This is a genomic window from Exiguobacterium sp. s124 (assembly GCF_018617485.1).
Lineage (GTDB): Bacteria > Bacillota > Bacilli > Exiguobacteriales > Exiguobacteriaceae > Exiguobacterium > Exiguobacterium aestuarii.
Genome location: NZ_JACSKH010000002.1, coordinates 230,686 through 287,024, shown reverse-complemented (window position 1 = coordinate 287,024; position 56,339 = coordinate 230,686). Strand labels below are relative to the sequence as shown.

Below are 56,339 nucleotides of genomic sequence, written 5' to 3'. Positions count from 1 at the left end.
CTGACAGATGACTTCCGACGCTTGATGGCCATTCATTATGCGATTCACGACACCCCGTTCGAGGCATCCCGTTTTTCACATGCACGCGATACATTGAAACAAAAAACGAAGATGTTCTCAAAGTTTCGAGGCAGTCAAAACCTCGTCTGGCTCTCGTTTCTTGATGCCAAGTATGAGGACATCGGAACTGCAATCGACGAGGCGCTCCGTCTCGATACTTTACTCGACCGCAAACACTTCCGTTTCAGTTCGTTGCGGCCCTTTTTAGCAAATCAACTGATTAATGTAGAGGATCCTGAGCGACGACTCGATGAGGCGACTGATTTATATCAAACGTTCAAACAACATCATCCCTGGTTGACGAGCGAGGAGGACTTGTTATCGTCGCTCGTTCTCGTTCAAGCGTTTGATGATGTCATCGATTTGAACGAGCGTATCGAGCAGCATTATACGTTATTGAAAGACCGACTCCCGAAGTCAAACGAACTACAGCTCGTCTCACATCTTCTGACGTTCAGCGACTCTTCCGCAGAAGAAGCGGTGTCCCGACTGCTCGCTTGGAAATCACATTTAGATGAAATACAAATATCCATTCGTCGTGAACACTTGCCTGCGCTCGCCTTGCTGAGCATTGTCGCGGAACCGCATGCGGATGTCATACATGCCATTCAAGAAGTTGTGAATGCCGAAAAAGAGAAACAACGCTGGTTTAATACGCATAGCGTACTTGTCGCGCTTCAACTCGTAGCTGCCGATCACATCACTGGAGAGGCGAATGACTTATTGTTGCACGGGACGTTTGCCCATTTGCTGGCGATGCAACAAGCCATGACTGCCGCTACAACTGCCGCCGTTATCGCCAGTACCTCGTCGTCTACGAACTAAATCAGAAGATATGTTGTAAGACATGTCAGTACAAATACAGAGTTCGCGATTTCCAAGATCCCAATCTTCATGATCGGGATCTTTTTGCCATAAAACCAAACAGCGCGTATCAGGCTCGGTGCATAAGCCAATGCGAGAAGAGGATATCCGAGTACAATGAATACGCTAATCAGTAATATGTGATATCCCCACGAAAGGTTCCGATACACGATGCTCTTCTTTTCCCGAATCATCGTCTTGACGAAAAAGATGCTTCCGAGGAAATAAAGATATGGCAAAACGAATACCCATATAATCGTTTCATCAAAGATGTGTGCCCCGTGGTAATAACTCGCCATTCCTCCGATACAGAATGACGTGACGGCACTCACATCGTTCCACACGTTACGCTCATCTTTGATGTTGGCAAAATAGGCGTTCACGAGACCGAATGGAATCATCGCGAACCCGAACCCGATAAGATGCCATTGTACCCATAAGACTGGGATGATGGCTAAGATCGCAATCGTCAAATAAATCACCACTGTGCGTAATAGCTCACGCGATTTCTTACGTTGTTTGATGTATTGGAACAAGAAGAACGTCCCCATATAAACAAATAGCCATGCGATGGCAAAAGGCACATGTGTCCACGTCCATCCTCCGACCGTTCCTCCAAGAACGAACGGCAAAATGAGCATCGACCATGCGCCATGTTGTGTTGGAATCATCCATTTCATCACCTATCACTCCTTCATCCACTAGTGTAATGGATGGTGATAGCATGCGCTGTGAGGTTTAGCACAAATAACGAAAAAGAAAAATAGGTGGCCTCGGCCACCTATTTCCTCACATGACTCTCTTTTTGTTTTGCGTGTATTGTATCGCGTATACAATACCAATGACAGACAACGTCAAAATCGCCAGACTGTTCACTACTGTCTTGAACGTGTGCATTCCTTCGAGATTATTGATTACCATCACTGCCATGAGCAACACGAGGATACTAAAATTTACGATCTTTCGATTCTTCATAAGATGCACCTCTCATTTCTAGTCATCCTTCATGATACCACCTTCAGCAAATGAAAAGTTATTTATTGTATGTTTTAACCAAATATCTCATCTATACTAAATGAAAGTGTTTAAAATGTTCAGTGAGGTGAGATTTGATCATGTCTTTCCTACCAAAAAATCGAAAAAGTCGGTTTATCTTCAAGTGTATCCTCGGTATGAGTTTCGTTCTGTTTTTCATCGGCCGAAGCGAAATTCCTTTGCCAATTCCAGCAACGACAGCGTTCGTTCCATTCGAGGTTCACGGCCCCACACACCTTCCTTTTGTTGCAGAGACTGAATACGCACATCTTGTCAGCCTAGGGAAAGTCGAACTCGTCTATGAAAACGAAGAGGAATCTATGACCATATGGGCAACTACGGAGCTAGGATGGCACCATACAGAACAGTGGGAAACATACTCTCAAACCATTCAAGATTCTCCTGTATATTTTAATCAAACCGAGGCACTCACCATTCTCAGCTGGCAACGAGATGGTGTTGAATATGCAATCGACTACAAAGGACATGAACTCTCGATGCAGGACTTGTTTGACGTCGCCGCTTCGATGAACTAAAAAAAACGACCTCACGCGAGATCGTTTTTTGGTGTCCAATTTGGTACGACAGGTGTCGCTTTCGGTTCGTCGACGACGAGCATCTTGGTGACGACTCGTCCGGCGATTGATACCGCGATCAGCGTATACAACGCGTTCGATAATGGTAAATAAATGAGTGAAATCCCAAGGACGATCACATCAAAAATAATTAAAATCGTACCGACCGACACACCTGTCCACTTCGACAATCCGAGAGCGAATAAATCGTCGCCTCCGGTCGCTCCGCCTGACTTCAAGACGAGACCGAGACCATACCCGGTCACAATCCCACTCGCGATGGCAGCGAATAACGTCGCTGGCCATACTTGAATCTCAAACGTGAGCAAATCGAGACGGTCCCACATCGCATAACTGAGCGAAAGGGACGAAGCGGCTAATACTGCTTGTCCGACAAAACGCCATCCTTTCCACCACAATGCGATGATAAAAAATGGGATGTCGAGCACGATCATCGAGATCGCCGGGTCGATATCAAATAAATAGCGACCGAGTAGCGATAACCCGACGAATCCACCTTCCGCCAAACCAAACTGTTCATTCAAATAATAATAACCGAACGCCATGATCAGCGTTCCGAGCACTATGGTAGCAACTCGTTTCATTCCGATTGTCCTCCCCGTTCTTGACGGAGAGGAGGATCCTCAGTCGTAGCTGCGGTTCCATCTGTTCCATCTCCGATCTTCCGTTTGTTGATTGATACACGTCATGGTGATCATTCAACGCTAGAAGTCCGGAAGTTGGAACAGAGGCCACGTCCTCTCGGTATCCATAAAGACCTTCCTTTCTCAAATTGCGCGTAATCTTGTACGTAGTTTACCACACATTTTGATTCAGTTCATGAATTTTACCTTTAGTGCATGTTACGTTTCGGTAAATTCTTTTTGCCGAACCACCACCAGTTCCAATCCCCGAACAGCTTCATGAGTGACGGAACGAGCAGGATCCGGATAATCGTCGCATCGATGAAAATGGCGAGGGCAATCCCGACACCGAGCTGTTTGATCGGACTGACACCCGTGAAGGCGAACGCACCCGTCACGACAATCATAATGATCGCGGCCGAGGTGATGATTTTACTCGTTTTGGCCAGTCCCATCTCTGTCGCATAGTCGTTGTCACCTGTCTCGCGGTAATATTCCTCGATTCGTGAAACGAGGAATACCTCATAGTCCATCGACAATCCGAAGACGAGCGAGAAGATAAAGACCGGTGTCAATATACTGATTGTTTCCGCGTCATATACATAACCGGATTCGAAGATGATGACGAGTAAGCCGAACGTCGCTCCGAGGCCGAGCACGTTCATGAGAATGGCTTTAATCGGAATCAAGATGGAGCGGAACGCCCACATGAGGATGAAGAATGTGGCCAAAATGACCGTAATCACCGCATATGGGATGCTGTCGTAAATCTCATCATAAATCTCTTCGTTAAAAGCAGCAGGTCCACCGACCTCAAATCCTTGATCTCGCCAATCACGCACGAACGCTTGCGCTTCCTTGTCACTCGGTGGCACATCGAAGCTCACGTTGACGAGTGCCAAATCTGAGTTCCCGTCAAGGGTCACAAGTCGTTCAAGCGGAGCGAGTTGTTCTGGTGCCGCCTCGACGAGTTGTGTGAAAGCTTCCGGTGTCAAACCGGATGTCGTCAAAAAGGTTGAGACGTTATCGACAATGTCCACTTCGTTCAAGTCGTCCGTGAGCATTGTCAGTTCTTCTAAAATCATCGGATCCGTCAGATCATTCGCTTCAAACAGAATGACGGCATCGGTTGAATTTTCTCCAAACACTTCGTCAAAGCGTTCAAGTGCCGCCCGTGATTCATAGGAAGTCGGGAGCGCGTCGGCATCTGGAATATTTAACTCCAAGTCGCGAACGAACCAGAGACTTGGCAGAAGTAACAATAACGCAATGAGCGTCATCGTCACAGGACGTCTCATCACGAAACGCGCGAGTTTTTGCCAACGTCTTTCTGATTTTGTCTCATCAGACTTGATGATTCGTCCTTTATTCAATGCATCCCCAACTAAGTATAGAGATGACGGCAGGAGGGTCAGTGCCGACAAAACCGCCCCTGCGACGGCAATAAGCGCACCGAGTGCGACCGCCTGGAAGACATCGACCTGGATAAAGAGTAGACCGGCCAACCCGACGAATACACATAGTCCTGAAAAGAGAATCGAACGTCCGGCCGTTGCAACAGTTCGAACGATCGCCTCTTCTCTCGATTGTCCTCGCGTCAACTCTTCACGATAGCGGTTGACGAGTAGCAATGAGAAATCAATCCCGAGCGCAATGGCAATCATCGCCACGGCGTTCAAGACGAATATGGATAATTCCATGTTTTGCGCAAAAAAGAATAGAGACCCCGCCGCTACGATGAACGTGATCAGTCCGACGAGCAACGGCATGAGTGCCGCGAGCGGCGTTCCGAAAACGAGTAATAATACGACCAGTGCGACTGGAATCCCAATCAACTCCGCCCGAATCAAGTCATTTTTCGATGCCTCATTCAGGTCGTCCGCAAATACCGGTTCCCCAGTCAAGCGCACTTCTGTATCCGTGTCTGTGATAAGCGCATCACGGACCGCAGCAATCGAAGATTCGGCCGCTTCATAGTCTTCAAACTCAAGCACGAAATAGGCGACGTCTCCTGAACGGGCATCTGGATTCTCGGATGGAGTAATCACGCCATCAACCGACCGAATCGTCTCCAATTGTTCTTGCTGTTCGTCCATGACCGTATCCAAATCTCCGCCTTCGAATAGTACGATCATCGAGGCGCCAGCACGATCAAACCGTTCATTCAACGTATCTTCTACTTGTTGAAACCGTCCGTCTTGAATGGCGAAGCCGTTTCCTCTCAACTCACCCGGGAGCTGAAGCCCAAAATAGACCGACCCCGCGAGTAAAATCGCCCAAACGAGTAGTACTCCATATCGAAAGCGAACCAACTGTCTACCTAACCATTCCATCCTCGTCACTCCTCCCTGTCTAACCATCTACTTCCCGTTTCTTTCTCCATTCATCATCACTTCACAAAAAATTCCTGAACCTGTTTCTGGTTCAGGATTCTTGTCGTTCAAAAACTTGCAGCCAACTATGACAAAATCGCGGTGGTGCGGATAAGACGACGAGTCGATCCCCTCGGTCATCTAACAGCATGACCTTCAGTAATTGGTTGTCCGCGCACACCGATGAACAAAACAGTTCTTGCTCTCGATGAAACAATTGGAATGATTCAGTCGAGGTGATCGCCGTTGTTTCCCCGACTTGATCGAGAATGACCGTTTCGCGGTCTCCTTGATATGGGATACGCCAATTTTCATTCGTTTTCACATTTTCAACTAAAAAGTGATGCGTGTTTTCATCATATACCGTCACACATGTGTCAGGTGTGAATCGTTCAAAGTCATACGTCCCCTGATACGCCAGCTCGATGATGTCCCCAAAAACCGGGACTTCTTCATAACGACTATATCGAAACGTATGATCATGGAGGTTCAACGCCACGACATCCGATTCGGCTGAATATAAGAAGATGTCATCGCCTTGCCAATAGTGCAAATTACTAAACCAGTCACCATTAAAACGTTGTGGAATCGCATGCGTCTCCATCTGTCCTTTTTGTAAATCAATCACTCCGTAAAGTCCTTTTTCTCGGAACCATGCCACGGCACGCGTGGCATTCGGTTCCACATATAGGGCGCACGGTGTCCAAGCCCAGTCAATTTCCCAGCGAATTTGGGACGACTCGTCAAAGAACAAAAATCCGGTTTGCGCCAAGTACAACATCCAACCTTCACCGACACGTTCTAGCCATTCGATCGTTTGATGAAATTGAAAGTCTGCTGTTTGTTTGTACATTTGATCACTTCCTATTTTCAGCTTAGCAACGACCGAAACGAAATTCGATTTTGAATGTGTTCGTTCAACACATTTTCGATTTTCCTGTATACTGTCGGTATAGATAAGTGATTTAGAAAGGAGTCTACCCATGCGCCCATTACAGTTATCACCAGAAACAGCAGTTGAGCTTGCGAAAAAGTTAAACGTTCCGCTCGAAGAGTTGATGCATATGCCGAAACACATTCTCGTTCAGAAGATGATGCAACTCGAGGCATCTCAAACAGAGGAAGACACACCAAAGGAGACGGATTAACCCGTCTCCTTTTTGATTACTGCTCTTTACGCTTCCGTTTCTTCGACACATACCAGAGACCACCGAGCACGGCGAGTGCGGCACCACCGGCAACAGCGTATTTGCTGTAGTCCGGACGACGTTCCGTCACCACGAGTGTCGACAGTGGCGCGACCGTCATATGACGGTCTTCGATTTGACGCGGCGCCGTCAAATTGACCGTATGGTCTTCCACGTTCACTTCAAACTTACCAGACGGAAGTTTGACCTCAACCGCTTCCTCTAGCGCGTTATGGTACACGACATGTCGTTCGACATACCCTTCGATGTGACGGCTCAACTCGAATGCAATCACACCTTCTTCTTCATCAAAGAAGCGCAAATGTTTCCGAATCTGTTCCGTGTTCTCGAGTCGGAAGAGCGGATACTGCTTCCGCAGACGCAACAGACCTTTCACATATTCCACACTTGGCGCTTCTTGTTCAGCTCGTGTCCAGTCGACACGGTTGACGACCTCACCTGAGTTAAAGCTATTCTCGTCCCCATCTTTTGTGCGGAAAAACTCTTGTCCACTATGAAGAAACGGAATCCCTTGTCCAAGAAGTACGATCGATGTCGCCAAACGATGACGGCGACGACGTGTCGTCTCATCATCTTCAGGATTCGTCACGGACAACTTGTCCCAAAGCGTCAAGTTGTCATGACATTCAACGTAGTTGACGACCTGATTCGGTTCATCGGCAAAACTTTGGCTCGTGATTCCGCCAGCAATCCCACGTTTCACGTCAGCCGTCATGTCTGTATTCCCACTCACCCAACCTGGCAAGTCCTCGATGAACACGTCTCCACGGACGCCGTCTCGAATCCCGTCATTGAATTGCGCAATTCGTGGCATTTTATGGGCGTTGTGTTGATTCGCTTTTTTACGGACAGGGAGTGGTGTGTCCAAATCCCAACCTTCTCCGATGACAAGGATGGATGGGTCGACGCGATCGAGCGCCTTCCGAATTTGATTCATCGTCTTCACATCGTGTAATCCCATCAAGTCGAAACGGAACCCATCGATCATGAATTCTTTCGCCCAATACGTGACACATTCGACCATGAGCTTACGCATCATCGTACGCTCAGATGCCGTGTCGTTCCCACAGGCCGAACCGTCCGCGAGTGTCCCGTACTCATTTAGTCGATAGTAGTAGTCAGGGACGAATTGACCGAGCGGTGTCGTCAACGCATCGTGCGTATGGTTGAAGACGACGTCCATGATGACGCGGATGCCTCGGTCGTGGAGGGCTTGAATCATCGCTTTCAATTCGATGATGCGTGTCGCTGGATCATCTGCTGACGAGGCGTACGATCCCTCGACCGCAAAGTAATGTACCGGGTCATATCCCCAGTTATAGTTATCTTCGCTCTCGCGTGATTCATTCACTGACCCATAGTCAAAGAATGGCATCAACTGAAGATGCGTGATACCGAGCGAGGTGATGTAATCAAGTCCGGTCGGGTATCCGCTCGTTGTCGTCGTTCCCGTCTCGGTCATGCCTAAGAACTTCCCACGATGCGTGGCGCCACTTTCTGGATGACTCGTCAAATCACGTACGTGCGCTTCATAAATGACCGCCTCTTGTGAAGAATTGAATAGCGGACGTTCTTTGATCCAATGGTCCGGATTCAAGGATGCCGGGTCAAGCAAGCATCCACGTTTCCCGTTCACTCCGACGACTTTTGCATAAGGGTCGAGTGATTCCACTTTTTTCCCATCAATCATTGCTTCAAATACATAAAATTGACCTTCGAACAGGGCGCGGTCGAGTTCAATGACCCAAGTCCCCTTCTCAGCCGGTTCGAGCTCGAGTCGTTCAAACTTACGTGCACGGGCTGTGCGATATAACTTGACCGACATTTGTTCCGCTACCGGAGACCAGACACGTAGTCGAATCTGTTCCCCTTTGAACGTCACCCCAAGGTCTTTCCCGTGATAGGCAACGTGATCTAAGTCTGCATGTGTATGTTGATCCATTGTACGTTCCATCTCTTCACTCCTTCACTGCTTCAAATCTGCTATCATTATAACAAAACCACACAAAGGATGGATGAAACATGGCAAAAGACAATTCTTTCGATATCGTGTCAGAAATGAATCTTGAAGAAGTGAAGAACGCGATTCAAATCGCGGAGAAGGAAATTTTAAACCGTTACGACTTTAAAGGATCAAAAAGTGAGATGTCGCTCGACAATGGCGACCTCGTCCTCATCTCGGATGACGACTACAAACTTGAGCAATTAAAGGACGTCTTAATCACGAAGTTGATTAAACGCGGTGTCCCGACCAAAAACCTCGATTATCAAAAAGTAGAGGGCGCTCTCGGTGGCACGGTTCGTCAACGTGTGAAATTGAAGAGCGGCATCGATAAAGATGACGCGAAAAAAATCAATAACGCCATCAAAGAATCAAAACTAAAAGTCAAATCGCAAATTCAAGACGATCAAATCCGTGTTACGGGTAAATCGCGTGACGATCTTCAAGCCGTCATGCAACTTGTACGTGATCTCGAGTTGTCTGTCGATGCCCAATTCACAAACTTCCGATGAAGCTCGCCATCATCAGTGACCCACACGGTTCGTTTGATGATTTAAAGGCGGTTCTCGATGACGTCCGGCGGGAAACCGAACACATTCTCTGTCTCGGCGACCTATACGAATGCCACATCGGCAAAAAACGACGCCACGAGCGCTTTCATCATGTGGAAGAGGTCGTGACGTATGACCCGAACTATGAAGCGCTACTGACGTTCCCGAGTCTACGCGGTAATCAGGAGGAGCGCATCGACGAGGTGCTCGTCATCGACCATCCTGTGAAAACACGGATTTCCTTGTTGCCGGAACAGACGACACTCGGGGAAGCACGCTTCCTGCATGGGCATCAGGTGAAATGGAACGAGGATTGGGAACCAATCGTCGAGAAGAGCAAATATCCGCTCGTCTTTATCGGGCACAGCCACATCCCCGGAATTTATCGAAAAGGAAAGTCGCTGCCGTGGGAAATCGGGACACCGTTCACATTGAAGAAGAAGCGTTACGTCATCAATGTCGGTGCCGTCATCTTCGACCGGGAATGGTGTCTATATGACACGGAAGCCCGAACGGTAACGCGGATGAAAGCGTGAAGTCGTATTCGCAATCAAAACTCGGGAGGATCTCATGAAAAAAGTCATGTATTTGATCGGAGGGGTCTTTGTTGTCTCCTTCGGATGGTGGGGGTTGGGGTGGTTCATGACATACGAGCCCACTCCGAGTAAGGCGGAAGTCGAAAACCTTGTCCGTCACTTTGCTCTAGAAGAGTTTGGTGATGTAGAAGGGGATTATTTTGAATCTCCAAAAAACTACGCGTATTTCACCGATAATCATCTTTATGTTGTCGACCGGCTCGAGAATCCCATGCAGTCTTATGTCGTCATCGACCGCGGTAAACCCGTTCCACTTCTTGCGCAAGATGACGTGCAACGAATACTTGACGATTATGCGACTGAGACGTTAGCCCCCGAAGACTTAGAAGTCACGACGATGCACGAGGTAACCGTTCTTGTAGCTGGGTCTCCACCTTACACGGAACAGTTGTTTAAAGTAACCGTCTCATATGACGATAAAAAACATTTGTCGTTCGTGTCGCCCGATCAGTTGGATCGTCATCGCCTCAATTTCTTCACAGACGGCTATGAAATGTTCTCCGACTTTTAAAGTTGCCAAATCAAAAGGACCTCATCGCTTGAGGTCCTTTTCGTATGCCTTACATTTCTTCCGGTGCTTGAACTCCGATCAAACGAAGTCCTTCCGTCAAGACGATTGTCACCGCTTTGACGAGCGCAAGACGCGACTGCTTGCCTGCATCTTCTTCAAGAACACGGACATGACCGTAGTACTTGTTGAACGCTTGAGCAAGGTCGATCACGTAACGGCTGATGATTGATGGTTCGCGACGTTCATGTGCACGTGTGATGACGTGTGGGAACGCGTTGAGCATCGTGACGACACCCCATGAGTAATCATCATCTGCACCAGTGAACGGTGAGCCGTCATAGTTTCCTTTTCGAAGGAGTGAGTTCGCACGGGCATTTGTATATTGAACGTAAGGTCCTGTCTCTCCTTCGAACTTGAGCATGCTGTCGAGATCGAATTCGATGTTGTTGATCCGTTCATTCTTCAAGTCGTGGAAGACGACCGCTCCGACACCGACCATACGGGCAACGTCTTGTGCGTTCGCAAGGTCTGGGTTCTTCTGTTCGATGTTCGCTTGTGCTTTTTCGATGGCTTCTTTCAACACTTCTTCAAGCAGAACGATGCGCCCCTTACGTGTCGACATCTTCTTCCCTTCTTGCAAGATCAAGCCGAATGGTACGTGATGCATCCCATCAACGAAGTCGTATCCGAGCTTACGAAGAACCGAGAAGAGTTGTTTGAAGTGAAGCGCCTGTTCGCCACCGACGACATAGTTCGCTTGCACGAAGTTGTACGTCTCGTAGCGATAGATTGCCGCAGCCAAGTCACGTGTCGCGTACAATGTTGCGCCATCTTTCTTTTTAATCAAGCATGGTGGCAAGTTCTCTTCTTCGAGTGAGACGACCATCGCGCCTTCACTTTCGACTAAGAGGTTTTTCGCTTCGAGCATCTCGACGACGCGTCCCATCTTGTCGTTGTAGAATGCCTCACCATTGAAGCTCTCGAATTTCACACCGAGAAGGTCATATACTTTTTGGAACTCCTTGAGTGACTCGTCACGGAACCATTGCCAAAGCTCTGTCGCTTCCGCATCACCATCTTCAAGTTTCTTGAACCATGCACGGCCTTCATCTTCGAGTTCTGGCTGTGTCTTCGCCTCTTCATGGAAATGGACGTATAGCTTCAAAAGTTCTGCGATCGGGTTAGCACGTACCGCTTCTTCATCGCCCCACTTTTTATAGGCGACCATCAATTTACCGAACTGTGTGCCCCAGTCACCGAGGTGGTTGACGCCGACAACGTCATATCCGTTTTTGCGTGCGATTTGGTTGATCGCATTCCCGATCACCGTCGAACGTAAGTGACCCATCGAGAACGGCTTCGCAATGTTCGGTGACGAGAAGTCCGTCACAATCGTTTCGTTGCGCGCTGCGTGTGTTGCATAATCCGACTTCTCGTCGAGCACCGTGTTAATGATTTCTTTTGACACGACGTCACGGCTCAAGAAGACGTTGACGTAAGGTCCTGCTGCCTCGACTTTTGTGAACAGTTCATCCTTCAAGTCATTCGCAATATCTGTCGCAATCATGACAGGTGCTTTACGGTAGGCTTTCGCTAATTGGAAACATGGGAACGCGAGGTCACCGTGTGCCTCATGTTTCGGCTTTTCAATCAATGCTTCAATCTGGTCAATCGTGAGCTCGTCTCCGATGACACGTGATAACGCTTCTGCGTACTTGCGTTCATAACTCATTTGTATGTCCTCCTTCTTCGTATCACAACTCATAAAAAAAACGCCCTTTGCATAGATGCAAAGAGACGGGAATTCCCGCGGTACCACTCTTCTTGCCTGCATGACGCAGACCGCTTTATGGTGATAACGGTTCCCTCCGGCTATGCCTACTCTCGTTTCGGATAGCATCTCAAAAGTGCGTTTCGCGACGTTTGTCAGCCTAGGCTCTCACCAATCCCTAGGTCGCTTTGTTGACTAAACCATCGTTACTCTCTTTTTCATCGACATTCGTCTATGCGGTTGAAAAGCAATTTCATTATAGAGGATATTCCCTGTATACTCAATGCTAGAATTCAAGCATCATGGAAGAGAAGCAGGACTCAAACGAAAACGTGACGAATCTTTACTATTAGATCTTGAAATGTCCCATGCTAGGAGGGAACGCATGAACCACTTTCGTAAGATGTCCGTGCTCGGTTGGAGTATATGGAGTGCCTTATTCATCTTCACCATCACATTATTTGCATTGGATGTCCTACACGCCCCGACGATCGATCCATTGTCGTTTATTTTAATTTCATTATTGGTCATCATTTTTCAACTCGACTCGATCGAAGTCAAAGGTGTGTACTTCACTTTTTCTGAAAGTATCGTCTTAATCTTATTTTTATTCTTTGGATTTGAAACAGCACTCATCGTCAACCAAATCGGGTTGTTCGTCTTTCAATTCGCCAATTTGAAACCGAAAGTCGCCATCCGTCGCTTCCGCTTCACATATCCTTGGAATGCCGTTACGGCGTACTTAGAAATCGTCATCCCGGCAGCGGTTTATCTCGCCCTTGGTGGTGAGACCGGTCTCGACTTTTATTCGCAAGATTCGTTCGTGCCGCTTGCCGGACTGTTCCTTGCCATCTTCTTAAACACGGTATTCCAAAAATATCAGGTGAAATGGTGGTTCCGCGTCGACATCGCATTGAGCGATTTTATGAAAATCGCTTTCTACACATACGTCGTCAGTTTGATCTTCATTTTAGCGGCATCATTCTTCCGGGAGACGAGTTTACTGGTCGTCAGTAGTATCGCCGCTGCCTTGACGTTCTTCATTAAACGACTTCTCATTCAAAAAGAACGGCAAGACGCCTTCAAATCTTTGATCGAGCAATATGATGAAGCTAAAGAAGCCGTCTCTTTGTCACAGAGTGAGGCGCAAGCAATCGAAGTCTTTTTAAGTCAGTGTGAACAGTTGAACCATTACGACGAAGGTTATATCGAGTTCAAATTGTTCGACCGCACGCTCTACTTCGATTTGAAGACGCGACAGCCCATCGATCGACCGGTCGTCTTTGCACTGCTTGAGATGAGTCAACCAATCGAGCAAATTCTCGACTATGAGATGCGGTTTGAATGGGATATCGCACTTTCCGACGCCTTCCATGACGATTACCACAGCTTTGTTTCTGTCCGTTCGGAAGAAATCGAAGAGATTCGTACATGGATCGTCATGACGGGAGAACCCGTATACGCATATCCGAAAATCATTCAGCATGAAATCATCAAGTTGTTGAAATCGTTCAATCGAACGATTAGCCGTTGTCACGAGCGAGATCGTCTCTATACCGAGAGCCGGACAGACAGCTTGACGCTTCTTGCCAATGCGCGTGCGTTTTATGAATACGGCATTCAACAAATATCGGATATGTCGATGTATCCGATATCCGTCGCCATGCTCGATATTGATTTCTTCAAAAAAATTAATGATACGTACGGTCATCAGGTCGGTGACCGTGTGTTACAAGAATTTGGCCGACGCATTCGGCAGGTACTTCGAACGGATGACTTTGCCGCACGTTATGGCGGCGAAGAATTCATTTTACTACTCAACCATTGTGACATGACCCAAGCCATCGAGATCACAGAACGGATTCGCCACCAAATCGAAACGAAACCGTTCCTTGTTGACCATCATGAGATTTCTGTGACCGCGTCCATCGGGGTCGATACGATTGAAGCGTTCGGGAACAAACGTCTAGATGACACAATTCGAAACGCTGACCGTGCGCTCTATGTCGGTGGGAAATACGCAGGGCGTAACCGAGTAGCTCACTTCAACAATTTAACGACGTAAACTCCCCTTTTCCACATCGAATTGGGGAGTTTTTAGGTTGACAACCGGATTCGAAACAGGTACGTTAGGGAACGTGTTTAATAATTAGATAGATTCACTTTTTATCGAGAGAGACGGAGGGACTGGCCCTGTGAAGTCTCGGCAGCGGGGGACCTGTGCCAAATCCAGCGGGCGTATTGCTCGAAAGATGAAAAGGGTATTTCGCACGAAGGACCTTTTCTCCAGAAGAAGGTCCTTTTTATTTTTTAGTGAGGTGATTATTTTGGAACAACCAACAGCCAACAAGTGGGCACTTTTGCCGTTATTCGTCTTCTTGCTCTTTTTCATCGGGGCAGGTGTCTACTATGGGGATTTTTATAAGTTCCCAGTTCTCGTCGCAGCAATCATCGCATTGCTAGTCGCAGCATTCATGACAAAAGGAAGTGCGACACAAACCGTGGAGCGCATCGCACAAGGTGCCGGAAATCCGGGAATCATCATTATGATTTTTATTTTCTTACTCGCCGGTGCATTTTCAACCGTAGCCGAATCGATTGGCGCCATCGACGCGACGGTCAACGCCGCGTTGACGCTCTTACCGCCATCGCTTCTCTTGAGCGGACTATTTGTCATTGCCGCGTTCATTTCAATGGCGATGGGAACATCGACCGGAACGATCGCAGCACTTGCACCCATTGCTCTCGGTATTCATGAAGAGAGTGGCGTGAACGTCGCCATCGCAGCCGCCGCAGTTGTCGGAGGCGCGATGTTCGGGGACAACCTTTCGTTCATTTCAGATACGACAATTGCCGCCGTAAGGACGCAACGGACAAACATGCGTGATAAGTTCCGGACAAACTTCTGGATTGTCTTACCGGCCGCTATCATCACGACGATTTTACTAGCGGTCTTATCGAACGGTGAGTCGACGGTTGATGTCGCTGCATTCGAATGGTATAAACTGATTCCCTATCTCGCAGTTATCGGCTTAGCGTTAACAGGACTGAACGTTATTCTCGTCCTTTTGGGCGGCATCACGCTCACTGGTATCATCGGTCTCCTCGACGGAAGCTTATCGGTGACAGCATTCGTGACCGCTATCGCCGACGGCATGGTCGGCATGGCCGAAATCTCGTTTCTGACGTTACTCATGGGCGGACTCGTCGGACTCATCTCGCACAACGGCGGACTCACGTATTTGCGTGACGCGTTGACGTCACGAATCCAAAAACGTGCCGGTGCCGAGTGGAGTATCGCTGGTCTTGTCAGCGCGACGAACGTGGCGACGGCGAACAATACGATTTCGATTCTCGTAGCCGGACCGCTTGCCGCGAACATTGCGGACGAATATGATATCGAACGGAAAAAATCAGCGAGTGTACTCGATATCTTCTCATGTGGGGTACAAGGAATTCTGCCATATGGAGCACAACTCCTCATCGCGGCAGAGTTGACGAAGACCGCATCGCCGGATCTCGTCCCGTTCATGTTTTATCCGTTCCTCCTCTTTATTTGTGGAGGGATCGCCATCGCATTTAACTTCCCACGCTTTAAAAAACAGTCTTAAGCGAAAACACCCCTTGTTTAAAGGGGTGTTTGTCGTTTGGTCATCATATTTCGTTTCAACTGCTCGTTGCGTTTTTTGAAAGCGCGTCGTTTGAGAATTTCTTCTAGTCCCCGGCTGATGGCCCATAATGCAACCAAAAGCAGACCGAGCATCGATAAACGAAATGGACTTTGGATAAACTCTTCCCACTGATCCCCGATGACAGAGAAAATGACGACGACGAGTAGTTTCCCGAATCCTGCCGCTAAAATGAATGTGCGGAGCGGCATCTGAATAAGCGCCAGCAAATAAGTGATCAAACTGACCGGGATGAACGGAAGTGAATACAAGAATCCGAGTGAAATCGGACTCATATGATTGATTCGTTCTAACCAATAAACCGCCACCTTATGTTTTTCGAGCCAGCGCGTCATCGGTTTTCGGAACACATACCGGACGGCTGCGAAGACGACAATTGTTCCGAGAAGGTTCCCAATCCACGATAAAAGGACTCCTAATAAAAAACCGTATGTCGCCGCATTGGCAGAAATGATTAAAACGAGTGGCAAAAACGGAAAGATCGCCTCTAAAAATGGAGCGCCGAGTCCGGCCCAAGGACCGCCAGGCAAACTTTGCAACCATTCGATTAATTGGATGATGTACTGTTGGAGAGAAGTGAGCATAGTCGTTCCACCTTCAACTTTCGTTACTACTACTCTATTACCCGAATTCGATTTACAAGACGCATCTCCCTGCATTCGTCAAAAAAAATTAAAAACCATTTGCGAAAATTCGCCGTGATATTTATCATATAATAATGGACTTGTGGTTGCAGGCAAGTCTATTCGTCGAACGACACAACCCAACGTTCGTTTTCCTGCAAAAAACTGAACACAGGGGAGCAACACAACATGGAAACAAAACCAATGCGGGTCTTGCTGTACTATAAGTATGTCAACATCGAAGACCCAGAAACACTCACGCAAGAACATTTGAAGTATTGTAAGGATCTCGGCATCAAAGGACGTATCTTGATTTCCTCCGAAGGAATTAACGGGACGTGCTCTGGTACTTGGGAACAAACTGAGCAATACATGAACGACTTGAAAGCAAACCCACTCTTCAGCGATATCGAGTTCAAAATCGATGAAGTCGAAGAGCATGCATTCAAGAAAATTTTTGTCCGTCACAAGAAAGAGCTCGTGACGTGGCGCTTTGATGGCGAGTTTGATGTGCCGAAACAACACGGTGCATACCTCGAACCAGCAGAATGGAAAGAGATGATGAATCGTGATGATGTCGTCATCCTCGACGTTCGTAACAACTACGAGTACGAACTTGGTCACTTTAAAAACGCGATCAAAATCGATGTAGAGGCTTCACGTTACATGCCGGAATGGCTCGAAGAGAACAAAGACCTCTACGAAGGGAAAACACTTCTCACGTACTGTACCGGTGGCGTCCGTTGCGAGAAATTTACAGCATATATGCGTGACCAAGGTCACGACAACATCTTCCACTTAAAAGGTGGCGTCGCGATGTATGGAAAAGACGAAGCGACAAAAGGAGAAAACTGGGATGGTGAGCTTTACGTCTTTGATGAGCGCATCAACGTCCCTGTCAACTCTGTGAACCCGACTGTTGTTTCACACTGCATGCACTGTGGGACAGAGACGGTTCGTTACGTTAATTGTGCCAACCCGGAGTGCAATGTACAGCATTTCTGTTGTGAAGAGTGTGAACCGAAACAAATGCGTTCATGCTCGAAAGAGTGTCAAGAACACCCACGCAACCGTTATATCATCGATAACATTGCAGAGAAACTTCAGGAAACTGAAGGAGTAGTCGGGTAACAAAAATCGACCAAAAGGTGTCATGGACAAGCCGTCCATGACACCTTTTTTTGACGAAATCTTAACGTCTAGCCTGCCCCGCTTTCGGGTATATTGAAGATACTATGTCAGACAGGAAGTGAATAGATGCATGTTTAACGAACCTTTACTCGCCGCGATTCTCGCTTGGTTTATCGCCCAAGCAGCCAAGCTCGTAACCGAACTTATTAAAACACGGGATTTTGAAATTGAAATCATGTTCGCTTCAGGCGGTATGCCAAGCTCACACTCGTCTACGGTCGTGGCACTCGCGACGGCAATCGGACGGATGGAAGGCATCGACTCGAGCATGTTCGCTCTCGCTGTCGTCTTTGCCACCATCGTCATGTACGATGCGACCGGCGTCCGGCAAGCGGTCGGTTTTCAAGCTCGACTGCTGAATGATTATTTCAAAGGAATTAAACATGAGACCCCACTCTTGAATGAACTCGTCGGTCACACACCGTTCCAGGTCATCGTCGGGGCGTTACTAGGTCTCGCTGTTGGCTTATTCTTCCCAATGTAATCCACTGAAGGTATGTCATTTCTCACACTCTCGATTCTTTTTGTGAAGTTTCACAAAGAAGAAGTTATACTCAGAGAGAGGAGGAATCGACATGCCTTTTTTGCAGAAATCTTACGAGTCTCTCGACACACTCGCTGAAGCAATCGGTCAAGCGATTCGAGCACCTATCACAATCGAGAACCGTCACCATCAATTGCTCGCCTATAGCACACATCCCGATTCGACCGACCCGGCCAGAATCGCGACGATCATCGGTCGTCGTGTCCCAGAAGCGGTCATCGAAGATTTATGGGAAAGCGGGATTTTACGAGAAGTGATTGACCAGGATGAACCTGTCGTCATTCCGGCACGGCTCGCTGTCGGGCTAGGAGAACGTGCAGCAATTGTCATCAAACAACATGACGAAGTGCTCGGCTATATTTGGAGCCTGGCTCGAACGAACCCGTTCACGAATCAAGAATTGGCCATCTTGCAAGAAGGAGCGACCATTGCCAAAAAGTTGCTCATGACGATCGCGATGCACGAACGGCGCATTAGCGCGGAACTCGAACGCTTTTTATTAGATGTCCTCGCTTCCCCGACCCTCTCTGATGCCAATCGCGAACGATTGAACGAACTCGCCCCCATCGCCGTCGCAAGCCGGTTGACGATTATCGAATGCGCCCAACCGATCACCCCGCAACTCGCTGAGCGGCTGCATTATGTGCTCGCGACACAGGAGGCAATCGAGGTCGTCTTACATGCCATCGATGGACAGCAGTTGCTTGTGTGGCACTATATGAAATCCGAACTCTCCGATGAAGAAGTAGAATTGCTCGCTTGGGCGGAACGGTTCGAACAGTTGCTTCAAGACAAATTCACCGAATCCGAACCACGGCTCGGAATCAGTCGACGCTTTTTCGAAAGTGACATGTTATACGCCGCAGCCGAAGAAGCAAGACGCGTCACGACACTTCGTCGTAAGTTCCCTCTCGTGCTCGCAACTTCTCGCGCTTTCGAACAGATTGGGATTTATCAGCTCGTCCCGGAACTCGCCCGTCGCATCGGGCTTCGACTAGAGACCCATCCGACCGTCGAACGGTTGCAACAATATGATTCATCCCATCAGACCGAACTCGTGAAGACGCTCGAATGGTATTTTTATTTCGACGGGAACGTAAAGCGGGTCGCCGCTCATCTTCATATCCATCCGAATACCGTCTTGTATCGGATTCGACGCATCGAAGAGTTGACGAATATCACACAAGTTTCATTACCCGAACGGTCCATGATTTATTTGGCGATTAAAGCCGGTCAATATCGATTAGAAGACTAGACGTTCGCTTTGTGTTTTTTCACAAAGTGAGCGTCTTCGTTTTTAGAATCCATGATAAAGACAGCGTTTTCGAATGGGTCTATACTAGGGGTGTGAACAATTTGTGTCAACGGAATGAAAGGGGAATGTTCCATGAAAATCGGGGTATTAAAAGAGATTAAAAACAATGAAAATCGGGTGGCTTTGACACCGATGGGTGCATTTATGTTAACGGAACTTGGCCATGACGTATTCGTCGAAACAAATGCTGGTCTCGGCAGTGGTTTCACGAATATGGAATATATCGATGCTGGCGCAACCATCGTCGAAACGGCGAAAGACGTATGGGAAGGCGTCGAACTTGCGCTCAAAGTCAAAGAGCCACAGCCGTCTGAATATCAATACTTCCGTCCTGATTTGACGCTCTTCACGTATCTACACTTAGCAGCGGAACCAGAATTGACGAAAGCTCTCGTCGAATCAGGAATCACTGCAATCGCGTATGAGACGGTAGAAGTCGATCGGACGTTACCGCTCCTCACACCGATGAGTGAAGTCGCAGGTCGTATGGCTGCTCAAATCGGGGCACAGATCCTCGAAAAACCGCACGGTGGCAAAGGAATCCTCATGTCAGGTCTCCCGGGCGTACCTCGTGCGAACGTCACGGTCATCGGGGGCGGTGTCGTCGGAACGAATGCAGCCCGCATCGCAATCGGTCTCGGTGCGAGCGTTACGTTGATGGATATTAGTCCGGCTCGTCTTCGTCAAATCGACGACTTGTTCGGAAACACAATCAACACGTTAATCTCGAACAAATATAATATCGCGAAACAAGTGGCGGAGAGTGATCTCGTCATTGGTGCCGTTCTGATTCCAGGCGCAAAAGCACCAAAACTTGTCACAGAAGAAATGGTACAACGCATGTCACCAGGTTCAGTCATCGTGGACGTCGCCATTGATCAAGGTGGAATTTGTGAGACGATTGATCACATCACAACACATGATGCACCGACATATGAGCGCTATGGTGTCCAGCATTACGCTGTTGCCAACATGCCTGGCGCTGTACCACGCACATCGACAATGGGGCTGACGAACGCGACGATGCCATATATCATCGAATGTGCACAAAAAGGTGTGTTCCCGGCACTTCTTCAAAACGACGCGCTCCTCAAAGGCTTAAACGTCATCAACGGAACGGTCACATATGAAGCGGTCGCTCGCGATTTGGAGTATCCATTCGTACCTGCCTATGAGGCAGTTGCCAAACAAACACAAGCGTAAGCGAAAGGCGACGAGATGCCCGTTCTCGTCGCCTTTTTTTGTATGAAATAAAAAAGGGATTGAACAACATCGTCCAATCCCTTCCCATGATTATGCGTTCTCGACAGCGATATCTTCGCCGATGATTTTTACTTCCGGTTCTAAATCCACTTCGAACTTCTCTTTAACGGTCGCTTGGACGTGACGGATGAGTGAAATATACTCTGTCGCCGTCGCCTCCGCAATGTTGACGATGAATCCGGCGTGCTTGAGCGATACTTCCGCTCCCCCGATTCGTGTGCCCTGAAGACCAGAGTCTTGAATCAACTTACCAGCAAAGTAGCCTGGTGGACGTTTAAAGACACTGCCGCATGAAGGATATTCGAGCGGTTGCTTCGATTCACGTTTGTACGTCAAATCGTCCATCACTTCTTTGATCAATTCATAGTTTTTCGGTTCGAGTTCGAACGTCGCCTCTAAAACGATGAATCCTTCTTTTGATACACGGCTCGTTCGGTAGTCGAGTTCTAATTCGTCTTTTGACAAATGAAGGACTTGTCCCTCTGACGTCAATACCGTCGCAGACGTAATCACGTCTTTCGTTTCTCCACCATAGGCACCCGCGTTCATATAAACGGCACCACCGACCGTTCCAGGGATGCCACAAGCGAACTCAAGGCCAGATAAGCCTTCCGCAAGTGCATGACGCGATACATCAATAATCGCTGCTCCAGCCTGTGCCACGATTTGGTTACCCTCACGACGAATCGTATTCAGCTCATTCAAGTTTAAAACGACTCCGCGAATTCCCCCGTCGCGGACAATCAAGTTTGAACCGAACCCGAGAATCATGAACGGCATCGCTTCCTGATGGGCTAGTTCTAAGACGGCTTGTACCTCTTCGTACGTATGTGGGGCTACGAAGTAATCGGCTTTTCCGCCTAGTTTTGTATACGTGTGTGCCGACAACGGCTCGTCTTGGAGGACGCGCTCGGCCGGAATAATACTTTGGAGTTGCTGTAAAAAGCTCATGCGTTCACTCAATCCTTTACGTTCTATTTAATCAGTGTCTCGGTCACGACTTTTGGTACCGAGCACGTCACTGAATGGTTTCAGTACGAAACACAGTATACAAATGATTGTCGGACGTGACAAGCAACGTTTTCCTTACAATGTCATGATTAGTTTATAACAATAGCGATGTCGCTACAGTAACGATAATCGGAATTGTAAAGTTATCCCAATCTCGGTATGAAATCGCTTCAGTCAGTGTGGCGATGATGGAAATGATAAATCCATATGTTACCACTTGCCACATGACGACATCATTCCACAAAAACAATAAAAATAAGACTACATACGAACTTAAGAACATGGCGACGCTCCCTTGGAAGGAACGCTTTTGACCGTACAAATCATAAATGACTGTTCCATACTTCCGCCCGATCAATGCGGCCATCCCGTCACCCCATGCGAGAACGAGTGAGCCCGCTAAAAATGCAAGCGGCTCTGATTCAAAGAAGAAGTATAAAATGATGAGTAAGGCAATCGGATAATAGACCGTCCCAAAAGACTTTCGCTCCGTCTGATGGACCGGTGAGGGGCTTTTATACAATAAGACCGCATTCGCAAACGTGAAGAAGACGAGCGGGACTGCCGCGACGTACCATGAATCCATTAACCAGACCGCTAACAGCGACCAATGTCCGACTGCGATATGTACACTCTTTCGAATCGTTTCATCTGTCCACCCAAGACGCTTCCCGACTTGTTCAAGACCGACGAGGAACGCAAGGACGATTACGATGGAAAGAATCGAACTAATCCATTCATTCATTGCTTGACCACCTCTATGTATAGGATATGTATGATAACGTCATTATACCTTAATCAGTGCCCATCCTAGCTTACTTTTCAAACATTTGGTAGAATGAGGTCAAATGACTGTATAGCCAACGTACGATGTTGGCGATAGAAAGGGTGGCCGTATGCGCGACGCAACTTCAATTCAAACTTTGGCAGATTGCCTTCATTTCATGCAGGTCGGAGAAATCGAGAGAGCCATCGCCCTCTTCCCTGAAGACGTGCGTGAACATTTTCCAAAAGAGCTTCGAAAAATCCACTTGTTTCATATTGAAAAGAACGGCTTGTCCATCAATCAAATCGTCGCCCTGGCAAACGCATTGACCGGAGAACATCTCTCGGCGACGACGATTCAAAACTGGACGAAGCGTGAAGTCCGTAAAATCATCGGTGTCCCGCGAATCGGTAAAAAGTATTCCTTGCATCAAGCGGCAATCATCTATCTCCTTGATGACTTGAAACACCTTTTTTCACTTGAAGAGACGAGTTCCTTATTGGCACTCATCTTCAACAACCCTGACCGGGACGAAGACGACTTTATCACCCCGATTGATTTTTATCGTTTGTATGCGGAGTATGCCAAGTCGACGAGTCCAATCGACTTACTCGATACGCGTGCCAAGCGTTCCCTCGAAAAGACGAAGTACACGCACCCGAATATCATTCATGTCTTAAAGCTCTGTCTATACGCACATCGTGTGACGACACTCGAGCTCGAGGCCAAGCACTACTTGAACCGTTTCATTTGATGGAACGGTTTTTTCGTTGCACCAAAAAGCACCGGTCATAGACCGGTGCTCGTCATCGTTATGAGACAGATGCTGCGAGCGGCATCCGCGATTTAACCGTTAACGTTTTTAAGACAGAAAGGAGTTCGAACATCGATAGCTGATCTGCTTCTTTCGTTAAGCAGAACGTGTCGTTCTCTTCTTTCCGTAGCTCCGCAACAAGCTTACCTGCTTTGTCACGGACGCTGAACTTATGACGTTCCACATCGTATTGAATCGTGAAGAGTCCGCGTTCATAGACGTTGTACTCACACTTTTTCCCGAATAACGAGAACTTGTCTTTCAATTGACCAATCGCCTGTCCGTCATGGTTCATCACGACCCATTTTTGGCAGTTCGGGATATACTTCCCGTGAGCGATCTGTCGTCCAGACAAATTGTGCACTTGGACACTGCCTTCCGCGTCGCGGTGAACAGATCCGATCGCATCATTTGTCTCATCATAAATGGTCGCCTCGCCTTGCGTAAAGACGCAACCTTTTACATAAATTAATTTGCGCACCGCTTTTTCCTCCTAGCACGTTCCAACCGTGATTGTTTGTATGTGTACGGTCGGGCATTTCTTGAAACCCCAATCGTTTCTCTCTGTAGTTTTGATCTCGTTTCAACTACTACATATTTCATATGACGAAGATGATTATTGCATCGATTAAAGAAAAAGACAAGCCCTTTTTTTCGACATCATTTTGGATTCTGTCGAACTTGTGAACATGCCTATTCTTAACGCTTATATCCCGCTTCTTTTAAGAGTTCTTCAAGCTCTAATCTTGCAATCAGACGAACTTGATTTGGTGCCGCCAATTCGTACGCACTGTCCGTGAACGTCGAGTTCGTCACGACCCATCCTTCGTGAACCTGATAATAAGGAACCGCAGCTGCGATTTGTTGAACCGCTTCAAGCCCGACTACCTTTTCATAACGTTTCGCTTGCACCGCAATCAACCATCCGTCCGGTGTCTCAAGTAACAAGTCGGCACCAAAGTCGCGCGATGCTGGGGTCACGGTGACCGTGTAACCGAGCGCCGTGAACACATTTTCTAAGAACAGTTCGAATTCCCGCCCATCCATCCGATCGATTCGGTCGATGGTCGACAGTCGTGCTCTCCAAATGAACCACGCAATCCCTAACAGGAGTAGCAAGATACTGCTCCAAAGCGGTGCCCCGAACCACCATAAACCAATGGCACCAATCATACTTAGAAGTAATCCAATCATCCCCATCTTTCCTTTCCAACTCCTCTCTCCCACTTTACCGTTTTGAGGGCAGGAAATGAAAGGGGGATCTGTCGAATGTTATAGAAGATGTGCTCGTCTGACACCAACGAAGGAGGGATGATCGTTCATGGAGAAACCCACCAATCTCCACAGTGAGTTATTACATGCATTACCTTATGGGGTTGCTTTAATACAAAAAGATGGAACAATCGTTCAGGCAAACCGCCCATTCTTAGAAAATTTCCCAGAGAATCTGCAGACTCGTACGAACCTCTTTCATATGATCAACCAGTCTCCGATTACAATGGAATTATCTCGCCGAATGGAGCAAGGACTTCCTTGGATGTATGAATTGCCGACGATGCGTGTACATGCCATTCCTTGGGAAGATCATTACATTCTATCCATTGAACCACTCCCTCTCGATACGCGCGTGACGATTCAACATAATGCGTTTGAAGCGATGATGCATACTGAACTCGACATGGCGATGATTATGACCGATGCGAATATGTTAATCACACGATTTAATCAGGGAGCGACCGAACTGTTCGGTTATGCGCCCCATGAAGTGCTATATGAAATGACACCGTTCGCTTTGTTCGAGTCGAGAGAGTTGAGCGAAAAGCGCTCTGCTTATCAAGATGAAACGGAACGGTTGCTGTCATTCGAGCAAATGTTACGCCTTGCGCTCGACAAAGGAGACCGTGAATGGAAATTCCAATGTAAGGACCGGACACATTTTATTGGAAAACTCTTCATGCATCCGGTATATGAACAAGAGCAACTCATCGGCTTCTTTTTCTTCGTGTTCGATGTGAGTCCCGAGATTCAATTGAAACGAGAACTTCGTTATAAGGAGCAACGCTATCGGATGTTTGCCGAATCCGTCATCGAAGCTGTCCTGTTTCACGAAGACGGTATGATTCTCGATGCGAACAAAGCGGCGGAATCTATCTTTAAAATTCCTGCTGAACAAATGGTCGGTCGTCAAACGGTCGAATTTATCGCTGAAGGGTATCGTGCGGATGTATTGCGACGGATTCGGAATCATATCCAAACACCATACGAAGTGATTGGCCGACGAGCAGACGGCACGTTTTTAGAGATGGAGGTTTACCCAAAAGAAGTGACGTATCAAGGCCAAACGTTACGGGTAGCCGTCATGCGCGACATTAGCGATCGCAAAAAAGTAGAGCGTATGCTCGAACGAGAGAAAAATGCGATTGCCCGCCAACGAGATATCATTCAATCGATTTTACAAGCGTCGAACGAAGCATTCGTCTTGACCGAGTCGAACGGGAGTGTCTTGTTCATGAACGTCCATGCGCGACGCCTCATGGATTTACCTGGAATCGCTCCAAACAAAATACAAGAGCGCATTCCCCTCCTCTCCACGTTCCGTCCACGCGACCGGAGCGAGATGTTGAAAAAGATGGACCAACTTCTCGACGGGACGGCCCGGGAAGTGTCGATGCGTTTCTCCATCCCCCAGCCGAACGACCGGGATGAGGAATATTATGAGATGTACGGCACGACGATGGATACGAAACGGCAAATCGGAATGGACAGCGGTTTCTTATTCGTATTCCGCAATCGGACAGAGGAAGAACGCATGGACCAGATTAAAAACGAATTAGTGAGCACGGTCTCGCATGAACTGAGGACACCCCTTTCTTCATTATCTGGTTACATCGAGTTGATGCTCGCTCGCGATTTGACTCCCGATAAGCGGGAACGTTTCTTGAAGACGATGTCACGAGAAGCGTCACGGCTAACAGCATTACTTAACGACTTTTTAGATATTCAACGCATGGAAGATGGTCATCAGGAATACAAGCAAGATCATTTCTCGTTGAATGAACTCGTCTTAGAGGTGGTTGAACGCTTCCGTGAAACGAATGATCATGCCATTCACTTCGATAACGCTGATGAAGATTTACTCTTGATTGCTGACCGAGACCGAATTGAACAAGTACTCGTCAATTTGATTTCAAATGCCATCAAGTACTCTCCGAACGAACAAGAGATTGAGGTACGGGTCCGGCACGACCACAATCAGGCTCACGTCTCCATTCGTGATTTTGGAATCGGTATTCCGGAACACGCCTTTGAGAAACTGTTTACGAAGTTTTATCGGGTCGACAACTCGGATACGCGTAAAATTGGTGGGACCGGTCTTGGGTTGTCCATCTGCAAAGAAATCATCGAATCACACGGCGGTAGTATTGAAGTGGAATCGACTGTCGGAAAAGGATCGACTTTTACATTCACACTAGAATTAGCGGAGGAGATGTCATGAACGATTACGCCTTTACCGGTTTCCCTGGATTTTTAGCTGGAAAATTAATCGAGCATCTCGCGTCGTTACCTCATCAAATCGGGACGATTTATGCATTGCATCTTCCGAGTCAACAACGCGAAGCAGAAGACTTAAGGGACACCTTACTGTCTACGACGTCCCTCGAGCCTCGTCAACTCGTTTTAGTAGAGGCGGATATCACGTTGCCTGAAGTGATTCTCGATCCGATTATGCGGTCTGTCATCGAACGCGACGTGCATTACGTCTTTCATCTGGCCGCAGCATATGACTTGAGCATTCCGTATGACACCGGGTATCGAATCAATATCCTCGGTACGAAACATGTGACCGCGTTCGCCAAACGCTCAAAACAATTGAAGCGCTATGTATACTTCAGTACAGCCTATATCGCCGGTCGCCGGCAAGGAACCGTGTACGAGAACGAACTATGGCATCGGGCTCAGTTTAAAAATCATTATGAAGCGACAAAATATGAAGCAGAAGCTCTCGTCTCGCGTGAGATGGGAGCGATGCCGATTACCATCATTCGTCCTGGTATTGTGATTGGTCATAGTCGAACAGGAGAAACGAAAAAATTTGACGGTGTCTATTTCGTATTGAAGTTAATGGAGCAATTGAAACAGATGCGACCGCTTCCTTATATCGGACGAGCGAACGTCGAAGTGAATCTCGTCCCTTATGATTACGTGGTGGAAGCGACCGCTTTCTTAGCGCACTCACCAGCCGGAATGAAGCGAACGTTCCATTTGACGGACCCGTTCCCACACGGTGCGCGTGAAGTGTATCGCATGCTACATGAAACGATGTTTCAACGCCCTCCTCGTGGCACGGTCCCTCACGCTGTTGCGGACGTCGCATTCACGAGCTGGAAGAATGCCGCACAACTCGATGTCCCTCATGAACTGCTGGACTACTTCAAACATTCCGTCCATTTTGATACGACGCAAACAATTCGTGCGCTCGATGGGACCGGAATCGTCTGTCCAGATTTACAAGATTATCTCCCGGAGATTGCCCGTTATTTCATGACACACAAAAAGCCCTGATGCGCTCAGGGCTTGAACTATGATTAGAATCAAAGTGATAAAGCAAGTGTGCGCTGTGAACGAGCGTACACTTGCTTTTTAGATTTCATCCACGTGTCTACGAGACACTCCTTGATCGTGTAGAAGACGCTCAAGGACGAAAATATAGACCAATGCCACGAAGAGTCCCACGATACCAGGGAGAACAGCAACAATCGAATCCTTCAAATATGCTGACGGAATTAAGTAAAGGAAGAGCCATTTCACGCCATTCATCAATATCAATGAAGAGAGCAATACGAGCGTTACCGCTCGTTTCGACACGCCTCCGAAGAATGGACGTCCACTCTTCTCTCCTTTTGTTATACCTAGCCAAGATAACAAGTCAGAATCCTCCTTGATCCATTCATATGACCATTCATTCTTCAACCCATTATATACCAAATATCGAATAGGATGAAGACTATCAACTTCAATATCATGACAACCTTAACTAAAAAGCTACATTCCTTTATCAGGAATGCAGCCCACAACACACGTTTATCCAATCAAAATCTTTTCTTTCGGATAGCGAATCTTTCGGTCAGCTTGTCGCGCGACCGTAAAGAGAATCGTCAAGGATCCGACACGGCCAAGAAGCATCATGAACATGATGAACCCTTTACCGGCAGCATTCAAATCAGCGGTAATGCCCAATGATAACCCGACCGTCCCGAACGCCGACACCGTCTCAAACAAAATGGCGCTCGCTGGAATATGACCGTTCGTCAAAATGACGAGTGTCGTAATGATGAGTATAAAGAAGAAACTTGAGATGGCAACGACGTATGCTTTTTTAATTTGAAACGCATCAATCGTTCGCTCCATGATGACCGTTTCTTTTTTACCTGCAATGAACGCCCACATATCCGCGAAGATGACCGCAAGCGTCGTCACTTTAATCCCCGACCCTGTCGAAGCTGCACCGGCCCCGATATACATCAAAATCAAAATTAAGCCGATTGAGGCAGGCGCCATCATCGAGATATCAATCGTATTGAAACCAGCCGTTCTTGTCGTCACGGCTTGGAAGAACGTCACATGTAACGCTTCACCGATGGACCGTCCATACAGCGCGCCTTCGCTCGATACCCACTCAAACATCATGAGCACGAACCACGCTATTCCATTGATCACCAAAAGGGACAAAATCATGATTTTCGAATGAAGGGCGAGACGTTTCCATCCTCTTACCTCTGTCGCGTCGGCGATGGTCGTGAACCCGAGACCCCCAATCATAATCATGAGGGCAATCGTCACGACAATCGCCGTGTTTTGTTCAAACGACATGAGACTGTCCGGGAACAGCGCGAAGCCCGCATTGTTAAAGGCAGAGACGGCATGGAAGAAGCCGTAATAAAGCGCCGCACCGAACGAGTAACTCTCCGTACTATACAGTTCGAACGTCAAAAACAGCATCCCGATAAATTGTACGATGACCGTCGTGAAGACGATATTTCGAACGAGACGAACCGTACCGCCTGGCCCGGCTAAGTTCAACGATTCTTGCAAGAGAATCCGTTGTTTTAATCCAATTTTCTTACCTAATACACTCAGGAGCATCAACGCAATCGTCATGAACCCAAGACCCCCGATTTGAATGAGGGCGACAATCACCAATTCCCCAAACAGGTTGAACGACGATCCGATGTCGACTGTCGACAATCCGGTCACTGTTCCTGCAGAAGTCGCGATGAACAAACAATCAATCCAAGAAACTGGCTCTTCTTGTGCAAATGGCATATATAAGAGTGTTGCCCCGATAAAAATCGCAAGTAAAAATCCTCCCGCGATAAAGCGAGCAGGTTTTTCAAACACGACTCGATAAAGTACCTCGATTCGCTTCAAGCGCATTTCACGCGCTGACAGTCTATGTCGCATTACGACATCCCCTTCACATCTGTTATTCTAAGCCTCATGTTACTCCTCGCTTTTCTAAATGCCAACAAGAAAATGTATCTCTAACGCTTTCCTCATTTTTTTGGTATTATGGGAGATAGACTTTAAGAATGTTGAGGAGGTTGAATGAAACCGTGGACCCTAGTACGGTAGATCATTCGATAGAGGATGTCTCGCGAAGGTTGGAGCGCCAATCACAATGTATGCCCGCTCACCTTTATTTTCAGCTAGAAGAGTTACTCAATTGGTCACTTGAGCAAGAAGTCGTGAATCAATTGTACGCATTGTTAAAAAAATACGACGTATTAACCGATATAGAGCGTGAAGAACGAAACATCAGCATCCAAATGCTGATTGATGAAAACGGCGCTTAATCATCGGGAACGCATGTTGCGGGAGACGAGTAGCGTCTCTCGCTTTTTTTGTCCTGATTTATTTCGGAAAGGTGGAAAACAAAGACATGGATGTCGTCACGTTAGTCGGGCTCATACTCGGGTTCCTCACCCTCGTTGGTGGAATGTTATTAAAAGGAGCGGGTATTGCACCGCTGATCAACCCTGCCGCAATCGTTATCATTTTCGTCGGTACAGCTGCTGCGGTCAGTATCGCCGTATCGAAAGAACAGCTTCAAAATGTACCGAAGTTATTTAAAATCTTGTTCAAAAAACAAGAACTCCCAAGTAAATCCGGATTGCTCACACAATTTGTCGATTTGTCGACGCAAGCTCGGAAAGAGGGACTCTTATCCCTAGAAACAGCACTTGAACAAGTCGAAGAACCATTTTTACGCCAAGGAATGATGATGGTCATCGACGGTCAACCTTCTGAATACATTGCGGAAGTGATGTCACGTGATATCGAAAACATGGAACAGCGCCATAAAGCGAATGCCGACATCTTCACCCAGGCCGGGACATATGCGCCGACGCTCGGGGTACTCGGAGCCGTTATCGGATTGATTGCTGCCCTTAAAGATTTGTCGGATATCGAGAAACTCGGACACGCCATTTCGGCTGCCTTCGTCGCGACACTTTTCGGGATTTTCACCGGATACGTGCTTTGGTTCCCGTTTGCGAATAAACTGAAGCAATATTCGAAGAGCGAAGTCATCATCAAAGAAATGATGATTGAAGGGATTTTATCGATTCAAAGCGGTGAATCTCCAAAAACGTTAGAAGATAAGCTGTCTGTGTATTTGTCTCCAAAGGAGCGAGCTGACTATGAAACGCAAAAAGAAGCATGATCATGAAGAACACATTCCAGAAGGTTGGCTCATTCCTTATGCCGACTTGTTGACACTCTTGCTCGCGCTCTTCATCGTACTGTTCGCATCGAGTAACATCGACCAAACGAAGCTCGAGAAAATGTCTCGCTCTTTCAACCAGGTGTTCTCTGGAGGCGTCAGTGTCTTCCAAGCTTCGACCGCCTCAAACAGTGACATCAGTCGGACGGATAAAACCAATACGACTGCCAACCCACGCACCTACGAGCTTGCTCAGCTTGATGAGTTGAAGGAAGATGTGAATCAGTACATTAAGAAGAATGGGTTAGAGAGTCAAATTAAAGCGACAATCAACTCGAGCGGTCTCGTCTTAACGATTCAAGATCGCGCCCTTTTCAACTTAGGAGAAGCGACACTGGATGCGGATGCTCGAAATGTGGCTCAAAACATCAGTCAAATCTTAGAGAAGGCCGGGAAGCGAGAAATTGTCGTCTCTGGTCATACCGACAACATTCCAATCAACACGGCGCGTTTCCCATCGAACTGGGAACTCAGTTCAGCACGTGCGACCGCATTCATGCGTGGTTTATTAACGAATGACGCACTGAATCCGGCTCAGTTTACACTTGCAAGCTACGGGGAATTCAAACCGATCGCCACGAATGATACCGAAGAAGGTCGGTCGAAAAACCGACGTGTCGAAGTGTTGATTAAACCGCTCGTCGACTTATCAGAAGGCGAACCGAAGATGATTGAGACAATCACGTTACCGAACTAAAATCACCCACTCATTTGAGTGGGTGATTTGTGTTATTGCATCAATTTGAAATAGCGTCTTGCCAGTTCTGTAAGTGGGCTTTCGAACAAGCGTTTCCGCCAGTAGAGATCCGTCACTTTCTTCACCGCTTCACTGCGCGATGGGTAAGGATAAATCATTCGTGACAACTTCCCAATCTTATCGCCCCGTTGCATCGCATAGACGACGATTTGCATCCAGTCACCGGCCGATTCACCGACCGCATGTGCCCCGATAATCTTGCCATTTTTCTTCGTGATGACTTTGACAAAGCCCGCCTCTTGGCGTTCGGCGATGAAACGGTCCACTTCTGACAGTTTTGCTTCATATGTCTCGATGTCATCCCCATAACGCTCGCGCGCTTCTTTCTCCGTCATCCCAACGTGGAACACTTCAGGATCTGTGAACGTGATCCACGGTAGCTTACTGTAATCTACCTTGTTCCATAGTCCGAACAGTGCGTTCGCGACAACCGCTTTCCCTTCTTCTCCAGCCGCGTGTGTGAACGGTAACGTCTTGATCGTATCGCCAATCGCAAAGATATGCGGCTGTGACGTTCGATACGAAGATGAGACATCGATGTATCCTTTCGTCACTTGAACGTTCGCACGATCGAGACGAAGCGCGTCGATGCGTGGCACACGCCCTGTCGCCATGAGGAGCTTATCTGCCTCGTACTCGACTGTCTCGCCGTCCACCTCTGTCGTGACACGAATGCGGCCATCGACTTCATCGACCCGACTGACCTTCACGCCAATTTTCAAGCGCATCGCCATCTCAAGCTGCGATTTTAGGTAAGTGGAGACGTCCTCGTCTTCTTTTGGTAAGAACGCATCCTGTGCCTCGAGTACGGTAACTTGCGAGCCGAGTCGGACAAACGATTGTGCTAGCTCGAGACCGACTGTCCCGGCACCGATGACAATGAGGCTCTCTGGAAGCGTCTCTTCTTCAAAGACCGTCTCGTTCGTTAAGTATGGGACTTGATCTAATCCATCGATTGGAGGGACTGTCGGTTTCGAGCCTGTCGAGATGACAAATTTTTTCCCGATCAATAAATCGTCCCCGACCTTCAATTCAGTCGGGCTTTGGAACGAAGCCTCCCCGATGTATACGTCTACACCGATCTTTTCAAAGCGCTCGGTCCCGTCATGATCTTGGATGATTGCGCGAGCCTTGTCGACTCGTGCTTTTGACATTTGATAATGCTCGCCTCCATTGAATTCTGTTCCGAGAACACGCGCTGCGCGCATCATCGCGTTCGCTTCTTTCGAGGCGGCGATCAATGCTTTCGATGGGACGCATCCGACATGTAGACAGTCGCCACCTAAATGTTTGTTCTTTTCAACAAGCGCGACTTTCGCGCCTAAGTTCGCTGCTCCTGCCGCCACTGTCATTCCAGCGGCACCGCCACCAATGACAATCAACTGATAGTCCTTCATCGAATCAACCTCCGGTATCGTTCACTCACATCTTCCATCCGTTTCCGGTTCACGCCAAAGTCTGAATAGCCGACACGAGACGCAGACCGAAATTCGACTTGTTGAGTGGAATCATCAAATAGAAAATTCACATCATCTTTAAAACGCATCACTTTCGAGGTCACCACATAATGAAGGCCCTCATCCGTTTCTTTAACCAGTTCAGCTCGCGGCAATTGGTTCATTGCCATCTTGATCGCTTCAATCGATTGACCACGACTACCCGCATATGGGAGTGGAGACATGCGCAATTCTTCAATCGAGGTTTGCGTCGAGACGGCGTTTGGACTTCCTTTTAACGGCTTCAATGACTGATTGGCCATAGTAAAAAACCTCCCTCATTCTACATACATCTATATGTAGCCTGAATTCGGGAGGTTTAACCCTATTAATGTAGTTCACTCGGGTCGAGTGGCAATAACACGGTCACGGTCGTCCCATGTCCGACCTCACTTTCGATGACCAGTTTTCCTTCATGTGCTTCAATCAACTCTTTTGAGATAGCGAGTCCGAGACCGCTACTTCCTTCCGTCACGTGGGCCTGATAGAACATCTCCGTAATACGCTGTAAATGCTCACGTGAGATACCAGGACCTTCATCGATGATCGAGATGAAGGCAACACGTTCCGATTGAACGAAGCGGATTGTCAACGTCCCACCGTCTGGCGAGAAGCGAATCGCGTTCTCGAGGATGTTCAAGAACACTTGCTTCAACCGATTCTCATCAAACAATCCGACCGACTTTTGAGGATAACGCTCAATGAGCGTGATGTCTTTATCTTCAAGCGACTGTTTTAACTGCAATGTCACCTTTCGTAACAGTGAGACTAAATCAAGTTCCTGACGATACAACACCAATCGACTCTCTTCGATTTTCGTATAATCGAGAAGCTGCTCTACGAGACCGATCATGCGCTCTGTTTCTGAATGAATGATGCTTAAACCAAGCTCCGTTTCTTCAGATAGCTTCTCATCGCCGCCACGAATCGTCTCCGTCCACCCCTTAATCGATGTGAGCGGTGTCCGCAGTTCATGAGAGACGCTCGAGAGAAACTCGTTACGTGTCGACTGATGCTGTTGCACTTTAGCACCTAAATACGTGAGTGTTCGAGCCAATGCCCCAAGCTCATGTTTTTCATTGGATTCAACGGCAACGTCGAAATCACCTTGAGCCATCTCATCCGCCGTTTCGATGATTTGACGAATCGGACGGACGAAACGATCAGCGATTCGAATGACGGTATAGAGTGCAAGTAACCAGATCAGGACACCAATCATGACAACGGTCATCCAAATTTCACGGATGAGCGTATCTAAGTCTTCGAGCGGGCGTGTAAAGCTAATCGCAAACTCTGACGTATCGTTCGTCATAATCGGACTGGTCACCGCTAAGTAATGCTCCTCACCGATGTCATAGTCCTGTACGACCGACTCTCCTCGTGAAAGTTTTTCTAATTGTTCTTGTGAAAAAGATGCCTGCCTTGTCCGTTGCCCCGTCGTCTTGACGATGGAACCACTCTGGTCGACAATCGTTAAATCCGTTCCGGGATATCCGAATGTCCGGACAAGGACGGAGAAGGCGCTCGGCGTCTCAAACCCGACCTGGGCTTGAGGATATAGATATGCACTCGTGGTCGCATGACTTAGTAACGCTTCCGACTCATACTCGTAATAGTATCGATATGTCCCGTAAGACAAGACACTGACGAGTAGAAGTAAGACAATCGTCACGACGATCATCATGCGAATGACTAACTGTTGTTTCATGCTTCATGTCTCCGCCATTTATATCCGTGACCCCACAACGTTTCAATATAGATTGGGTGACTCGGGTCATCCTCGATTTTTTGACGCAATCGACGGATATTGACGTCGACTGTCTTACGGTCACCGAAGTAGTTGACGCCCCATACCGCATCGAGTAATGCATCACGCGACAAGACGATCTCTTCATTTTGGACGAGATGACAAATCAAGTCATACTCCGTCGGCGTCAAATCGATCGATTGACCGTACTTCGTCACTTGCTTTGCCGCAAGGTCGATTGCGAACGGTCCTGACTTCAAACGTTTCGAGTCTTTTCGTTTCACTTTTTCGACGCGACGCAGCAACGCTTGAATGCGTGCCACTAGTTCGCCTGGACTGAACGGCTTGGCGATATAATCGTCCGCCCCTTTTCCGAGTCCTTCGATTTTATCTTCTTCGAGCGTTCGTGCCGTCAACATGATGATTCCGACGTTCTCATCGATATCTCGAATGGCCGCACACGCCTCAAACCCGTCCATCTCCGGCATCATGACATCTAATAAGACAACGTCGAACGGTTCACGGTCAAATGCGGTGACCGCCTCTCGTCCATTCGTCGCCTCAAACACATCGAATCCGGCTCGTTTTAAATTGACAATAATGAAGCTGCGAATCGCATGCTCGTCCTCAGCTACTAAAATTCGATTCATATTTACACCTCTTCTAGAGTTCACTTCTCTACATTATAGTTACGTTTTTGCGACAAGGTTGTCAATTGACCTTAAAAAGGTTTAGGATGGAGTCATTAGATTCTGAAGGAGGACCCCCTACTACTATGAGTTACAAAATGATTGTATTGGATATGGATGATACGCTCCTCACGAGCGACCATACGATTTCCCCTAAAACAAAAGAAGCACTTCTCGATGCGCAAGAGCGCGGCTATAAAGTCGTGCTTGCGAGTGGCCGTCCGACGTTTGCGATGTGGGATGCAGCCCGTGAATTGGAACTTGCGAAGTACGGTAGCTTCATTTTATCGTTCAACGGTGCCTCGGTCATCAATTGCGAAACGAATGAGGAGATTTTCTCGAGCACGCTTCAACCAGACACAGTCGCCCATCTCCATGATATCAGTGAACGGGAAGGAATCGCGATTCATACGTACGTCGGTAACGAAATCGTAACCGATCGTCCGAACCCATATACCGATATCGAAGGTGAATTGACGGGTATGCCTGTCATCCATGTCGACAACTTTAAAGACGCTGTGACAGCACCTGTCGTCAAATGCTTGATGCTTGCCGATGGTGACACGCTTGCTCCGATTGAAACGAAACTACAAGAAGAGTTGGCCGGGAAGTTGGCCGTCGCTCGTTCAAAACCGTTCTTCCTAGAATTCACGGAAGCCGGTGTCACAAAAGGAACGAGCCTCGCCTTCCTAGCGGATCAACTCGGCATCGCCCAGAAAGAAGTCATCGCTTGCGGTGATGGAAACAATGATTTGACGATGATTGAATGGGCAGGTCTTGGTGTTGCGATGGGTAACGCCAATATGACGGTCAAAGGGAAAGCGGACTTCATTACGAAGTCAAACAACGAAGACGGCATCGCTCATGTCATCGAGACATATATGGCGGACGTACTCGTCACGCAATAAGCTTCTGATTGTAGAAAGGGAGGAAGTAAGATGAATAAAGGGTTGAAACGCGCTGGAGTCGGCTTGATTGGAACAGCGGTCGCGGGAGCGGCTTATGTGTTCCTATCACCTAAACCAGCAACACGTTTAATCAAAACTTCGTTCGCAGGGGGGAACGAGGTGGAGATGAAGGGATTCGAGGAAGTCGTTCAAAAGACGTCTGTCCGAAAAGACATCGACTACTTGTCCTCTTATGACAACGGAACGTTTGATTTGATTCGCTATGAAGGAGACAGCCGTACGGTCCCGACGATTTTTTGGGTACACGGTGGCTCATTCGTCGGTGGTGACAAATCAGATGTCCTCAAGTACGCGACATCGATTGCGAGTAACGGTTACAACGTCGTCAGCATCAACTATGCGCTTGCACCTGATGTGACCTATCCGACACCACTTCAACAAATCGAAGAAGCATATTCGTTCATTGCTGAAAACAATGATCGATTCCGCCTCGACTTGGACCGCGTCTTTTTCGCGGGTGATTCGAATGGTGGACAGCTCGTCGCACAGTTTGTTGGCATCCAGATGAATGACGACTACTCGCCTTCTGCAGAGGTCAGACAAGTCGTACCGAAATCATCGATCCTTGGAGCTGTCTTATTATCTGCTCCACTGGATTTGAAACGGTCATGGCTCGAGTCATCGAAATCGGTGAATCGCTTCTTGTTCAAACGCATCGGCTGGGCTTACTTCGGCACATACAACTGGGAAACGCTCCCGGTCGTCGCTGAAGCTTCACCGCTCGTCAACGTACCTGCCACGTTTGTGCCAACATTCATCGCCGACGGAAACGATCATTCGTTTGAAGATCAGGCGAAAGAATTTGCGACAATTCTCTCAGGTCGAACAGATGTGACGACTGTGTTTTATGATCAAAACGAACACGAACTTGGTCATAACTATTACTTCGAAATGGACCGACCAGCGGCCAACTCGACGTATCGCCGTTTAATCACGTTCTTGCGTGAAACGACGAATCAATCCGTATAAAAAATAAGCGACGTTCTCTTTTAGGGAACGTCGCTTATTTTTGTTAACGCAACAGTTCGAACGCACGTCCGATCAATTCATTTCGGGATGGAGATGTGTGACGCAACGCTTCAAGGCGTTCAATCAACGCCTGCTTCAGCTCTTCGTCTTCCACTAGTTCCAAACATTCGATGTGTAACAACCACGCGTCTGGATGCTCAGATAAAATGTCTGGAACGAGACCATCAATCGACTCCCCTCGTTCACGCATGAGGTGAATGCGGTTGAACATTGGGTCATCATTCGTCCATACACGTTCATCTCGCTCGATGATCACGGGCTTTTCAATGATCATTAATTCTTCCACTGTCGTTCCAGGGAATACCGATGGAAGCGAATCGACGTGTACTTCGAGCGAGTCGAGTGAAATCGTCCGTCCTTCTAGCTGAATCGTCACGTCTTGGATCGTATCGGATGAACATGCTTGACGAATGGTCATCCCTTCGAGGAGATCGTCTCGATTTAGTGCGGATTCCGTATCGTGGACAATGAGAAGTCCGTGACGTTCTCGTTTCGTGAATTGACCATTTTTTACAATCGTGCATTCATCCCATTGAATGAGCGTATGTTCTTTCGACTCTGTCATATGGCGAACGATTCCGACGCGCTCAGAGCCATCTTCGAGTCGAAGCGTCGATTGACTTCCCGACGCCAATGCTTTCGAGACAGATTCAATCCCACCTTTTCGAATCGCCATTCTCCCTTCTAATTCGTCTAAGACGTAAGAGAGCGTCTCAAAGTCTGGAATGACGAACAGTTCTTTTTGCATATTCGTCACGTCTTGCTTCGTCTGTAACGCATGCTCCAAGTCAAACGGATGTTTGACGACCGCGTCGGTCAAGCAGTGACGGCTTTCGCCAACAGATGACAAGAGACCTGCGCCGTAAATCATTGGACGCTCGAGGTCGCCAATCAATCCAAATTCAACCGTCCACCAAAAGATGCGTGCAACTTGTTGCGCCTCTGAAAACCCGGTCACTTGTGCTTTCGCTTCATGGACCGCTCGTTCTGCCGCCTCGATGTCTTGTTCCGTTGAATTGGCATTCTCTTTCACGATCGTCAAGCGTTTCAATGCCGCGAATGAAGCATGCTCTTCCCGGTTCATGAACGCCTTCGCCCCTAGTTGACCGAAGCGTTTGACGATTGCCGAAAATGTCGGGTCCATCAACATCGGTGCGTGGCCTGCCGCTTCATGAATGATGTCAGGTGCAGGGCTGTATAAGATATTCTCGACTTTCCGGATATCCGTCGCGACAGGCAACATTCCGTTCCCTTGGAAGTCAAAGAAGGCAACGCCAGGGATGAGTCCATCCACCGCGACCGTCGACCATCCTGCCGCACGCATTTCATCCGTCATCTGTTCGACGTTCGGCAATCGGTCTGGTCCCATTCCCGTCCGTTTTAATCCTTCGATGTAAAACGGATGCGCCTTCCCTTCTAACGTATGCAGGTTCAACCGTAAGACGAAGCGCCAGACAGCGTGATCCGTCGGTGTGTACTCATTGTAGAACTGCGGTGAAATATGTGGGGCAAGATGTGATGGAATCGATTGTGTCAACATGTGAAGTCCTCCTTTAAAGTCAAAAAAGTCCCTATCGATTAGATCGATAGGGACGACAAAGCCGCGGTACCACCCTGGTTGCTAGAGAATCTCTAGCCGCTTAATCCGATAACGGGGGACCGCTCAATCATGAGAGCTCGGGAACTGTAATTCGATTCATCTTTTGGGCGTGTTCGCAGCACCACACGCTCTCTGGGCCAGGGAAGATGTCTCTACTTCGGTTCCTTCTTCGCTTCTATTGCGTATACATGTTTATCTTTTATACAGTTATGCTGTTATGCATATATGCTTTTAAGCACTAAAGTGACGTCTTGTTAGTTACTGTATCAAAGGTTTTTCGACGCGTCAACAAAAAACAGCCTACGAATTTTCGTAGACTGTCAGAGACACCAATCAATCGGGGACTGCCCCCACTCGTTTAGAGCATCATTCACTTGAGAAAACGGCTTTGACCCAAAAAATCCACGATGGGATGATAATGGGCTCGGATGAACGGATGTGAGCACTTTATGCTGCTCTCCGATCCACTTCATTTTTTTCTTTGCGTCATTTCCCCAGAGGATGAATACAATCGGCTCTTCACGACGCCCGAGTCGCTCAATCACCGAGTCGGTGAATTGTTCCCACCCTTTCCCACGGTGTGAGCCCGCCTTCCCTGCTTCGACCGTGAGCGCTGTATTCAAGAGGAGGACTCCCTGTTTCGCCCACTTCTCTAAATTCCCGCTCTTCGGAGTGTCACAGCCAATGTCATCCTTAAGTTCTTGAAAGATATTTCGTAACGACGGTGGGAATCGCACTCCATCCTGTACCGAAAAACTGAGTCCATGCGCTTGGTTCGGTCCATGATACGGATCTTGCCCTAAAATAACGCATTTCACGTCACTAAATTTCGTGTAAATAAATGCGTTCCAAATGTCTTCCCGATTTGGGTAAACGATCGTCTCTTCATACGCTTGATCGACGAATTGTTTCAACTGTTGAAAATAAGGCTGACTCATCTCATCTTGAATGATGTCTGTCCAATCCCCAAGTAATCGACTCGATAACTGTTCTCCCATTGCATACTCCCCTTTCCTTCTGTATCATACCCAAAATGTATGCATACAAAAAGACGAGTCAACCGACTCGTCTTTCGTATTATACCGTTACTGCGCCTGCAACTTCTTTCGCAAGTGCTTCTGCTTTCGCTTTCGCGTCTGCAACGATTTCTTCGATTTTGTCTGGGTATTGGTTCATCCCTTCAACTGCTACCGTCGTCACTTCAGAAACACCGACGAATGCGAGCGCTTGGCGAAGGTATGCGTCTGCAAAGTTAAGGTCTGTTCCTGTATAGATTCCACCTGTTCCTTGGATGTGGATCGCTTGTTTGTTTTCAAGCAAGCCGACAGGACCTTGCTCCGTGTAACGGAACGTTTTTCCTGCCATGAGTACGCTGTCGAGGAACATTTTCATACGTGCTGGGAAGAAGAAGTTCCACATTGGCGTTGCGAATACATAAAGGTCCGCTTCCATGAACTTCTCGAGCATGCTACTCATTGTTCCTACTTTTTTCGCTTCTACGTCCGTAAGTGCTTCACCTGACGCGAATTTGCCCCATGCGCTAAGCACGTCTCCGTCGATTTCTTGCACATCGACATCGTAGAGTTCAATTGCTTCTACTTCGAGTGCTGAATTTTCAGCCTTGAGTGTTGATACGAATGTTTCTGCTACTTGTTTGCTGTATGAAAGTTCAGTTGGTTTCGGGTTAGCCGATACATATAATACTTTAGTCATCGTGTAATCCTCCATTTAGGTAATCTCTAATTTTTTTCAATAACAGTTAGAACTATATCATCTGTATATCTCATCGTCAATTATTTTAACTTCAAGATATTAATGAAAAAAGCAACGGGCTTTATTTGCCCGCTGCGTTATAACCGACTCGCTTCAATAACGAAATCAATTGTTCCGTCTCTTCATCACTTAACGGTCCATATATATCTTTGAAGATTTCGATGTGCTGTGGATAGACGACATCCATGAGCGCCTTTCCATCTTCCGTTAACGAGGCGTATGTGACGCGACGGTCAGACGGGCAAGCGATTCGTTCAATCAGTCCACGCTTCTCCAACTTGTCGATGACGTATGTCACGCTACCACTTGTAATCAAAATCTGGTCCCCGATTTGTTGTAAAGGGGTGTCTCCTCGTTTATACAGTACTGATAAAACACCGAACTCTGTTGAATTTAACTGGTGGCGTCGCAAATCTTCTTTCACACGATCGCTGATGGCATCCATCGTTCGTGCGAGAACGACCCACGCCTTCAATTCAAGGGATTCAATCATGTCGGTTTCACCTCAATTCGTTCATCATATATCACTAGTATAGCAGGACTTATGCAGTATAAGCCGGGAAAAATACTTCGTCAAGGAACTTCTTCGTTGTCGCCTATGTCGGAAACGTTTAGAATGGTAGTATTGTGATTTTAAGAAAGGGTGGACCGTATGCGTGAGTATTACGAAATATCATTGACGATTAAACGGGAGTTTTTGCATGCTGTCATCGATTTGTTGAATCGGGAAGGCATCGCACCGGACTATGCGCTCGAAAAAGAAGGCGCGGTCTTTTTATTATTCAATCATTTACCTTGGCCAAACGTGACCCGTGAACCGCATGCCGTGGAACGTTTCTTGTTGACGTTGAAGCGATCGGATTATTTATTCGTCAAAACGAAACGTAAATCACCGGTCCCTGACCATGAACCCGTCGCGTGCATGGGCGCCCTCGCCTCTCCGTTTCATGAACATCTGCGCATCGAGCTCGCTGTTGATGAGTCTGAAGCAAGTCATTTAGATATGTCCGCATTTCGTCATTATTAAACTCGATAAACGCTCAAATCCCCGTGATGGTCAGCCCGAACATGCTGACGGTCATGGGGATTTTTTAGGAGTAGCCGATTTCGTAGACGGGAATAAAGGACAGTATTCGAACTGAAAAGGAGATATGCCGGAATGGACAAAGTCATGTTAATCGTCAATCCATCCTCAGGAAAAGAATTGGGGGAGCAACACGCGACACATGCCGAGGAGGTGTTGCGCGAACGATATGGACACGTCGATGTCCGCTTCACCGAGAAAGAACAAGATGCAACGAATTTCGCACGAGAAGCAGCGGAAAAGCAATATAAAGCCGTCATCGCGATGGGTGGAGATGGAACGTTAAACGAAGCAGTCACCGGACTTGCCGAGGCGCCCCATCGCCCTGACTTCGGAATTATCCCACTCGGTACAGTCAACGACCTCGCCCGCGCACTCGGTGTTCCGAGTGATCCTAAAAAAGCGATTGAAGCACTTCATGATGCTGAACCGACACCGATGGATATCGGAAAATATGAGAATGGCTATTTTATGAACGTCATCGCGATCGGGCTCATTGCCGAGGCCGTCGATGAAGTGAGTGTGGAAGAAAAGACAAAATGGGGACCGTTCGCTTATTTGATCGAAGGCGTGAAGGCGTTCCGTGAACACAGCCCATATGAGTTGGCGATTGAAAGTGAGGATGGCCAATTTGATGGTGAAGCGTACCTCGTCGTCATCGCCTTGACGAACTCGGTCGGAGGATTTGAGAATTTTGAGCCAGACGCGCGACTGAACGACGGGTTGCTGCACGTCTATATTTTTGAAGAGCTCGGTTTAAAAGATGCCCTTCAATTAACGCCTGCTCTCTTCACAGGAAAGTTAAAAGAAACAGATAGCGTCACGTCATTCTGTACGAAACAGGTGAAAGTGACATCTCCTGAGTCTCTCCCCGTAAATGCAGATGGCGATACAGGCGGAACGTTGCCATTCACATTTGAAATTTTGCCGAGTCATTTAAACGTGTTGAAACCTGTCTAAGAGAAGGAGTTTGATCAATCGAATCGAATGTTGTTAAGCGAGAAAGGAGAATGACTTATCAACATCTCGCTTGTTCCACTTACAACAGCATCCGACGAACTCGTCGACACTTTCAATCGCTGGAATAATGACCCACAGATTGTACACTTGATTCGCCCGAGCCGATCCGAAGAAGAATTGACCGCTCATTATGAAATGACGCTCGATGACCTAGAGGAACGTCTCCTGACACATGATATTTTTCTCATCTACGCAGATGACCATCTCGTCGGCGAAATGAACGTCATGTATGACCCACCCCATCTGTATCATCAAGAACATGGTACGGCCTGGCTCGGTTTTGTCATTGGGGAAGCAACCGGACGCGGGAAAGGTGTCGGCACGGAGGCCCTCCGTTTATTAGAAGAAAGACTACGAGTCCAAGGGACACCACGTATGGAACTCGGCGTATTCGCCTTTAACCATGCGGCCCACCGCCTTTATACGAAGCTCGGTTATGAAGAAATTGGACGAATCGAACAATTCACTTATTGGGACGGTCAATTTTGGTCCGACATTCGCATGGAAAAACGACTCGAGTGAACTACTCGCCACTTATTTGCTTCGCACATTGAAGTGGGAGCTTCTTGGGAAGACCGTACTTTTATTAGCCACGATTATTTACCAAGCTCGTCGGGTGGTTCCCACCCTGAAGGAATTCGTTTTAGTTTGCCAACATCAACAGGTTGATGCTTGCGTTGATGTCACGGTCATGATGCGCGCCACAGGCACACGTCCATTCACGGACATCCATCGCCTTCTTCTCGCCTTTTAAGCCGCAAGTGGAACAGATTTGAGTGGATGCGAACCATTGATTTGCCTTGATGAGCGTCCGTCCGTAGAAGTTTGATTTGTACTCGAGTTGCCGGACGAACTCGTACCAACTGACATCTCCGATGGACTTCGCCACCTTGTGATCCTTAATCATGTCCTTCGACTTCAATGTCTCCACGACGATGACTTGGTTCTCGTCAACGATCCGTCTTGACAGTTTGTGAAGGAAGTCCTTGCGTTGGTTGGCAATCTTTTCGTGTTTCTTGGCGAGGATCAGCCTGGCCTTCTCACGGTTCTTGCTCCCGATTTTCTTGCGTGACAGCGCGCGTTGCGCCTTCTTGACCTTCGCTTCGGATTGTCGAAGGAAACGTGGGTTTTCGATTTTCTCCGAGACCATCGTGTCGTTCGTCATGACGGCGAAATGTTCCAAACCGAGATCGATGCCGACCTTATGCTCGACCGGAATCCATGGTTCATCCTCCTGTTTGACGAGGATGGAGATGAAGAACTTGCCCGTCTTGGTCATCGAGACCGTCGCAGACCGGATGACGCCCTCGAACGGGCGATGTTGTGTGAACCGCACGAACCCGACCTTCGGCAGACGGACCTTGCCCGCCTCGATGCGGATCGTGCCATGCTGGTTGTTCGTCGTGTAGGAGGCGCGCGACCGCCGTCTCGATTTGAACACCGGGAAGCCGCCCGTCCCGGCGAAGAACTTCGCGAACGCGGTGTCGAGGTTCAGCTTCGCGTTCGCGAGCGCGAGGCTGTCCGCCTCGGCGAGGAACGGGAAGAGGGGCTTGTAGGAGGCGGGTGTCGCCGGTTTCCGTCTCGTTCCGCTCCCCGCCTTCGCCTCCTCGCGGATGGCGATCCGGTCCTCGAGCAGCTTGTTGTAGATGAAGCGTGTGCAGCCGATGGTCTTGATGAGGAACTCGGCCTGTGCAGGCGTCGGGTAGAGCCGGTATGTATAGCCTTTCAGCATGTCCGTCCCTCCTCCCTTCCGAAGATCGTGATGTGTCTTCCTCATCCGATACCCGTGGAGGGGGAGGGAGAATCTGACGGAATCACGAACTTTTGTTCGTCATATCTTTCACAGGGAAAAAGAGTTTTGGACCGGGCGATTCATCCCCCACCTCCGCCGGGCTACGCCCCGAGACGCTTAGAGGAGGGAGAATTCTCGCCTGATTTAGTTAAAAAGCCCTTTCACGTCACGTGAAAGGGCTTTGACTTAGTTGTTCAAGTTCTCGACTTCGACGATCCGGAAGCCTTTTTGTTCAAGCTTGGCAACGACTTTATTCTTCTTGTCTTCGTCGCAATCCGTCGGCAGCGTCACGAGTACTCGGCGCAACACTTTACTTTTCGCATCAAGTGTCATCAAGCTCGCGATGGACGTATACTTGTTCACGACTTTCGTGATTTTCTCAAGTGCCCCCGCTTGTTCGCTCAAGGCGATGGTCAAGACGTAACTACCTGTGTCGCGACTCCATGCTTCTTCGAGCATCCCGAGCATCTTCCCGTGAGGAAGAATCCCATAAAATTCATTGCTTTCGTCTTTTAACACGGCAATGTATGGCAATTCCTTGATCGAGAAAAATACTTCGAAGAAACCATCCGATTCGTGAACATATTTTTGCGTGTTTTTAATGAGCGTCATCACATTGTCGTCCATGTTTTCCCCGTTCATTCCATGGCGATAAATATGCATCTTATAAATGTTACCGCGGAAAAATTTTCCCGTCTCGTCTAAAACAGGCACACAACGATATCCTGTTTCTTCAAGCGTATGAAGCGCTTCCCGCAATGTTGCCTTTTCACTGATGGTGACAACATCCTTCTTCGGGATACATAAGCTATGCACTAACATGCGTTTTCCTCCTAGCCAAAAATAAAGTGGTCTACACCCTATTCATTATTATTCCCCAAATATGATGAACATCCTGCATATTTTTTCTGAAAAGTTATGAACATGTCTCCTAATCCTCGCATTTGTCGGAATACGAAAAAGTCGTTATAGTGAAACTATCCAAACAGACAAAGGGGATGGACGATTATGACGATGAAAAAAGCATTGACGATTGCCGGTTCTGACACGAGTGGTGGCGCAGGAATTCAAGCCGACCTGAAAACGATGGAAGAACTCGGTGTGTACGGCATGACAGCCTTGACTGTCATCGTGGCACAAGATCCACATAACGCATGGAATCACGAAGTGTTCCCAATCGACACGACATTGATTGAGAAGCAAATCGATACGGTGCTCGCCGGGATTGGAGTCGATGCGGTGAAGACGGGAATGCTTCCAACACCAGAGATCATCGAACTCGCCGCTCGTAAAATCAAAGAGTATGGAATCGAAAACGCAGTCGTTGACCCGGTCATGGCATGTAAAGGTGCGGATGAGATTCTTGACCCGAACGTCGCAGTCGCGATGCGTCAACACCTCGTACCGGTCGCAAAAATCATCACACCAAACTTATTCGAGGCGCGTATGCTCGCTGGCCTCGACAAAACACCATCGACGATGGACGAAATCAAAGAAGCAGCTCGTTTAATCCATGAGCTCGGCGCTGAAATCGTCATCGTCAAAGTCGGTGGCAAACTTGGTTTCGATACAGCGTTTGATGTCTTGTACGATGGAAACGAATTCCGTCTACTTGAAAGCGAAAAAATCGAGCCTGCGTTCACGCACGGCGGTGGATGCACATTCTCTTCTGCTATTGCGGCCTCTCTCGCAAACGGCCATACGGTCGAAGAAGCGATTGAGATTGGAAAAGAATTCATCACAGAAGCAGTTCGTCACTCATTCCGTTTAAACCAATACGTTGGACCGACGAACCATACAGGGTACCGCAAAAAATTAGCTACACAATCGTAAAAAGATGACCCGGGGCGCTTAGTTTCGGGTCATCCTTTCCATTGGAGGGACAGACGTGAAGGCGATTCAACCTGATCACATTCAGCAATATTTAGACAATCACGTCGCAACACCACTTTTCGTTCATGTTGAGACGACGAACGGTGCCTATGCGACACATAACGACCCGGATTTTCATAACGCCGGGATGTTTATCCGTAATGCCAAAATCGAATATAGCATCGGCCAAATCAAAGGAAACGGACCTTACCGTGTCGGCTTAAAACTTGACCACGGTTGGCTCTATGTAGAAGGGTTGACCGACTACGAGGTGCATGGCGAACAGTTATTACTCGCTGGTCACGATCGACTCGGTCGACTGGCGTGTGCGCTGCATATCGATATCAAACCGCTCCCTCAAGGAGCATCGGAGGTGGAGAATCAATGAATGGACCATTACTCGTCATTTTCCCACATCCGGACGATGAGGCGTTTAGCTCAGCCGGAACGATTATCCAACACCGTCAAAAAGGACTCCCGGTCACGTATGTCTGTTTAACACTCGGTGAGATGGGCCGCAACATGGGTTCCCCAATCTTTACGACGCGTGAAGAACTACCAAAAATTCGCAAGCATGAACTAGAAGAAGCTTGTCGCATGATGGGCATCGAAGACTTACGCATGTGGGGACTTCGCGATAAAACAGTCGAATTTGAGGACGAAGCCGAGCTCGCAGGCCGCTTCCGCGCATTAATTGACGAAGTAAAGCCGGAAACGGTCATCTCGTTCTATCCGGGATATGCCGTTCACCCGGACCATGAAGCAACTGCTCGTGCCGTCGTACGAGCGCTTCAAGAGATGGGGGAGTCACGTCCTGCGTTTTTAGGTGTCGCCTTCGATCGCCGGACAGAAGAAGAACTTGGACAACCTCATGTCATCGTCGATGTAACGGAAGAAAGTGAACAGAAAAAAGATGCTCTATTCGCCCATCGTTCTCAGACAGAAGGGTTGCTTCGTGCGATCGATAACGCAGAAAACGCCCACGTCATGGAGTTACTCCAACGTGAGCGCTTCTATCATTATCCGTTCTCATGATTCATAGGCTAGGCGGGTCATGTAAAGCAAGGCCCCAACGGTCCCAAGACCGATTAACGTTCCGAATACTACAACGATTTGTCCCATGTTTTCACCTCTTCTAGAATGTACGAACGTTTTTATGGATTGGTTTCAAACGGCACATCCCTTACAGGGTGTGCTGTTTTTATGTATTCGATTTGATTGTTTTAAGCATACACTTCTCATCACCATCTTGCGTCCGTCTTAAGACGTAAAAACAGGCATGGCTTATGGCCCATGCCTGTAGTGATTACGGGTGAGTCGCATGAACGATCCAAACAACGACCCCAATGATTGAAAACGCCAAAAATAGTGACCCTGTCGTCCCTATGATAAAGACAACCCCAAATAAGAGGATACCGAGATGCCATAACATCGACACGGATGATTCTGTCGTCGCTCGAATGGATGAAGGGACCTGGTGGTGCAACAGACCGTAATAGAGTGGCTCCATCGTCCCATAGAGAAGAGCTAACAGCCCCATCACACCAATCCCGATTGGATTCGGGAATAGTCCGATGACAAGAAATCCACCACCCATCATCCAACCGAATCGTTTCAACCAACGTTCTGATGGTGCAAAACGTGCGATGGTTCCTGCGAACAGTTGCCCAGGCAACTGAATCAAGAGTAATCCGCTTGAAATGACACCGAACCAATAAATCGGAACGGACACATCGCGTGCGTATAGCTGCCAAAACTCATCGATAAAGTTGAAGGCGGATACCGCCGCCAAAAAGCTGATTGTGACATGCCGAAGTGACTTGTTCGACCAAACGAATTGAAACCCCTTGAACAAATGCCGCCACGTTAAACGCTCTTCCATCTCTCGTTGCGTCGGTTCGACGAGAAATTGGCTACAGACAGTCGCAATCAATAGACTCCCGATGGAGAGTTTGTAGTTCCAGTCCAGAGGAAGGTACTGAGCCAACATACTTCCGCTCAATGCCGCTGTAACAGCAGACAATATCCCAATCGCGTTCAACCTTCCAAGTACCCGTTCGAATGACGAAGCGTCATGACTTTCCTGTAACGATTCATACAGCAAAGCATTCTCTGCCCCACTTCGAATGACTGACCCGACGGCTGAACAACTGATGGCGACAAAGAAACCGGTGAACGTGAACGAATACAAGATGACGACAAACGACAGCCACTCTAATCCGACACCGATTTGGACGAGTCGACGCCGTGCCGTATGGTCCGCCCATACGCCAGTCGGTACTTCTAGCAGTACGATGATGAGCGCATACACCATCTCTAAATAGACGACTTCCTGAATGGAGATTCCTCGTGATTCCCAAAATAGCCGTTCAATCACGTAAGCAGGAATCAACCCTTCAAACCAACGAATCCACCCTAATCGGACAACGTTTCGACGAACTTAACTTGGAGAACGTGCTCGTTTTCGCATTTGAATCTCCTCCTTACCTTTCTATTCCCGAAAACACAAAAAAACCACGAGATTCATCCCGTGGTTGACGTGTTATTTCAATAAGTTGAGAATCTCGCGATTGAACGCCGGAATATCGTCCGGTTGACGGCTCGTCACGAGTTGGTTCTGACAGACGACGACTTCTTTGTCCGCATATTTGGCCCCAGCATACTCCATGTCGACTTTAATCGATTTGTAGCCGGTCGCGTCACGACCTTCTAGCGTCTTCGCCGTAATCAACAACTGTGGTCCGTGACAGATGGCAAACACAGGTTTCTTCGCGTCCATGAACGCTTTCGCGAACGAGACGAAACGCTCGTCTTCTCGCAATAAGTCAGGTGAGAACCCACCCGGTAAGAGAAGGGCATCGAAATCTTCTGGCGATACGTCATCAATCGATTGATCGATGTTCACTTTCGCCTCGCCTTGCTTCCCTTCTACCGTGTTGCCTGCTTTCTTCTCGATTGTCACGACGTCATGCCCCGCATCCACCAATGCGTCACGAGGTCCCGTGAATTCTACATCTTCAAACATATCTGTAATGAGCGTTGCTACTTTTGCCATTTCAAAAACACTCCCTCTGTTTGTTTTATGCACATAAGGACTGTTCCACTGGCATGAATCACTTAAACATCACTGCATGCATCAACGGAACTTCGAGACGTACGGATTGTCGCGTTCAAAAAAACGATACGGGTAGTCACGCGCCTCGCCAGTATTCGGAATGCCGATGCGAGGACCCGCCTCGACAACGATTTCTGTCTCACCTTCAGCGATATAGAGCGGGTCTTGTTGGAATGAATGTCCGTATAAATCCATCGTGATTCCTAACGCTTTCGTCAACTTACCAGGTCCGTTCGTCTGGTCATATCGCTTCACCCCAGGACGATTCGCCGTAATGGAAGTCTGCCCTTGAATCGGCTCGACGGCTCGAATCAAGACGGCTTCCGGTGTGCCCACCGGACCACTGACAACGTTCAGGAGCGTGTGGGTATGCATTTGATAAGTGTACACATGCCCGGGTTTTCCAAACATGACTTCTGTCCGCTTCGTTCGACGTCCTCCGAAACTATGTGCCGCTCGGTCGATGGCACCGAGATAAGCCTCTGTCTCGACAATCTTCGCGATGATATCACCTTCCGGATGTCGCCTCACCAAATATTGTCCGAGCAAGGCACGTGCCAAGTCGAGTGTCGGTTGTTCATAAAATGCCAAATCGAGTCGCTTCATGGTTCCACCTCCGTTTTTCCTATTTTCTCAAAAGTCATATGGTGCATACAAAAAAGATGCCCTGCATAGCAGGACACCTTGACATTATGATGCGATTTTAAGTGATTCACGTTGCTTCCCCAATCGGATGTATCCCAAGATGACAGAGAAGACCGGGCTGAGCCAGAGGAAGAACGCAAATGGTGCGTATTCCAATACAGGTACACCGAGTGTCGCTGCGAAGAATGCGCCAGAAACTCCCCACGGAATGAGTGGGTTGATGACGGTCCCGCCATCCTCAAGTGCCCGTGACAAATAGCGTGGGTCAATCCCACGATCGATAAAGCCTTGTTTGAACGCCTGACCTGGCAAGAGAATCGACAAGTACTGTTCTCCTGCGAGCAAGTTGACACCGATCGAGCTGAGGACGACCGAGAGAACCGAGCTTCCTGGTGATTTCAAACGCTCGAGCAACGATTCAACGATCGCTTGGAACACACCAAGTTCACGTAACAAGCCACCGAACGCAAGGGCGATCAAGACAAGGCTGACCGACCAGAGCATCGATTCAAGACCACCACGATCGAGTACCGTCGCAATTGTCTCATTCTCTACACCTGACTTGAATCCAGACTGCATGACACCGAGCCAGTTCGAGATGCTCCAGTTGCCTTGCACGAAACCAGCCGTCAACACACCGGCAAACATCCCGACGAGCATCGTCGGCAAGACCGGCATCCGGCGGAACGCGAGCACTGCGACGAGCACAGGGGCAATCAATGTGAGCCAAGAAAGATCAAAACGTCCGCTAAGCGCGGCTTGTGCTTCCGCGATTTGTGTCGTGTCAGCACTTTGACCGCTTCGACCGAGGAACGTGAATAAAATCAGTGTGATGATGAACGCTGGAATCGTTGTCCCCATCATGAAGCGAATGTGATCGAACAATTTGACGCCCGCCACTGCTGGCGCAAAGTTTGTCGTGTCCGACAATGGGCTCATCTTGTCTCCGAAGAGGGCCCCCGAGACGATGGCACCTGCAGCGAGCGCTGGCGAGATCCCTAGTGCCGTCCCGATTCCGAACAAGGCGACACCGACCGTTCCGACTGTTGTAAACGCACTTCCTGTGAATGTCGATACGATCATCGTAATCAATAAGACACTCGGTAAGAACCATTCAGCTGAAATTGTATTTAAACCGATAGAGAGGATCGTCGCGACCGTCCCGGACATTTGCCATACTCCGATGAGCATCCCGATCAACAAGAGAATCAATACCGGCATGATGGCTTCACGAATCCCGTTGATCATCGCCGTTTCAATCTGTTTGAAGTCGCGTGAACGATAATACGCGTATCCACCTACCATTACCATTGTGCCAAAAATCGCCATATGTGGCGTCGCTTTGGCCAAAAACATCAGTGCGAGCAAGGTGATCCCGCTCATCAACACGACGAATACAGCTTCTTTTCCTTTCATCTGCATCGACGTCCCCTCCTTTCGTTATATCCTAATTATTTATTATTTCGCCTAACCGCTTAAACGCTTTTATGCACAAAAGCATGTCAGTGATGTTTTTTACTATACTCGCTTCCTTTCTCCCTGTCAAACGCCTTTTTATGATAAATTATATGCTTGAGGGTGACCTCCGGAGTTCGTAACCTCCTCCGACATCAAAACTAGCGAAAAGGAAGTGTGCTTCATGCAACACGAAAAAGCATTGGTCGTCTTTAGTGGTGGCCAAGATTCAACGACTTGCCTATTTTGGGCAAAACAACAATTCTCCCATGTGGAGGCGGTGACGTTCGCATATGGTCAACGCCATGATGCGGAAATCGAAGTCGCAAAAGAAATCGCGGCAGAACTCGATGTCCCACACCACATCCTCGACTTGTCCCTACTCGGACAACTCACATCAAACGCGCTCACGAGACACGATCTCGACATCGACAATGCGGACGTCCCAAATACGTTCGTCGATGGACGCAACCATCTCTTTTTATCATTTGCGGCCGTCATGGCCAAACAACTCGGTATGCATCACATCGTGACCGGTGTATGTGAAACGGACTTTTCAGGTTACCCGGATTGCCGAGACCAATTCATTAAATCACTCAACGTGACACTCAACTTAGCGATGGACTATCCATTTGTCATCGACACACCGCTCATGTGGCTCGATAAAAAAGAGACGTGGGCACTCGCCGACGAGCTCGGTGCCTTTGACTACGTCAAAGAACGCACGCTCACTTGCTACAACGGTGTCATCGGTTCAGGCTGTGGTGAATGTCCAGCGTGTAAGCTTCGCCAAAACGGACTCACAGCTTATGAGGAGGTGCGCGTATGAAACATGCTCCGTTCCTCGCCCCAACCAGTGTCGAATCGAAACAAGAAGGGTCGCTCATCTATTGCCCGCATCGCGTTCAAATCGTCAAAGAAGTGACGTTCGATGCGGCGCACCATCTTTTTGATTATGACGGCAAATGTCGTGCCCTCCATGGTCATACGTATAAGCTCCAGATGGGTGTCAGCGGCTTTCTCGACAATCGCGGCATGACACTCGACTTTGGTGACTTGAAAAAGATCTTCAAAGAAGAGCTTGAGCCATATCTCGATCATCGCTATTTGAACGAGTCACTCCCTTATATGAATACGACTGCAGAAAACATGTGCTATTGGATTTTTGAACAGCTGGCGACGCATTTACCGAATGAACGAGACGTCCGTGTCGAGTTCGTGCGTCTATATGAAACGCCGACGTCGTACGCAGAGTTCCGCCGTGAATGGTTGGTGGAATCGTGAAAATCCCAGTTTTAGAAGTGTTCGGACCGACCTTCCAAGGAGAAGGACGTGCCATCGGGCAGAAGACGATGTTCGTCCGGACCGCCGGTTGCGATTATCGCTGTTCGTGGTGCGATTCCGCCTTCACATGGGACGGTTCAGAAAAACCGGACATGTTGACGGCCGACGAGGTGATTGCACGCCTTGACGCACTTGGCATGTACGATTACGTCACCATTTCCGGTGGTAACCCGCTCCTGATTGCGGCCATGGAAGACCTCGTCGTGAAGTTGAAAGAACGTGGCGTCACACTCGCCGTCGAGACACAGGGCAGTCGTTATCAGGACTGGCTTACACAAATCGACGACGTGACCCTCAGTCCGAAACCCCCATCGTCCGGTATGAAGACGAATTGGGAACAACTGGACGACATCGTCAATCGATTGCGCCCGGAACAGACGACATTCAAAGTCGCCGTCTTTGACGAAGTAGATCTTGCCTACGCGAAAAAAGTGCAGCAGCGCTACTCACCGGACGTCATGTATTTGTCGGCCGGTAACCCGGAGCCCGGGGCTGATGGAGACATCACCGATGCCCAGCTCCGTCGTTTGAAACAACTATGGGAAGACGTCGCACGCGACCCGTCATGGCAAAGCGTCCGCGTCCTGCCACAACTACACACATTACTGTACGCCAACGAACGTGGCGTGTAAGGAGAATAATCATGAGACCAGAAGACTTACAAGACCTTTCGCTCCTAGGACAGAAGAGCGTCCCTTATATTTTTGCATACACACCAGACGTCCTCGAGGCGTTCCCGAACCGTCATCCGGAGAACGACTACTTCGTCAAATTCAACGCGCCAGAGTTCACGTCCTTGTGCCCGATCACGAACCAACCCGACTTTGCGACGATCTACATCTCGTATATCCCGGATGAAAAACTCGTCGAGTCGAAGTCATTGAAGTTGTACTTGTTCAGCTTCCGTAACCATGGAGACTTCCACGAGAACTGCATCAACGTCATCGGGAAAGATCTCGTCAAGTTGATGGAGCCGCGCTATCTCGAAGTGTGGGGCAAATTCACACCGCGTGGCGGTATCTCGATTGATCCGTATTACAACTACGGAAAGCCGGGCACGAAGTACGAAAAAATGGCGGAGCATCGTTTGTTCAACCATGACCTCTACCCAGAGACCGTTGACAACCGTTAATTGAAAAGTAGGCGCTCCAAACGGAGTCGCCTACTTTTTTTGATAGCGATGAATCTGTCGCTTGATTGGTTCACGGAACACGGTCGCGATGAGCGTCAATACGAGCATGATCCCGAACGCCAATGCAATCAGCGTCCAATCCCCGCTCGCGATGCTGCTTCCGAGAAAATTGTTCGCGAACGCCCCAGGAATCATACCGACGACGGTCGCAAACAGATAAGCTGGTACTTTCACTTTTGCCAACCCGGAAGCATAGCTGACCAAATCGAAATTGACGAGTGGGATGAGACGTAAGATGAGTACATAAAAGAATCCGTCCTCTTCGATTTTGTGCTGAATGGCTTCATAGTTCGTCGATTCGAAGTGATGCAAGAAACGATCGCCGAAATAGATGGCCACGTAATACGCGACGAGGGCACTCAGTGTCGCCCCGATGACGGTATAGACGACACCCGGTAAGATCCCGAACGCCAAACCGCCGGCGACCGATAAGACGGACGTCGGAAACAGGATGAGCGGACGCACGGTGAACAAGAGGATATAAATTAAAGGAGCTAACCAACCGAATCGAATGATATAGTCCCGGATATCGCCTGGACTGACATCAATCCACTGGTAAAGGAACGTCGCCGTCCCGAACAGGAGTAGGACGAGTGCAATCATCCATTGTGCTTTCCATTTCTTCATCGTCCTCCTCCTCTCTATTTGGTTTTATTCCCGCAATCTGAGATGTCATCCATCTTTTTTCAGTCACCTTGATATGGTACGGTTAGAGAAAGCAGAAGGAGGAAATCGATATGAACCTTGCAGATGCCCTAACGTTAAAACAGTTGCTCCATGAGCAAATCGATACATTGACCGAAGAAATTGAACACGTGGCATTCATCTCGCTTCAAGCGAATGAGTCTATTCCGACGATTCAGTCCCGTTCGCTCCAAGACATCGAGATGGAACTTGAACACATCCGGTTAGACTTACGTCAACTCGACCGCTTGATTCAAGAAGCGAACGTCCGAGCTGTCGTCGAAACGCACGACGGTCCGCTCCCGCTCGTGGAAGCCATCGAACTCGCCATTCAGTTGCGTGTCCAGGCGAAGCTTTATGAAAAACTGTCACTTCGTCCGAAGAAAGAATATGTGCCCGGGGTTTCCGTGATCAAGCACGCCTTATACGACCCGGAGTTATATCGCTTGAAAGCACGCGATATTAAAAAGCGCGCCATCCGAATCGAAAGTGCCATTCAGGCCGTCCGCTATCAGACCGACATTGACTTTGATGCTTCACGATACATGTAAAAAAGCGAAGGGACCCCTTCGCTTTTTTACATGTGGTCATGGTGGTTGTGGTGGATATCATGATGACTCGATGAAGAAGAACGTCGACGTGGCGGTGCTTCATCAGCAAATTTTTCCCCATCTAAAATACCGAGACGCTTGTATTGGCGATCGACCCGCTCTTTTGTCTCCTCACGAACAGATCTGGATTCCATCACCAATTGATAGCATCCGAGTGCGACACGGAACGGTTCCATTCGTGTCCGTTCAATGGAGAAGGAATCAACACCCCTTAAATAGTCTGCCAATCGCTCGGCCGTGTCATCGTCTGGATCATCGGCAAGCTGCGAGGCAAATTG

At 48.2% G+C, this 56,339-nt stretch carries 61 protein-coding genes, 1 riboswitch and 2 other annotated features (2 of these 64 only partly in view); of the genes, 31 read left to right on the top strand and 30 right to left on the bottom strand.

What is annotated here, in order from left to right:
• On the top strand, positions 1–885 hold the 3' portion of the coding sequence (locus tag KNO85_RS12030) for a DUF4003 family protein (RefSeq protein WP_214790393.1). It extends 63 nt beyond the left edge of the window; 885 of the gene's 948 nt are visible here — the last part of the coding sequence; its start codon lies off the left edge, out of view; it ends in the stop codon at positions 883–885.
• On the opposite strand, the gene KNO85_RS12025 is transcribed toward KNO85_RS12030, so the two are convergent.
• Together KNO85_RS12025 and KNO85_RS12020 are read right to left on the bottom strand one after the other, a co-directional pair.
• Positions 882–1,604 (bottom strand): YwiC-like family protein, encoded by a 723-nt coding sequence (locus KNO85_RS12025; RefSeq protein ID WP_214790392.1) that lies wholly within the window; start codon positions 1,602–1,604, stop codon positions 882–884. The genes KNO85_RS12030 and KNO85_RS12025 overlap by 4 nt on opposite strands.
• Before the next feature lie 109 nt (positions 1,605–1,713).
• Positions 1,714–1,899, bottom strand: a complete 186-nt coding sequence (locus tag KNO85_RS12020; RefSeq protein WP_214790390.1) for a hypothetical protein — start codon at positions 1,897–1,899, stop codon at positions 1,714–1,716.
• A gap of 239 nt (positions 1,900–2,138) precedes the next feature.
• On the opposite strand from KNO85_RS12020, the gene KNO85_RS12015 reads away from it, so the two are divergent.
• The gene (locus KNO85_RS12015) at positions 2,139–2,495 is read left to right on the top strand and encodes a hypothetical protein (protein ID WP_214790388.1); all 357 of its coding nucleotides are present in this window, start codon (positions 2,139–2,141) and stop codon (positions 2,493–2,495) included.
• 11 nt (positions 2,496–2,506) lie between these two features.
• Here KNO85_RS12015 and KNO85_RS12010 read toward each other — a convergent pair whose 3' ends face one another.
• The 3 genes from KNO85_RS12010 to KNO85_RS12000 all read right to left on the bottom strand — a co-directional run bounded on the left by KNO85_RS12010 (position 2,507) and on the right by KNO85_RS12000 (position 6,403).
• Positions 2,507–3,139: a YitT family protein gene (locus tag KNO85_RS12010; protein ID WP_214790386.1), complete on the bottom strand. Its 633-nt coding sequence runs from the start codon at positions 3,137–3,139 to the stop codon at positions 2,507–2,509.
• A gap of 248 nt (positions 3,140–3,387) precedes the next feature.
• Entirely contained in the window at positions 3,388–5,511 is a 2,124-nt protein-coding gene (locus KNO85_RS12005) for an MMPL family transporter (protein WP_214790384.1), read from the bottom strand.
• 91 nt (positions 5,512–5,602) lie between these two features.
• Positions 5,603–6,403 carry a hypothetical protein gene (locus KNO85_RS12000; protein WP_214790383.1) on the bottom strand — a complete coding sequence of 267 codons (801 nt, stop codon included), beginning with the start codon at positions 6,401–6,403 and terminating at the stop codon, positions 5,603–5,605.
• A gap of 130 nt (positions 6,404–6,533) precedes the next feature.
• Here KNO85_RS12000 and KNO85_RS11995 point away from each other — a divergent pair, with 130 nt between their 5' ends.
• Positions 6,534–6,698 (top strand): YycC family protein, encoded by a 165-nt coding sequence (locus KNO85_RS11995; RefSeq protein ID WP_074034904.1) that lies wholly within the window; start codon positions 6,534–6,536, stop codon positions 6,696–6,698.
• A gap of 16 nt (positions 6,699–6,714) precedes the next feature.
• On the opposite strand, the gene pulA is transcribed toward KNO85_RS11995, so the two are convergent.
• On the bottom strand, positions 6,715–8,712 hold the full coding sequence (gene pulA / locus KNO85_RS11990) for a type I pullulanase (protein WP_214790381.1): 1,998 nt from the start codon (positions 8,710–8,712) through the stop codon (positions 6,715–6,717).
• Between the two features lie 68 nt (positions 8,713–8,780).
• Between pulA and KNO85_RS11985 the strand changes: the two genes are divergently transcribed.
• From KNO85_RS11985 to KNO85_RS11975, 3 genes are read left to right on the top strand one after another with little or no spacing between them, the layout of a single operon-like run.
• Positions 8,781–9,272, top strand: coding sequence for a YajQ family cyclic di-GMP-binding protein (locus KNO85_RS11985; protein WP_214790379.1), 492 nt, complete (start codon positions 8,781–8,783; stop codon positions 9,270–9,272).
• Positions 9,269–9,847 carry a metallophosphoesterase family protein gene (locus KNO85_RS11980; protein WP_214790377.1) on the top strand — a complete coding sequence of 193 codons (579 nt, stop codon included), beginning with the start codon at positions 9,269–9,271 and terminating at the stop codon, positions 9,845–9,847. The genes KNO85_RS11985 and KNO85_RS11980 overlap by 4 nt, the downstream gene beginning before the upstream one ends.
• A gap of 34 nt (positions 9,848–9,881) precedes the next feature.
• Positions 9,882–10,418, top strand: a complete 537-nt coding sequence (locus KNO85_RS11975) for a hypothetical protein (protein ID WP_214790375.1) — start codon at positions 9,882–9,884, stop codon at positions 10,416–10,418.
• A gap of 49 nt (positions 10,419–10,467) precedes the next feature.
• Here the strand turns inward: KNO85_RS11975 and argS are convergent, their stop codons facing one another.
• Positions 10,468–12,150, bottom strand: a complete 1,683-nt coding sequence (gene argS, locus KNO85_RS11970) for an arginine--tRNA ligase (RefSeq protein WP_214790373.1) — start codon at positions 12,148–12,150, stop codon at positions 10,468–10,470.
• A gap of 58 nt (positions 12,151–12,208) precedes the next feature.
• Positions 12,209–12,420, bottom strand: a binding site (T-box leader).
• A 154-nt stretch (positions 12,421–12,574) separates the two neighbouring features.
• Between argS and KNO85_RS11965 the strand changes: the two genes are divergently transcribed.
• Together KNO85_RS11965 and KNO85_RS11960 are read left to right on the top strand one after the other, a co-directional pair.
• Positions 12,575–14,254 (top strand): GGDEF domain-containing protein, encoded by a 1,680-nt coding sequence (locus KNO85_RS11965; protein WP_214790372.1) that lies wholly within the window; start codon positions 12,575–12,577, stop codon positions 14,252–14,254.
• Between the two features lie 98 nt (positions 14,255–14,352).
• A riboswitch (SAM riboswitch) is annotated at positions 14,353–14,448 on the top strand.
• Positions 14,442–15,800, top strand: coding sequence for a Na+/H+ antiporter NhaC family protein (locus KNO85_RS11960; RefSeq protein WP_376778002.1), 1,359 nt, complete (start codon positions 14,442–14,444; stop codon positions 15,798–15,800). (Overlaps the previous riboswitch by 7 nt.)
• Positions 15,801–15,817: 17 nt before the next feature.
• Here KNO85_RS11960 and KNO85_RS11955 read toward each other — a convergent pair whose 3' ends face one another.
• The gene (locus KNO85_RS11955) at positions 15,818–16,462 is read right to left on the bottom strand and encodes a TVP38/TMEM64 family protein (RefSeq protein ID WP_214790368.1); all 645 of its coding nucleotides are present in this window, start codon (positions 16,460–16,462) and stop codon (positions 15,818–15,820) included.
• Between the two features lie 228 nt (positions 16,463–16,690).
• Here KNO85_RS11955 and trhO point away from each other — a divergent pair, with 228 nt between their 5' ends.
• The 4 genes from trhO to ald all read left to right on the top strand — a co-directional run bounded on the left by trhO (position 16,691) and on the right by ald (position 20,754).
• Positions 16,691–17,632 (top strand): oxygen-dependent tRNA uridine(34) hydroxylase TrhO, encoded by a 942-nt coding sequence (gene trhO / locus KNO85_RS11950; RefSeq protein WP_214695947.1) that lies wholly within the window; start codon positions 16,691–16,693, stop codon positions 17,630–17,632.
• Between the two features lie 118 nt (positions 17,633–17,750).
• Positions 17,751–18,176 carry a divergent PAP2 family protein gene (locus KNO85_RS11945; RefSeq protein WP_214790366.1) on the top strand — a complete coding sequence of 142 codons (426 nt, stop codon included), beginning with the start codon at positions 17,751–17,753 and terminating at the stop codon, positions 18,174–18,176.
• A 91-nt stretch (positions 18,177–18,267) separates the two neighbouring features.
• A complete protein-coding gene (locus KNO85_RS11940; protein ID WP_214790364.1) occupies positions 18,268–19,491 on the top strand; it encodes a PucR family transcriptional regulator in 1,224 nt (407 codons plus the stop codon).
• A gap of 132 nt (positions 19,492–19,623) precedes the next feature.
• The gene (gene ald / locus KNO85_RS11935) at positions 19,624–20,754 is read left to right on the top strand and encodes an alanine dehydrogenase (protein ID WP_214790362.1); all 1,131 of its coding nucleotides are present in this window, start codon (positions 19,624–19,626) and stop codon (positions 20,752–20,754) included.
• 90 nt (positions 20,755–20,844) lie between these two features.
• Here the strand turns inward: ald and murB are convergent, their stop codons facing one another.
• Together murB and KNO85_RS11925 are read right to left on the bottom strand one after the other, a co-directional pair.
• On the bottom strand, positions 20,845–21,765 hold the full coding sequence (murB, locus tag KNO85_RS11930) for a UDP-N-acetylmuramate dehydrogenase (protein ID WP_214790467.1): 921 nt from the start codon (positions 21,763–21,765) through the stop codon (positions 20,845–20,847).
• A 154-nt stretch (positions 21,766–21,919) separates the two neighbouring features.
• A complete protein-coding gene (locus KNO85_RS11925) occupies positions 21,920–22,570 on the bottom strand; it encodes a diacylglycerol/polyprenol kinase family protein (protein ID WP_214790360.1) in 651 nt (216 codons plus the stop codon).
• Between the two features lie 151 nt (positions 22,571–22,721).
• Here KNO85_RS11925 and KNO85_RS11920 point away from each other — a divergent pair, with 151 nt between their 5' ends.
• Positions 22,722–23,345 carry a DUF1836 domain-containing protein gene (locus KNO85_RS11920; RefSeq protein ID WP_214747004.1) on the top strand — a complete coding sequence of 208 codons (624 nt, stop codon included), beginning with the start codon at positions 22,722–22,724 and terminating at the stop codon, positions 23,343–23,345.
• 58 nt (positions 23,346–23,403) lie between these two features.
• On the opposite strand, the gene KNO85_RS11915 is transcribed toward KNO85_RS11920, so the two are convergent.
• Together KNO85_RS11915 and KNO85_RS11910 are read right to left on the bottom strand one after the other, a co-directional pair.
• Positions 23,404–23,886 (bottom strand): LURP-one-related family protein, encoded by a 483-nt coding sequence (locus tag KNO85_RS11915; RefSeq protein ID WP_214790358.1) that lies wholly within the window; start codon positions 23,884–23,886, stop codon positions 23,404–23,406.
• A 218-nt stretch (positions 23,887–24,104) separates the two neighbouring features.
• Entirely contained in the window at positions 24,105–24,599 is a 495-nt protein-coding gene (locus tag KNO85_RS11910; RefSeq protein WP_214790357.1) for a restriction endonuclease, read from the bottom strand.
• 127 nt (positions 24,600–24,726) lie between these two features.
• Between KNO85_RS11910 and KNO85_RS11905 the strand changes: the two genes are divergently transcribed.
• The gene (locus KNO85_RS11905; RefSeq protein WP_214790355.1) at positions 24,727–26,901 is read left to right on the top strand and encodes a PAS domain-containing sensor histidine kinase; all 2,175 of its coding nucleotides are present in this window, start codon (positions 24,727–24,729) and stop codon (positions 26,899–26,901) included.
• Positions 26,898–27,968 (top strand): SDR family oxidoreductase, encoded by a 1,071-nt coding sequence (locus KNO85_RS11900; RefSeq protein WP_214790353.1) that lies wholly within the window; start codon positions 26,898–26,900, stop codon positions 27,966–27,968. The genes KNO85_RS11905 and KNO85_RS11900 overlap by 4 nt, the downstream gene beginning before the upstream one ends.
• Before the next feature lie 78 nt (positions 27,969–28,046).
• Here KNO85_RS11900 and KNO85_RS11895 read toward each other — a convergent pair whose 3' ends face one another.
• Both KNO85_RS11895 and KNO85_RS11890 read right to left on the bottom strand, forming a co-directional pair.
• Positions 28,047–28,331 carry a hypothetical protein gene (locus tag KNO85_RS11895; protein WP_214790351.1) on the bottom strand — a complete coding sequence of 95 codons (285 nt, stop codon included), beginning with the start codon at positions 28,329–28,331 and terminating at the stop codon, positions 28,047–28,049.
• Positions 28,332–28,487: 156 nt separating this feature from the next.
• Complete coding sequence (locus tag KNO85_RS11890; RefSeq protein ID WP_214790349.1) at positions 28,488–29,867, bottom strand: TrkH family potassium uptake protein; 1,380 nt, start codon at positions 29,865–29,867, stop codon at positions 28,488–28,490.
• A gap of 200 nt (positions 29,868–30,067) precedes the next feature.
• On the opposite strand from KNO85_RS11890, the gene KNO85_RS11885 reads away from it, so the two are divergent.
• From KNO85_RS11885 to KNO85_RS11875, 3 genes are all read left to right on the top strand, one after another.
• On the top strand, positions 30,068–30,259 hold the full coding sequence (locus tag KNO85_RS11885) for a hypothetical protein (protein WP_224862903.1): 192 nt from the start codon (positions 30,068–30,070) through the stop codon (positions 30,257–30,259).
• Between the two features lie 86 nt (positions 30,260–30,345).
• Entirely contained in the window at positions 30,346–31,128 is a 783-nt protein-coding gene (gene motA, locus KNO85_RS11880) for a flagellar motor stator protein MotA (protein WP_214790347.1), read from the top strand.
• Positions 31,106–31,885: a flagellar motor protein MotB gene (locus KNO85_RS11875; protein ID WP_074034256.1), complete on the top strand. Its 780-nt coding sequence runs from the start codon at positions 31,106–31,108 to the stop codon at positions 31,883–31,885. Before motA ends, KNO85_RS11875 begins: the two co-directional genes overlap by 23 nt.
• Positions 31,886–31,917: 32 nt before the next feature.
• Here the strand turns inward: KNO85_RS11875 and KNO85_RS11870 are convergent, their stop codons facing one another.
• The 4 genes from KNO85_RS11870 to KNO85_RS11855 form a co-directional block, all read right to left on the bottom strand.
• On the bottom strand, positions 31,918–33,342 hold the full coding sequence (locus KNO85_RS11870; protein WP_214790345.1) for a dihydrolipoyl dehydrogenase family protein: 1,425 nt from the start codon (positions 33,340–33,342) through the stop codon (positions 31,918–31,920).
• Complete coding sequence (locus tag KNO85_RS11865; RefSeq protein WP_214790343.1) at positions 33,339–33,704, bottom strand: DUF1499 domain-containing protein; 366 nt, start codon at positions 33,702–33,704, stop codon at positions 33,339–33,341. Before KNO85_RS11865 ends, KNO85_RS11870 begins: the two co-directional genes overlap by 4 nt.
• A gap of 65 nt (positions 33,705–33,769) precedes the next feature.
• On the bottom strand, positions 33,770–35,149 hold the full coding sequence (locus KNO85_RS11860; RefSeq protein ID WP_214790341.1) for a sensor histidine kinase: 1,380 nt from the start codon (positions 35,147–35,149) through the stop codon (positions 33,770–33,772).
• Positions 35,146–35,838 (bottom strand): response regulator transcription factor, encoded by a 693-nt coding sequence (locus KNO85_RS11855; protein ID WP_026824524.1) that lies wholly within the window; start codon positions 35,836–35,838, stop codon positions 35,146–35,148. The genes KNO85_RS11860 and KNO85_RS11855 overlap by 4 nt, the downstream gene beginning before the upstream one ends.
• A 125-nt stretch (positions 35,839–35,963) precedes the next feature.
• On the opposite strand from KNO85_RS11855, the gene KNO85_RS11850 reads away from it, so the two are divergent.
• Both KNO85_RS11850 and KNO85_RS11845 read left to right on the top strand, forming a co-directional pair.
• Positions 35,964–36,785, top strand: a complete 822-nt coding sequence (locus KNO85_RS11850) for a Cof-type HAD-IIB family hydrolase (RefSeq protein ID WP_214790339.1) — start codon at positions 35,964–35,966, stop codon at positions 36,783–36,785.
• Positions 36,786–36,815: 30 nt separating this feature from the next.
• Entirely contained in the window at positions 36,816–37,814 is a 999-nt protein-coding gene (locus tag KNO85_RS11845; protein ID WP_214790337.1) for an alpha/beta hydrolase, read from the top strand.
• Positions 37,815–37,857: 43 nt separating this feature from the next.
• On the opposite strand, the gene KNO85_RS11840 is transcribed toward KNO85_RS11845, so the two are convergent.
• From KNO85_RS11840 to KNO85_RS11825, 4 genes are all read right to left on the bottom strand, one after another.
• On the bottom strand, positions 37,858–39,414 hold the full coding sequence (locus KNO85_RS11840) for an aromatic amino acid hydroxylase (RefSeq protein ID WP_214790335.1): 1,557 nt from the start codon (positions 39,412–39,414) through the stop codon (positions 37,858–37,860).
• A 45-nt stretch (positions 39,415–39,459) separates the two neighbouring features.
• Positions 39,460–39,653: a binding site (T-box leader), on the bottom strand.
• Positions 39,654–39,794: 141 nt separating this feature from the next.
• A complete protein-coding gene (locus tag KNO85_RS11835; protein ID WP_214790333.1) occupies positions 39,795–40,472 on the bottom strand; it encodes a uracil-DNA glycosylase in 678 nt (225 codons plus the stop codon).
• Between the two features lie 79 nt (positions 40,473–40,551).
• Positions 40,552–41,187 carry an FMN-dependent NADH-azoreductase gene (locus KNO85_RS11830; protein WP_214790331.1) on the bottom strand — a complete coding sequence of 212 codons (636 nt, stop codon included), beginning with the start codon at positions 41,185–41,187 and terminating at the stop codon, positions 40,552–40,554.
• Between the two features lie 121 nt (positions 41,188–41,308).
• A complete protein-coding gene (locus KNO85_RS11825) occupies positions 41,309–41,740 on the bottom strand; it encodes a MarR family winged helix-turn-helix transcriptional regulator (protein ID WP_214746962.1) in 432 nt (143 codons plus the stop codon).
• Positions 41,741–41,899: 159 nt separating this feature from the next.
• Between KNO85_RS11825 and KNO85_RS11820 the strand changes: the two genes are divergently transcribed.
• From KNO85_RS11820 to KNO85_RS11810, 3 genes are all read left to right on the top strand, one after another.
• Positions 41,900–42,274: a hypothetical protein gene (locus tag KNO85_RS11820; protein ID WP_214790329.1), complete on the top strand. Its 375-nt coding sequence runs from the start codon at positions 41,900–41,902 to the stop codon at positions 42,272–42,274.
• Positions 42,275–42,406: 132 nt separating this feature from the next.
• Positions 42,407–43,291, top strand: a complete 885-nt coding sequence (locus tag KNO85_RS11815; protein ID WP_214790327.1) for a diacylglycerol/lipid kinase family protein — start codon at positions 42,407–42,409, stop codon at positions 43,289–43,291.
• 57 nt (positions 43,292–43,348) lie between these two features.
• The gene (locus KNO85_RS11810; RefSeq protein ID WP_214790465.1) at positions 43,349–43,873 is read left to right on the top strand and encodes a GNAT family N-acetyltransferase; all 525 of its coding nucleotides are present in this window, start codon (positions 43,349–43,351) and stop codon (positions 43,871–43,873) included.
• Positions 43,874–43,994: 121 nt separating this feature from the next.
• On the opposite strand, the gene tnpB is transcribed toward KNO85_RS11810, so the two are convergent.
• Both tnpB and cbpA read right to left on the bottom strand, forming a co-directional pair.
• Complete coding sequence (tnpB, locus tag KNO85_RS11805) at positions 43,995–45,083, bottom strand: IS200/IS605 family element RNA-guided endonuclease TnpB (protein WP_214790325.1); 1,089 nt, start codon at positions 45,081–45,083, stop codon at positions 43,995–43,997.
• 246 nt (positions 45,084–45,329) lie between these two features.
• Positions 45,330–45,965, bottom strand: coding sequence for a cyclic di-AMP binding protein CbpA (cbpA, locus tag KNO85_RS11800; protein WP_214790323.1), 636 nt, complete (start codon positions 45,963–45,965; stop codon positions 45,330–45,332).
• 186 nt (positions 45,966–46,151) lie between these two features.
• On the opposite strand from cbpA, the gene pdxK reads away from it, so the two are divergent.
• From pdxK to bshB2, 3 genes are read left to right on the top strand one after another with little or no spacing between them, the layout of a single operon-like run.
• The gene (gene pdxK / locus KNO85_RS11795; protein ID WP_214790321.1) at positions 46,152–46,976 is read left to right on the top strand and encodes a pyridoxine/pyridoxal/pyridoxamine kinase; all 825 of its coding nucleotides are present in this window, start codon (positions 46,152–46,154) and stop codon (positions 46,974–46,976) included.
• Between the two features lie 55 nt (positions 46,977–47,031).
• Positions 47,032–47,403, top strand: coding sequence for a YojF family protein (locus tag KNO85_RS11790; protein ID WP_214695888.1), 372 nt, complete (start codon positions 47,032–47,034; stop codon positions 47,401–47,403).
• Positions 47,400–48,050: a bacillithiol biosynthesis deacetylase BshB2 gene (gene bshB2 / locus KNO85_RS11785; RefSeq protein WP_214790319.1), complete on the top strand. Its 651-nt coding sequence runs from the start codon at positions 47,400–47,402 to the stop codon at positions 48,048–48,050. Before KNO85_RS11790 ends, bshB2 begins: the two co-directional genes overlap by 4 nt.
• Positions 48,051–48,321: 271 nt before the next feature.
• On the opposite strand, the gene KNO85_RS11780 is transcribed toward bshB2, so the two are convergent.
• The 4 genes from KNO85_RS11780 to nhaC form a co-directional block, all read right to left on the bottom strand.
• Positions 48,322–49,392: an MFS transporter gene (locus KNO85_RS11780; RefSeq protein ID WP_214790317.1), complete on the bottom strand. Its 1,071-nt coding sequence runs from the start codon at positions 49,390–49,392 to the stop codon at positions 48,322–48,324.
• A gap of 165 nt (positions 49,393–49,557) precedes the next feature.
• Positions 49,558–50,070, bottom strand: a complete 513-nt coding sequence (locus tag KNO85_RS11775; protein WP_026824537.1) for a type 1 glutamine amidotransferase domain-containing protein — start codon at positions 50,068–50,070, stop codon at positions 49,558–49,560.
• An 81-nt stretch (positions 50,071–50,151) separates the two neighbouring features.
• Positions 50,152–50,736, bottom strand: a complete 585-nt coding sequence (locus KNO85_RS11770; RefSeq protein WP_214790315.1) for a DNA-3-methyladenine glycosylase — start codon at positions 50,734–50,736, stop codon at positions 50,152–50,154.
• 84 nt (positions 50,737–50,820) lie between these two features.
• Complete coding sequence (nhaC, locus tag KNO85_RS11765) at positions 50,821–52,197, bottom strand: Na+/H+ antiporter NhaC (protein WP_214790313.1); 1,377 nt, start codon at positions 52,195–52,197, stop codon at positions 50,821–50,823.
• Positions 52,198–52,414: 217 nt separating this feature from the next.
• Between nhaC and queC the strand changes: the two genes are divergently transcribed.
• The 4 genes from queC to queF are packed head-to-tail and all read left to right on the top strand — an operon-like array spanning position 52,415 to position 54,706.
• Positions 52,415–53,059 (top strand): 7-cyano-7-deazaguanine synthase QueC, encoded by a 645-nt coding sequence (gene queC / locus KNO85_RS11760; RefSeq protein WP_015880476.1) that lies wholly within the window; start codon positions 52,415–52,417, stop codon positions 53,057–53,059.
• Positions 53,056–53,514, top strand: coding sequence for a 6-carboxytetrahydropterin synthase QueD (gene queD, locus KNO85_RS11755; RefSeq protein ID WP_015880475.1), 459 nt, complete (start codon positions 53,056–53,058; stop codon positions 53,512–53,514). Before queC ends, queD begins: the two co-directional genes overlap by 4 nt.
• A complete protein-coding gene (gene queE, locus KNO85_RS11750; protein WP_214790311.1) occupies positions 53,496–54,206 on the top strand; it encodes a 7-carboxy-7-deazaguanine synthase QueE in 711 nt (236 codons plus the stop codon). The genes queD and queE overlap by 19 nt, the downstream gene beginning before the upstream one ends.
• 11 nt (positions 54,207–54,217) lie before the next feature.
• Positions 54,218–54,706 (top strand): preQ(1) synthase, encoded by a 489-nt coding sequence (gene queF, locus KNO85_RS11745; RefSeq protein WP_214790309.1) that lies wholly within the window; start codon positions 54,218–54,220, stop codon positions 54,704–54,706.
• A gap of 30 nt (positions 54,707–54,736) precedes the next feature.
• Here queF and KNO85_RS11740 read toward each other — a convergent pair whose 3' ends face one another.
• Positions 54,737–55,393 (bottom strand): TVP38/TMEM64 family protein, encoded by a 657-nt coding sequence (locus KNO85_RS11740; RefSeq protein ID WP_214790307.1) that lies wholly within the window; start codon positions 55,391–55,393, stop codon positions 54,737–54,739.
• A 110-nt stretch (positions 55,394–55,503) separates the two neighbouring features.
• Here KNO85_RS11740 and KNO85_RS11735 point away from each other — a divergent pair, with 110 nt between their 5' ends.
• A complete protein-coding gene (locus tag KNO85_RS11735; RefSeq protein WP_214790305.1) occupies positions 55,504–56,001 on the top strand; it encodes a hypothetical protein in 498 nt (165 codons plus the stop codon).
• A 26-nt stretch (positions 56,002–56,027) separates the two neighbouring features.
• On the opposite strand, the gene KNO85_RS11730 is transcribed toward KNO85_RS11735, so the two are convergent.
• Positions 56,028–56,339, bottom strand: the 3' portion of a protein-coding gene (locus KNO85_RS11730) for a hypothetical protein (RefSeq protein ID WP_214790303.1). It continues 180 nt past the right edge of the window; 312 of the gene's 492 nt are visible here — the last part of the coding sequence; the start codon falls outside the window, past its right edge; it ends in the stop codon at positions 56,028–56,030.

Excerpts from the sequence above, each read along its gene's own strand:
- KNO85_RS11875 (WP_074034256.1), top strand. The coding sequence starts at position 31,106 with ATGAAACGCAAAAAGAAGCATGATCATGAAGAACACATTCCAGAAGGT.
- KNO85_RS11815 (WP_214790327.1), top strand. The coding sequence starts at position 42,407 with ATGGACAAAGTCATGTTAATCGTCAATCCATCCTCAGGAAAAGAATTG.
- KNO85_RS11830 (WP_214790331.1), bottom strand. The coding sequence starts at position 41,187 with ATGACTAAAGTATTATATGTATCGGCTAACCCGAAACCAACTGAACTT.
- queC (WP_015880476.1), top strand. The coding sequence starts at position 52,415 with ATGCAACACGAAAAAGCATTGGTCGTCTTTAGTGGTGGCCAAGATTCA.
- KNO85_RS11775 (WP_026824537.1), bottom strand. The coding sequence starts at position 50,070 with ATGGCAAAAGTAGCAACGCTCATTACAGATATGTTTGAAGATGTAGAA.
- KNO85_RS11890 (WP_214790349.1), bottom strand. The coding sequence starts at position 29,867 with ATGCGACATAGACTGTCAGCGCGTGAAATGCGCTTGAAGCGAATCGAG.
- KNO85_RS11825 (WP_214746962.1), bottom strand. The coding sequence starts at position 41,740 with ATGATTGAATCCCTTGAATTGAAGGCGTGGGTCGTTCTCGCACGAACG.
- KNO85_RS11860 (WP_214790341.1), bottom strand. The coding sequence starts at position 35,149 with ATGAAACAACAGTTAGTCATTCGCATGATGATCGTCGTGACGATTGTC.
- pdxK (WP_214790321.1), top strand. The coding sequence starts at position 46,152 with ATGACGATGAAAAAAGCATTGACGATTGCCGGTTCTGACACGAGTGGT.
- KNO85_RS11985 (WP_214790379.1), top strand. The coding sequence starts at position 8,781 with ATGGCAAAAGACAATTCTTTCGATATCGTGTCAGAAATGAATCTTGAA.
- KNO85_RS11975 (WP_214790375.1), top strand. The coding sequence starts at position 9,882 with ATGAAAAAAGTCATGTATTTGATCGGAGGGGTCTTTGTTGTCTCCTTC.
- KNO85_RS11960 (WP_376778002.1), top strand. The coding sequence starts at position 14,442 with ATGAAAAGGGTATTTCGCACGAAGGACCTTTTCTCCAGAAGAAGGTCC.
- tnpB (WP_214790325.1), bottom strand. The coding sequence starts at position 45,083 with ATGCTGAAAGGCTATACATACCGGCTCTACCCGACGCCTGCACAGGCC.
- motA (WP_214790347.1), top strand. The coding sequence starts at position 30,346 with ATGGATGTCGTCACGTTAGTCGGGCTCATACTCGGGTTCCTCACCCTC.
- queF (WP_214790309.1), top strand. The coding sequence starts at position 54,218 with ATGAGACCAGAAGACTTACAAGACCTTTCGCTCCTAGGACAGAAGAGC.
- argS (WP_214790373.1), bottom strand. The coding sequence starts at position 12,150 with ATGAGTTATGAACGCAAGTACGCAGAAGCGTTATCACGTGTCATCGGA.
- KNO85_RS11905 (WP_214790355.1), top strand. The coding sequence starts at position 24,727 with ATGGAGAAACCCACCAATCTCCACAGTGAGTTATTACATGCATTACCT.
- KNO85_RS11965 (WP_214790372.1), top strand. The coding sequence starts at position 12,575 with ATGAACCACTTTCGTAAGATGTCCGTGCTCGGTTGGAGTATATGGAGT.
- KNO85_RS12005 (WP_214790384.1), bottom strand. The coding sequence starts at position 5,511 with ATGGAATGGTTAGGTAGACAGTTGGTTCGCTTTCGATATGGAGTACTA.
- KNO85_RS11900 (WP_214790353.1), top strand. The coding sequence starts at position 26,898 with ATGAACGATTACGCCTTTACCGGTTTCCCTGGATTTTTAGCTGGAAAA.
- KNO85_RS11770 (WP_214790315.1), bottom strand. The coding sequence starts at position 50,736 with ATGAAGCGACTCGATTTGGCATTTTATGAACAACCGACACTCGACTTG.
- KNO85_RS11995 (WP_074034904.1), top strand. The coding sequence starts at position 6,534 with ATGCGCCCATTACAGTTATCACCAGAAACAGCAGTTGAGCTTGCGAAA.
- cbpA (WP_214790323.1), bottom strand. The coding sequence starts at position 45,965 with ATGTTAGTGCATAGCTTATGTATCCCGAAGAAGGATGTTGTCACCATC.
- KNO85_RS11855 (WP_026824524.1), bottom strand. The coding sequence starts at position 35,838 with ATGAATCGAATTTTAGTAGCTGAGGACGAGCATGCGATTCGCAGCTTC.
- KNO85_RS11920 (WP_214747004.1), top strand. The coding sequence starts at position 22,722 with ATGCGCGACGCAACTTCAATTCAAACTTTGGCAGATTGCCTTCATTTC.
- KNO85_RS11910 (WP_214790357.1), bottom strand. The coding sequence starts at position 24,599 with ATGATTGGATTACTTCTAAGTATGATTGGTGCCATTGGTTTATGGTGG.
- KNO85_RS11820 (WP_214790329.1), top strand. The coding sequence starts at position 41,900 with ATGCGTGAGTATTACGAAATATCATTGACGATTAAACGGGAGTTTTTG.
- KNO85_RS11980 (WP_214790377.1), top strand. The coding sequence starts at position 9,269 with ATGAAGCTCGCCATCATCAGTGACCCACACGGTTCGTTTGATGATTTA.
- queD (WP_015880475.1), top strand. The coding sequence starts at position 53,056 with ATGAAACATGCTCCGTTCCTCGCCCCAACCAGTGTCGAATCGAAACAA.
- KNO85_RS11835 (WP_214790333.1), bottom strand. The coding sequence starts at position 40,472 with ATGGGAGAACAGTTATCGAGTCGATTACTTGGGGATTGGACAGACATC.
- KNO85_RS11955 (WP_214790368.1), bottom strand. The coding sequence starts at position 16,462 with ATGCTCACTTCTCTCCAACAGTACATCATCCAATTAATCGAATGGTTG.
- queE (WP_214790311.1), top strand. The coding sequence starts at position 53,496 with ATGGTTGGTGGAATCGTGAAAATCCCAGTTTTAGAAGTGTTCGGACCG.
- KNO85_RS11850 (WP_214790339.1), top strand. The coding sequence starts at position 35,964 with ATGAGTTACAAAATGATTGTATTGGATATGGATGATACGCTCCTCACG.
- KNO85_RS12025 (WP_214790392.1), bottom strand. The coding sequence starts at position 1,604 with ATGAAATGGATGATTCCAACACAACATGGCGCATGGTCGATGCTCATT.
- murB (WP_214790467.1), bottom strand. The coding sequence starts at position 21,765 with ATGAGCTTTTTACAGCAACTCCAAAGTATTATTCCGGCCGAGCGCGTC.
- KNO85_RS12010 (WP_214790386.1), bottom strand. The coding sequence starts at position 3,139 with ATGAAACGAGTTGCTACCATAGTGCTCGGAACGCTGATCATGGCGTTC.
- KNO85_RS12000 (WP_214790383.1), bottom strand. The coding sequence starts at position 6,403 with ATGTACAAACAAACAGCAGACTTTCAATTTCATCAAACGATCGAATGG.
- nhaC (WP_214790313.1), bottom strand. The coding sequence starts at position 52,197 with ATGCAGATGAAAGGAAAAGAAGCTGTATTCGTCGTGTTGATGAGCGGG.
- KNO85_RS12020 (WP_214790390.1), bottom strand. The coding sequence starts at position 1,899 with ATGAAGAATCGAAAGATCGTAAATTTTAGTATCCTCGTGTTGCTCATG.
- KNO85_RS11740 (WP_214790307.1), bottom strand. The coding sequence starts at position 55,393 with ATGAAGAAATGGAAAGCACAATGGATGATTGCACTCGTCCTACTCCTG.
- KNO85_RS11845 (WP_214790337.1), top strand. The coding sequence starts at position 36,816 with ATGAATAAAGGGTTGAAACGCGCTGGAGTCGGCTTGATTGGAACAGCG.
- KNO85_RS11840 (WP_214790335.1), bottom strand. The coding sequence starts at position 39,414 with ATGTTGACACAATCGATTCCATCACATCTTGCCCCACATATTTCACCG.
- KNO85_RS11925 (WP_214790360.1), bottom strand. The coding sequence starts at position 22,570 with ATGAATGAATGGATTAGTTCGATTCTTTCCATCGTAATCGTCCTTGCG.
- bshB2 (WP_214790319.1), top strand. The coding sequence starts at position 47,400 with ATGAATGGACCATTACTCGTCATTTTCCCACATCCGGACGATGAGGCG.
- trhO (WP_214695947.1), top strand. The coding sequence starts at position 16,691 with ATGGAAACAAAACCAATGCGGGTCTTGCTGTACTATAAGTATGTCAAC.
- pulA (WP_214790381.1), bottom strand. The coding sequence starts at position 8,712 with ATGGAACGTACAATGGATCAACATACACATGCAGACTTAGATCACGTT.
- ald (WP_214790362.1), top strand. The coding sequence starts at position 19,624 with ATGAAAATCGGGGTATTAAAAGAGATTAAAAACAATGAAAATCGGGTG.
- KNO85_RS11870 (WP_214790345.1), bottom strand. The coding sequence starts at position 33,342 with ATGAAGGACTATCAGTTGATTGTCATTGGTGGCGGTGCCGCTGGAATG.
- KNO85_RS11940 (WP_214790364.1), top strand. The coding sequence starts at position 18,268 with ATGCCTTTTTTGCAGAAATCTTACGAGTCTCTCGACACACTCGCTGAA.
- KNO85_RS11865 (WP_214790343.1), bottom strand. The coding sequence starts at position 33,704 with ATGGCCAATCAGTCATTGAAGCCGTTAAAAGGAAGTCCAAACGCCGTC.
- KNO85_RS11735 (WP_214790305.1), top strand. The coding sequence starts at position 55,504 with ATGAACCTTGCAGATGCCCTAACGTTAAAACAGTTGCTCCATGAGCAA.